Genomic DNA, 57,671 nt, shown 5'->3' on the forward strand with positions numbered 1-57,671 from the left:
TATCTATTGATTTAAAGAAAAAAATATTTTTTATAGAAACTCGCATTATTAACTATAGTTTAGGTATTTCCCAACTCCAAGATATACTGATCATTTTTCTAAACAAACCCTCTGCAAAATCACAAAGGGTTTTTATTTAAAGTATTACTCGAGTTTTTACTATTTTGATGAGGTATTTATTTTCAATATATCTAACTTATTTATACACTTTGTAAATTCTTGTTTTTTAGCTTCTTTAAAATATGGTATACCTTCAATACCATTTCTAATATCAATATAATTTATTTTAATGGTCTCATAGCTATTTACTTTCCCATTTAAAAAATAATAACTATTTGTTGAGATAATTGGTTTAGGTGTATACTCGTCTATCAATAAACATTCTTTTAAACTATCTGTTTTATTTTGAATTACTAGTTCATATCGAAAATACTCATTAAGATTTTTTTTCTTAAAAGTTTCCATGGAAATTTCTTTCGTAAATAATACAAAATTGCCATCTTCTATTTTATTATATGATAGACTATCAATTTTTAATTTATAATTACTCGTTGTCATTTCGCAAACATCTTTATTATCGATAATAATAATTCCATTATATACAGCATCTTGATCTTGAAAACCATCTTCTATATAAATCTGCGAATATTTTTTATTAAAATTAATATGGCAAGATTGAGCAGCTAACAATCTATACTTTGTTAAAGCATCTTTCATTCCCTTTAATTCGATAGGCTCTAAACTACCAAAGTCTACTTTATTATTTTTTAACAGATAATCATTCATCTGTCGAAGAGACATTTTCTTCTGAGAATGACAAGAACAAAACAAAATAATACTTATTAATAAAATAATTTTTTTCATACTATAATTTAAACTTATTATTGACCTCTAGTTTTAAATCTTTTCCAATGATAATAGGCTGCAGCACCATGATAGTTATATTTATTTTGCAAAATAGTGTTATTTACATTCAGTACATCTTTATTACTTGGAATAGGTGATATCTGAGTTCCATCGGAATTATAATAAATACTACTCCCTGCATTATCTATTAATCTACTTCCGTTCCCTGGATATGCATATCCAGTACCGTCTTTATTTGATCTATAGTGTGTCCTTAGCGGAAGTCCTGTTTCTGATCTTACAATATTTTCAACATGACTACCATAAATTTCTGCTGTAGTGGCATGAGGCCCAAATCTAGTATCAGATGTTGCACGTTCTCCTAAAGCAAAATATCCATAAACATGTCCCATTTCATGTGCTATTGTAGTATATAAAGGAGAATATTTAATATCTTTTCCTGAAGTTGTCCAACTACCGTCACTTGATGAAATATTCAATTCAACAATATTACTTATTCCATGTTTTATTTTTGACCCTCCAGTAGTATAATCAAAGTTAATGTCTCTCATTTTACCATCTTTACCTTGTGCTTGATCAAAATATCCAATCATTGTATTCCCTATAGAAGTACTTTTGTCTAGATGGTTAAGTCCAGAGACTGTTTGCAAAACATAATCTGATAATTTAGTGGAAGCATCTACATTCGCCCATTTTCCATCAACTTGATGCTGAGTAGCTCCGTTATGATATCTATATTGTGTTCCATCTTGATCATTTATATATATCCATTCTCCATTTACATCAATAAATTTAATTGGATTATTTGCTACATAACTATATGGAGATGTAGGGAAATAATTTTCACTGTAATTGTCTAATACACCCCATCTTCCAATATCACTCATATACAATCTCGCTCCATAATCATACATCCCGGTCTCTTGCAACTCCTTCCCATTGTACTTATAATTCTTATACGAACTCTGCCCAAACATAGCCGTTCCCGTTTTTAAATGATTCATTCCGAAAGGATAATAATCATTCATATCTGTAATCTCCAGGGCTTGAGACTGGGTATTTTTCCCAAAACTTACCCTTACATTTCCTAAATGATCTTTATACTGATAAATATATTGTTTTTTCTGATAATCGTAAAAACCTTCTGCTGTCGGAAAAAATTGTAGGTCTGAAGAGGATGATGGAGATAATATATTCTTTGCTTCAGGAGAAAAAGCTTGTACTTCCATGGCTCTTCTCAGAGGAGACGATAAGGCTTCAATAAGCTCTCCACCAATCGGAGTTCCCCCATCCCCCGGAGAACCTGATCCAGACTCTTCTTTATGAACGTATTGGAAACCATCCAAATAGTCAGTATCAACAGTCGTAAAAACAGACCCATTGATACCATCATTAGTTTCCATAATACGTTTATGTAATTTTATTCCGTTTGCATTATATAAATGATGAGTATTTGATCTAAAGCCCTGAAGCACGATACTGTTAGGTAAATTAAGATAATTATAACTTATTGCCGTAATTTGCTTATCCGGCATACTTTTCATATTCCCGTTCAGATCGTAGGTTATGGTCTGACCGCCTCCTTCGTATCCTGTAGGATTATTGGAGCTGTCAGTAATGGTATTGACCCTATTTCCTATATAAGAATACGCCAGATTATCAATAGTAGTCGGTGTGATACTATTCGTATTTTCTACTACCGATGTTCTGTACAGGCTGGTAATATTCCCGTTCAGATCATATAACAGAGATTCTATATTTTCACCGCTGTAGGCATTATTCGGATTTTGATAATATCCTGCCATTAATCGGTTTAAACCATCATAAACATAACCATATCTTTTGGGAGTAATAGAGGGATTATTTCCAATATTTCCTACAGACCGCCAGTCTACCTCAGTAATGTTCCCGTTGTATTTAGGCTTTACCTCCAATGCTGCAAATACTGGATTGGGATAGCTGATTCCTTCTTTATGATTGTATTTTATTTTGTAAGAAAATAGTTTTCCTCCCAAATCAGGAACCGTCATTTGATTAGGGTTAATAGCTGTCATCCATCCCCGGATATTATAGGCGTAATCAATACTTTGAAGCGGCGAGGCAGCATTCGTTCCGCCCACTTTCTTATTTTCAAGCTGCGAAAGCTCGTTGTATTTATTTTGGGCTAAAATCTCCTCAGGCTGGCTATCCACCTTGTGTTTATGAACCAATAAACGATTCTGATGGTCATACTCAAAACTTTCGATAATTAACTTTTCCGCATCGGTGGCCAGTCTTTTATGCTGAGTAGAAACAATCTGTATATTCCCCGAAAAATCAAGCTGTCTTTCTACATTGGTATATCCTCCCAGGTGATTAAAAATGTATTCCCTGATAGGCCGTCCTTTCAGGTCATAGTAGAAATAGGTTTTTGTCCAGCCGTCATCCTCAATATTTTTCACCAGTTTAATCACCGGGAGACCTTTCGTGCTTCTGTCATATTGCTGAGGGCTGGAGGGTAAAACATCCTGATTCCATACTTTCGACGGAAAAGGGTCGCCTGTAAAATAAGCATCATAATAATTAACCGTCAAAATAGTAAAATTAGACTGATTGGGATAGGCACCACTTTTAGTGTAATACACATCTATTCCGTTACTGTTCCAGCTTGCAGATGTTCTTGACTCGTTCGCAGAGCCAAAGCTTTCAACAGCCGCGACATGCTGAATTCTTCCTGAAGCACTATATGATATTCCCGTATAAACAGGTCTTGAAAACTGATCATATTTGGTAAAAAGCCATTGATTTTTTTCTCTTAAATTGGCATCCTGTGTTAAGACCAACCGATCCTGTTTATCATACACCATATACTCCCAGCCTTTACCGGGAAGCTTCTTTTCTACCAAACGGTTTCTGCCATCGTATTTATATTGGTAGCAAAGGTTATTGAGGGTAGCTTCATCAGTAGCTCCTGAAACAGCCGCTAGAGGTGAAATTACATACGCCAGCTGGTTATAGTCATTGTACACATAATACGTGTCGACATTTTCAGTTCCATTTATTTTTCTTACCAGTAAAGTCTGTCCCTGACCGTTTTTAAACTCAATCGTTTTGTTTCCATCTTCATCCGTCACCGTGTTTTTGTACAACTGTGCAGCACCATAAGATCCTGACAAAGTAATACTTGAAGTAAAAGTTGTATAATTAAAGGTGGCCACATATTTTTTCACTTCTCCCGCAGCATTCGCTTCATAATCGAACTTCACAGGCTTGGTACTCCAATCATTACCCACCTGAAGCTGCTGCTGAATTCTATCTAAAGGTGAATTTTCCAACACTTTTTCTGCATAGATTTTTTCACCTCCATATATTGTAGAGGAATTTCCCAGCGGAGTAGGAACCATGGCTCCGTTCAGCGTATTTCCCTGAGGAATCGGAAGATAATCTTTCACCTGCCTGCCAAAACCGTCATACTCAATAGGCGTCACAACATCTCTGCCCAATGGAGAAGCTTTTACGTTTACTACTTGTTTGGGTCTGCCTAAACCATCAAAATACTGTACAGTTTCTGCGGTTTTGGAAGGCGTTGTTCCATTATAATCCAAATACGTTTTCGAAGAAACATAATTTTCTGTCTGGCTCACTTGAGCCTCTGCAAAGCCTGAAATCAGCAATGCACTTATAGGGATTAATATTTTTTTCATCGAATATTAGTTTTTATAGTTGTATTTGAATTCTTTTAATAATTTACCGGTCTGGTTCTGCTCTCTAATTTCCATCAATCGATTGGCCTTATCATATAAATACACTTCTCTGATGCCTGATGGCGGGGTGATGCTGCGAACACCGATTAAAGGGTCGTAGGTGTAAGTGGTGACTTGATAATTTGGTAAACCTGCTCTGAAGGTTTTTAAAGCATTTAAAAGATCTGTTTCGTCATTATTGGAAGCAGCTGCGGCATCTGTATCAGAGGCGGTGATAATAGCCGCCGCTAAACTTTGAACCTGAGCGTACGTTGCGCCTTCAATCTTAGCAATAGGCTGAGTCTGGTTGTAGCCCCAAACAATAGCCACAGTGATTCCTGAGTTGGTAGTATACTGCTGTAGGTTACCCTTATCATCGTATTGATTATACGCAACTTCTGTAGTGGCTGTATTTTGAAGATCATATGATTTTACTGATAAAGGTAAAACCAAACCTGATGATTTCGTATTGGCTTCCGACTGATTGAGCGGATAAATCGTTTCTGATCTTGATAATGTTTTAGTATTTGTACCAATCGTTTGTGTAGCGGTAGTTTCCAACGGGATGCCGATCATATTTTTATCGATCATCAGCTGGTTGCTTTTTTCGTGAGCGTATTGGTAAGCGGTTTCACTTATTACTCCATTACTATGAATATCTTTCACCCTTGAAAGATTTAGTCCATTTACCGATTGATAAAAATATTCAGATTTAGAAGTAATCAAATTATTATTAAAAATATCTTCAGAAATGGTTTTACTTGGTGAGAAAGAGCCTCCGTAAAGTTTAAAAAAGAACTTCGACATTGCTCGATCTGTTGCATAGGTTGCATAATTGTTAGGAATTGTTTCAGAAATATCAGTAAAATCAGTTATAGATGATTTTAATTTCATGAAATTTTGGTCATATATTTCCTGCTTATACAATTTTCCTCTTTTATAATTATTTGATCTGTAAGGTAAATTAAAATTCTCTATATTATTAGGCGCATAGGATATAAACTCACTATCGGTATTCGTTCTGTTATTATGAACTTTTTTATAATCCGGAGAATCAGGATAAGTATTATAATCAGTAAAATAATATTTTGTATATCCTTTATTATTATCAATCTCAGTCACTTCTGTATATTGAATCGGAAAAGAATTCAACGCAACTTCTACGATATTATCTGAATACAATCTTAACGTTTCACTGTGAAACGCACTTACGTTAGACGCAACTTTTGTTATTAGATAATCAATATTCCTATAATAACTAGTCATAATTCCACTAGATAAGTTATTATTTACATGAGGAGAATAATCGGATATATATTTATATTCTTTGTTGCCAATCTGGGTTCCATCGTTAGAATAGTTAATAATCTGTTTAATACGTCCGCCTCCTACAGCACCCTGAGCATTAACTAAGACATTTTTGAATTGGGATGCAGAATTTCGATCTACTTTTTTACTGTAATGATGAGGCTCATAAATAAACTCACTTTTTCCTTTAGTAGGATAAGTAATTGTTTTAATTAAACTTAAAGAGCATACATCTGCATTAGGTTCCCTTGTATTATCCGTAATGGTGTAATCGCCGGTACTTTTATCTAATGTAAAATTGGGTATTAACTTATACATCGGTCTATTGTTGAAATACCCCCAATAGTCTATCTTTCCATCATTTTCATACGGTAAATCATCGATATTATAGTAATCAAATGTATATTCCTGAAAAAAATCTTGTGATGCAGAACTTTTCCTAAACATTTTAAGGTTATTTAAGAAGAAATAATCTTTATTTCTATAATAATCAAGACTTACTTCTTTTACTACATTATTTCCGGCTGTATCATAAAAAGTAATATTCTTAAGCTTCCACGAAGGAATCGCCTGAATTGGTGCATACTTTTCATATCGCTGGTAATTAAAAGTCAATATTGTTTTTCCATCTAACAATACAGAATTTGGAAAACTTTTTTTAGTTCCTGAACGTCCTTCTACAAGGTCACTACCCGAGCTAGTCGAATTCCCCCAATATACTGCACCAGTATAATTCAGATTGCCTAAATTAAAACTTCCATTTGTAGCAGTAATTTGTTGCTTGAAGAACATATTATGGTCAAGCATTAATTGGAAAGGTTCTTTTAGATTTTGAACATCAGCAGCATTTACACAAAAGTTTCTATCTACAGCGTTTATTGCATCTGACTTATATTTAATTTCTATAGTCCTAGAGTTAGGATATTCTATTTTATAAAGATTCCATGCTGTAATGGTAAATCTACTTAAATTATTAGGAGCACCAGCCTGAAGATTATAGGAAATATCAAGATTTTCATAATTTCCACCAAAATAATATATTATCCCTTTTTCATCAGTAATAGTTATAGTACTAGGCTTTGTCAAACATTTTGACCCATTTGCTAAGGATGAGTGAAGAGGTTGCTTAGATGACAACTGAGAGATATCAATTTTCAGATTTTTATTGTCGGAAATAATAATTGGTTTCAAATCATTTCCAATAAAGAAATACCCGGTATTACCCATGAAATTAAAACTAAATTTATCCGGTTCAATTTCATAACTGTAAGTTCCACATTTAATACCTATACTTCCTTTTCCTTCTACAAGTCCATTAAAATTTCCGTTATATATATCGCTATTAGTTTTGTTACACACCCTCATTCCTTCTAAATATCCATAGAGACTATTTGATGATGGACTATATTCTGGAAAAAAATCATCAGCAACTCCTCTTACTTCTCGGCTGATGGCTCCACCAATATCTAAGGACCAATCTAATCCTGTATAATTAGATTTTTTAGAGGGAACAAAACCTGTTCCATAGTATCTAAGACCAATATCATATCCATTTCCTCCATAAATATCATTATAATTAAAAAGATTAATATCATAAGAAACACTCCCTGTATTCAGACTCACAGGAATATTTCCAAATTTTTCTATATTATAGGTTTGAGGGGATTTTATAACAGGTATATTAGTCTGTCCAAAATAAAATGGAGCAGTGAGTGTTAGTATAGATGCTACTATTTTATTCTTTATATATTTTTTCATTATTATTTTATTTCTTAATCAATTTAGCATTCGCCGTTTTATTCTCATCCGTTTTTATGGTCACCAGATACGCTCCCTGAATCATAGGTTGCGTATTAATCTTCGTCACCTTATTCTTTGTTTTTAGACTTTGCAGTTGTCTTCCGCTCATATCAAACACATTAATTTCAGCTTCCTGGAAATCATATCCGATTTCCACATACGCATAATCTGAAACAGGATTCGGATAAATCTTAATATTCTGTTTTTCAATCAGCTGATCGATTTGTTTATCACCCAGTTTTACGATTTTCCAATTCTCTTTGCCAAGTTCTTCCGCGCTCGTTCCAGCCAGAATAATCGAACCATCTCTGTTCAGTTTTATATCAGAAAGCCTTTCTTCACGCTTTCTGGATTCCCCTTTGACGTGTTTTCGCCACTGCTCATTACCGTTTGAATCCAGGTACAGCATCCAGAAAGTTTCATCATCAGCCTCCATTCTGCCTTCAGCCTGAGTGTAACCACCCAGCAAAAAACCTTTAGACTTGTCATCCGAAGAATTTATGGTACTCATTCCCATCAAAACATCTCTGTTTTTGAAATTGTAAGATTTTTGCCAGATTTGTTCGCCTCTTCCATTTAAAGAAATCAACCATATATCTGTGCCTTCTTCCAGTCCAACGGTTTTATTTCCGGATCTTTCTGAGCGAGATTCGCCGCCAACTAAGTAACCTGAAGAAGTCAGTGAAAGGGTCCTTAAATGATCATCACCTTTGCCTCCAAAGTTCTTTTCCCACTCGATTTGATTTTTTGCATCTATTTTTACGACCCAATAATCTCCTTCGCCAAAGTTTTCCGTTTTTTTGGAGCCGTTGGCTCCACTTCTCGAATAAATTCCTAGCAATGCTCCGCCATCTTTCGTGGGAATCATTTTTTCCACTTCGTCCAGCCCTTTTCCGCCAATGATCAATTGAGATAATTCCTTTCCGTTTTTATCCAGTTTGATGATGAGAACATCCTTAGAACCATATCCTTTCTCTGAGTTTTGAACATTTCCGGCTACCATAAACCCTAGATCTGTGGTCTGAATCACCGCGCGCGCCTCTTCATCCGATGCTGAGCCGATGGTTTTTTGCCATAATTCATCTCCAAATTCATTAATTTTTAATAAAATTATATCTGATCCCCCTTTGGAATCCTCCTTTTTATCCAGACCGATGGATGAATACGTAGTACCACTTATCAAAAAACCACCTTCTCGGGTCGCTATTGTGGAAGCCACATAATCATGCCCGTTTCCGGAAAAAAATTTCTCCCATTTTTTTTCACCCTGAGGACTCAGTTTCATCAGGCGGATATCGTATCCCGAAGATGCCCGATTTTCCGTTTTCAGCTGATGATCAGGCTGAATAATGCTTCCCGAGATCAGGTACTGACCATCTATAGTTGTTGTAATCTGGCTTAGAAAATCCTGAGTCGAGGAGATTATCTCTTTCTGCCAGAGAATTTCCTGAGCCGATACACCCAGAAATGCCGCTATTGTAAGGGCGCTCGCATAAAGTTTTTTCATAGTGTCTGTTGGTTAATAGATTAATATGCTAGGGGGAATGGTCAGGTGCACAGTGCTAATTTTTATTTTCACCTTACAGAAGACCATTATTTATTTAAAATATTACATTCTGCCATGGCGAAAGAAACAAATGCGTTTTTAGCGGTATAAGCTTCCCTCCCAAGACATTGAAGGTTACCATCATTTGGGGCTACAATTTAAAGGACAAATTCTAAAGCTGTGTTTAGATCCGGTATCGAAAATATATATTTTTCATTCTGTTGATGTGTTTATTTTTTAATTCAGTTTAAATATAGATTATTAATTACATTAAAGACAATACACTGAATTAAATTCAATTATAATTAAATATTATTAACGCATTTTCATTAAACACATTCGTCTTATATTCAATAATTAGAAAAAAAATACGTCAGCCTCCCTATATTTACATCAGCGCTCCTTCGACACGGCTCACCTTATCCTTTGCAGATGATCATATATCGAAGAGGAAGATATTTATCCGGTTTAAAAATTGGTATCTTTTGCAGTAAAAAACGTAATTTTATCCGTCGTCAATAAACACAGATAATTATTTTGTATGATCAAAAAACTATTACCATTATTACTGCTCGGAACAGTCAGTTTTCATGCTCAAAACAAAGCTGAACAGGCTTTAGAAATCTTTTCTCAAAAATATCCACAGGAAAAAGTGCATCTCACTTTCAGTAAAACCAGCTATCTGGCGGGAGAAAACTTATGGTTTAAAGGCTTTGTTTTTGAAGGATACAGCCCGTCCACAATTTCGACTTCTCTATTTGTAGAGCTTTATGACCGCAATAAAACACAAATCAGTAAAAAACTCATTCCTCTGATGAGTGGAGAAGGCAGCGGAAGTTTTTCTCTACCTGAAAATTTAAAAGAAGGCGTTTATTATGTGAGAGCCTATACCACGTGGATGACCAATTTCAGTGAAGACTTTCAGGCATTACGACCTGTTGTTGTATATAACCCGTCTTCTTCTGAAAAGGTGAGTATTGACAGTAACTCAAGATGGAAGGCTGCCGTTTTTCCTGAAGGCGGAACCTTTATCAGCGGAATTAACACCCAATTTGCGGTGCGCATACTGTCCGCAGGCTCTATAGGAAGTGACTGGAGTGGCTATATTATCGATAAGAAAAATCCTGAGGTGAAAATAACTTCTTTCAAAGGCTATGATGAAAACGTAGGTTCGTTTTCACTGGTTCCTGATGCGGGAGTTCAATATCAGATGATTGTTGAAGATGCCAAGGGAAAGAAAGAAACAGTAGACCTGCCCCTATCAGCAGATACTGGCATCCATGTGAATGTCATCAACGGTGATGATGCCATCAAATTTTCTCTGAAATATAAAAATATCGATCCGGAAAAATCATATAAGGTCATTGGAACTTTGGATGGTCGTATGGCATTTCAACTGACCGCCAAAAAGGATAAAATCTACGGAATTCCGACAGATCAGCTAATCAACGGTATTTTGCAGTTTACGGTATTTGATGACCAGGAAAATATCGTTGCCCAAAGGCTTTGTTTTGTTCAGCCCGGAGTGATAAAAACAAAAAAACCGGAGATTCAATCATTATCACTGAATACTTCGCCCCGAAAATCCAATTCTTTTGTACTACCCTCACAAACAGAAGAAACCAACTATACGGTGCTTGTCGCAGATGATAAAACGGAAAGTACAGAAGATGAAAACAGTCTGCTCAGTACTTTATGGTTAACCGGAGATCTTCACTCTGTCATCCACCGTCCTTCTCAGTATTTCAGTAAAAATCTTAATCCAGAAGCCTTAGATGCCCTGCTGATCACAGAAAAATGGAAGAGATTCGACTGGAGAACCATTATGAGCGGAACCTACCCCATTATCAGGAATCAGCCACAATCCTATATTTCGTATAAAGGAAAGGTGACCATACAAGGTGTTCCCGCTCCCAATACAGATCTTAACCTCATTTTTAAAACTGGAGATTCCAGTACACGGCTTCATCAGGTGAAAACAGATGCTAATGGATTTTTTGTATTAAACGGACTTTTATTTGAAGACAGCATTCAATTCTCCTATCAGCTCAACGAACAGAAAAAGATCCCCAAAGAACAGGTACAGGTGATCTTTCAGCCCAATTATTCATTCGTCCCTTTCAGAGGAACTCTTCCCGAAACGAACTATATGGTAAGTCCGCGTCTTCCGGAAGACCAACCCGATACGACGGTACAGCGATATATTGCGACCAGGAAAATGCAGAGCACCGTTAATGAAAAGGCAACCCTTATTGAAGAAGTAAAGCTGAAAGGCCAACGAAAGGATAAAACAAAAAAATTAAACGACGAACTGAGCAGTCCCCTTTTCAGAAGCGGAAACGAAGTGGTGTTTGACCTCCTGAATGATAACAACAGTGCCATGGGATCAACCAATATCCTGCAATGGCTTCAGGGAAGAGTGGCGGGACTCACCATGGAATTTAGCATGGGAAATTATATTCCCAAGTTTCGCGGAGGCACCATCGATATCTTTCTGGATGAAATGAGAGTGGAGCCATCCATGATCACCTCGCTGTCGACCTCAGAAATTGCGATGGTAAAAGTAATCAGGGGAAATTTTGTCGGCAGCTTTGGAGGCGGAAACGGAGCTATTGCCATCTATACCAGACGTGGTGGTGCTTCCGGTACGATATCAGACCCCTACGCTCCTACCCAACTGAAGCAGATTACCTTAACAGGTTTTGATAAAGAAGTTCCCTTCATTACTCCGGAGTATAGCAGTGAAAGTTTCCAGAATATCTCTCAGGATCTTCGCAGCGTTCTGTACTGGAATCCTTTTCTTCAGGCTCAGCCTAAGGAACCTGCCAATGTACAGTTCTTTAATAATGACGAATCTAAAAAATACAAGATCATCATCATGGGCTATGATAAGAATAAAGATATACCCATTTATTATAATGAAATTTTACCTTAAAGGTATTTTTGGCAAGCCTTACCATGATTGGTAGGGCTTTTGTTTATTTTTGAGTTTTCAGGAAATAGATAATCGCTACTAACTGTACGATCAAAACCAGTCCAAACTTCCATAAAAAAGATTTCTTCGAGACCTTATGTCTGAACATCAGCATCGCTACAAGTGCTCCCACTGTTCCACCCAAAAACGTGATCGTCAGTAAGAAAGATTCTGATATTCTTCTTTTGTGTTTTACCGCTTTCCATTTGTCCAATCCATACACCGTGAAAGCTATAAGATTGACAATTAATAATACATATACCATCACCGCAAATCTAATACAAAAAAGAATGCTAAAAAATATGCTCGTCTCCCTATTCTCACGCTTTAAAGTTTGTAAATTTGCTGTCCCACAACATAAAAACTCATGACAATACACGATCTTATAGGAACGTATTCTATTGAAGGCAGCAATCAGGAAGCATCTGATGAGCCGACTTATCATGGCATTTTAACTTTATCCCTCGATGAAAACGCCCGCATTATCGCCCAATGGATTATCGGTGACCATATCCAAAATGGCACCGGATTTTTTAAAGACGAGATTTTAGTCATCAACTTTAATTATGAGGGCGAAGATCACAACATCTATAAAGGGGTTGCTGTATACCGCTGTTTAAGTAAAGATGTATTGGATGGTTTTTGGTCTGAGAAGCATGGGGATCCTCTCTATCTTGGAAGTGAGTATTGTGTGAGGGTGAAGGGAGCGGAATTTTTGAATTGAGAGTTATATATAAAATCCTGAGAGTTTATCTCAGGATTTACATATTATTATCGTTAGCTTATAGAATCTATAAAAGGTAAATCAATCCCAATTTTATAAACCTCATGATATGCATTAATTTTATTATTATCTATTATCAAGTTATTAATTGACAAATCACAATCTATTGAATTTTGATAAGCTTCTTTGGGATATATAATTAAACAAGATATTTCATTGTCAATAATAATAGGTTGTTTATTTTTTACCTTATTCAATCTTGCATAACCAGCGACCTGTCTAATATCTTCATGAATTTGACTGTAATTGTACTTCAGCTTATATTTAGTATCAACAACAATTTTTTTGTCGTCTGTACAAATAAGAAAATCAAGTGAATTACCGTGTGTAGAAAACTGATAATTCAGATTTTTAATATTGAGATCAGGATTATCTGCTAGTAGTTTTGCATAGACATATAATTCAAACATTTTAGGCATATCTATCCAAAACGGAGGTGTCGAAATTTTTTCTGCTGTCGTTTTGGTAATATTGTATGAAAATCGTTTTAAAATCTGCTGACCTATTTTAATGGCTTCTTTATATTCTTTGAAAAAAGGATTGTATTTTAGATATTTAATATCCTGCATGTAAGCCTCTGAACCTATATGTTCAAAAGCCGGACGGATGAAGTTAACAATGCCCGAAATATCATTTTTACTCTTGAAATAATACTCGTTATTTTCAACGTACTGCGTACAGAATAAAAATACTTTTTTCAGAAAACGGTTTTCAACAGAATCTTCTCCGAAAACCTCATACTCACAAACAGTATTTGTGAAACGGTTTTTAAAAACGTTCTGTTTGATTTGCTGACCAACCAAAATTTTACCTTTTACTCGATTTCTGAGGTTTTCCTGAACTTTGTAATATGATTTTTTCAAACCTTTTCTTACAATATCTTTTAAAAAATTCAGAAACTTTACTACTAAGAATGGAGTAAGCAAGTCTTGTTTTTGATCAATATCAATTTCAGGGGCTTCCCAATCAATCAGCAATAATTTATCCGTTTCTTTTGCCACCTCATTGTGGGACATAATCTTCATCAACATTGCAATGACATTGACTTCTTTGAACGAACATTGGGCTTTTATTTTTTTTATTGCCTCATTATTAAAACTTTCAATTTCATGGGCTGAGATATTTTCATTTTCATCCTTAATCGCTTTATCAAAAAAATCGGTAATACTAATATTAAGTTTGGGTTCAACATGAATAAACCGGTCAGCATTCAACCAGTCTAAACCAACAAAGTAATTAGAGTTTAAAACAACCTCATTTTCCGAGATATTGCAGGAAAAACAATAGTAATCTTTCCCACGCTCAGTTTTAAATTTGCGACTTGTTAATTCTACCCTTTCTTCCGATTTGTGTAACAGAAATTTTTCTTTACACTCATCAAAAGCTACCTTATCTTTTGTGATAGTCAGATTATAGAAACTATGCTCTTTTAAAAAGATACCCATTACAGAGATTTTATATAATCCTTAATCGATTTTTCTTCATACTTGCCTATTAAGATTCCATCTCTCTCATATTCCAATAGAATAGGCTTTACTTCATATTCCATTTTCATTTTAAATAGCTCATCTCTTGTTGTTTCATCTTTTGCATCCTCCTTTTTTACAATAAAATAACTGTGACCAAGTTGAACTGCATCAATTTCAAATTCCTTACTTACATTAGTTTCATTAAAAAGCTCGCAAACTTTTCTAAAATCAATTGTATTAAAATAGATTTCATCATTATCTTGTAGTTCTTTAGGCAAAATATCTACAAACGCAAATCGCCTTCTAATAGCATAATCTATATGCCCCACACTTCTGTCTGCTGTATTCATTGTTCCAATAATATATAGATTAGGAGGGAGAATTAGTTTTTGAGAGCCATCTACCTTATACATACTTTCTACTTCTTCACCGCGGTATTCTAACGCGTAAATTAACTCTCCTAAAACTGAGGAGAGATTAGCACGGTTGATTTCATCAATAATCAAAACATAGTTATTATGAAAATCATTTAACGCATCGTTAGCAAACTTAGCCAAAGTTTTATTTTCTGCTTCATATAGAACACCTTCCCCTTCTTCATCTGGCTTTGCAACAATTCCTCTCACAAAATCTTCATAGGTATAGCTTGGATGAAATTGAATAAGTTGACAAAAATCTTCATACTTATATTTTATTTTGGCTTCCTTGTTCTTAAACTTATTATTTATTAAAAGCGCAACAGCATCCTCATAAGCACCTCTTCCTGTTCTACTTTCATTTTCAAACAGCTTTTTATTATAAGATTCAATTATCATCTTAAAACTAGCTTTCCAACCTTGCAATTTTGTTTTGTATGTTTTTAAATTAACACCTTTATCATCTATTGAAACAACCTCGTAAATATCATTTCGACCTTGAATTTCTTGACCAATAGATAAAATACTTTTTACAAACTTTTCATCAATTACTATTACATTTTCAGTTGCTAAATTTTGTTTCAATTTATCATTTGATGAAATTAAAGTACTAGCTATTTCTTTAGCTAATTTAGTTTTACCTGTTCCCGGAGGACCTTGTAAGATGATTTGTTTCTTATAATAGAGTAATTGGTTCATTTTTTCAACTTTTAGATTTTCATTATTCTGAGAATTGGTGATATAATTTTCAATTGGGGTTAAGTTATCCTGTCTTGGGTATGAATAACTTTTAAACATTTTAAACTGAGAGATTGGAATGGGATCTACTTGATAAAATTTATTGATCAGAAATACTATTTTAGCAGCTTTATTATCATCTTGTAAATCAATAAAATTAGGATATGTTGATTTCTTTACAAAAGTTTTTTGCCAATCAGCTTTTACATATTCCATTTCACTTTCAACAATATCTATAACTTCTGCTATATAATGTACATTATAGAATGACGTGTAAAAAAGTTTGAAGTGCCCATTCTCAATAATACATTCTTTCAAAAGTCTAATTGTATCAGTAGTTCCAGACGGTTTTTTGGAGTTCCAAAATACATCATATGAATCCGTCATTTTAAAATCAGAAAGCCAACCCGTACTATCAGAAGCCATGATCCCAACTAAACTTTCTTTCCATTCTGAACTTATGTTATAGATAATTCTTGTTAGTAAGTAAGTAAGATTTTGAGGATTTACTATCACAATAGAAAATTGAGAGAAGAAATTGAGAAAATCATTTTTAAATGTTACTCTATCATAATTCTTGTTAAAAAGTTTTGAAGATAACTGACTTCTATGATTTTCACTCAACATCGTAAAATTATCTTTGGGATTTATTAGATATTCGACTGCATTTTTAATTGAGCCAGTCTCTAGCCTCCCTTCAAACTTGTAAATGATCAATTGTTCGATCCAATTATTCATTCTTACAAATGCAAGTGCTAATACACGTTTATCATCATACTGATTAAGCTCATTTTTCTTTAATGCTTTGGAGTCACAATAAGATATTACTGTCAATATGGCTTTTCCGAAAACTAAAAATTCTCCATCATCTTCAAAAAGTTGTTTCAGTTTATCATACTCTTTTTTATTTGTAAGAAGAAAAGTTTTAGTTTCCTCTGTCACTTCCAAATTCAAAAAATAATCTAATGCATCTTTAGCCTTTTGAAAATAAAATTCTTCTGAATTTATTAGCGATGAATAGTATTCTAATTTTAAGAAGTTTACAATTTTATTTTTTAATTGTAATTCCATGGTTATTTTTATTTAGTTTATAAAGTTAAAAAGTTATCTATACCCAGTTGAAGGCACATATTATAAGCAAAACTATTTTTAATTTTACTCTTTTAAATAATTGAAAAAAATTATTTATTTAATCCATTTTCCATCAACTGAACCATTTTATCAATAATATCAGGATCATTCTGTATTTCATTAAGATATTTCTTTAATCTTGGGGAATCTTCATTAATTCTTGATCCAATAATGTTTTGAATTTGTGAAGCTTGCTCTTTTTGTGTAATGGTTGGTTTGAATTGAGTCCTAATATGTAATTCGTCCTTCTGCGACATAAATGGTTCATACAATTTATTAAATCCACGACCTATCACTCCTTGAAATGCAAATATATTTGGGATATTAGTACCGTTTTTAAGAATCTGATCATTTGATATTCCAGGATAAACATCTATATAAAAAATGTTTTTTACACCTAGCTGGTATGCCTTTTTAGCACATAACTCACAAGTACTTGCAGTTGTGAATAAATTTCCACCTTGAAGTGGTTGGCCACCATATTTTGAAATTTGAAGCATTGCATTTTCCTCTGCATGTAATGATCTTGTATGAACTTGATTATCTTTTGCTTCATAATCATTATGATGTGATTTAAAACAGAATGAACAACTACGACCTTTTAAATTATCATATAAGCCAGATTCAACTTTCTTAATATCCTCTAACATCTTATCCCGAAAACTTTTACCGTCTTTATATTTATGATTACTTTCCCCAAGTTCAAATTTTGTATAACCATTATTATCACTTAGTGAAGAACTTTCGTAATCTCTAATGTCCCTGCTTGAACATGGCGTTTGCCCGTTTCCTACTTCGTTCCAACCTATACCTTTAACAGAAAAATTTTTATCTGTCACAACAGCACCTACCTGTCTCGATATACATCCGGAATTAAGTTTAGCATTATAAGCAATTTGCATTATCCTCTCAGGATAAGTAGGAGTAATTAATCCTGGAAGTTTAATTAATGCAGTTAATTTAAGAACCTGAATCAACAAGGGTTGGTAAACATAATACTGATTAGTTCTTTCTAATTTTTTATCCAAATAAAATAAATCGTTCTCTTTTTTTATAAAGCCATTATAAAATTCAATATTAGAGTATTTTTCATCATACCATATGTGATAATCAGCTTTTTGAACACAATTTTCAATATCAAAACTCTCAAATTCACCTTTTTTAAATTCAGACACTAAATATTCTGTTTTATCTAATTCTTGAATTAATTTAAAATTGTCTTCAGTACTTGTTTGTGGATTTGATATTTCATCAATTTTACTTTTTATAGATTGATATCTAGATTGATCATCCCTATTAAGTGAAACCATATAAAATCCAGAATACTTTTCTCTGAAATAAAGCATTTCATAAGAGTTTTTTAGACGATCAATAATTATATGTGCTTTTCCATTATTGTCATTTCTATGAGACTTGATTATTGAATTAATTACTTCTGCAATTATATAAATATCTTTTAATCGTTCTGGTTGGCTATCTTGAGACAATTCTTCAATTAAATTTAAGCTCCCAAATCTTCTTAGTACATAAGATATATTATGTATTAATTTATGTCGTAAGTAAATACTGAATGAATCAAGCTTATCAAAAAAGAATTTTGCAAAAGTTTGATATTCATTTGAAAAAAAAATATTATTTCCCTTTAACATAGATGCTAAATCATCAGTATGAAATAATTTAATTATTTCTGAATCAAATTTTTCTAACTCTTTTTGAAGTGAATCTCTAAATTCATTTTCAATAAAATATTTACTTCCATTAGCAATTCCTTTGGTTGAGCCGAATCTTAATTTTTCATTTATACCATTAGTTCCCAAATCAATTATCTTAGTTGAGATATTATTAGAAAATTTATCTAAATTATCATCATAGCACTCTCCTAAAATAAAAAGTAAAACAACATCCTTATATTCAATAACCTGAAATTGTTTCCAGTTTTGTTCGTAATTATAGAAATCTTTAATTTTTTTATATTTTAAAGCTTCACTGTTACTGATAATTTTATACTTAGCTGGAAATTTATTTAAAAAATCTTTATTTTCTTTAGAAAGAGTAGCAGCATTTAAAGTATTTACCAATTTATCGGCGCCAGCCTGCATCTTCCCTGTTAATCCTAATATAATAAAATTTTCTCTTAGATCATAAAATTTTTCTAAACTCATATCATTTGTATTTTTATTAATAAATAATTCTTTGTAACTCTTATTTTCTTAAATTTGTACACTATCATTTTCTGAATAGCTATAAATAGCACTAAAAAAATGATATTTTCTAGACATATAATACCTTCTCAAACACCCCAATCACCTTAAAAGTCATCGTCTCCTCATCCCTCAACACAATAGATTCAAAAGGTTTTGTCGACAAAGGCTTCAAGGTAATTTCTTCATGGTGCCATCCTTCATCATCCGTTACTTTTTTACTGGAATATTCCTTTATGGTATAATTCGCTCCTGTTTCACTGTCAAAAATTTCACTTCCTTCAACTAAGGTTATCAATCCATTACGGCTCCCTCCCGAATATTTCCTGAACAGACATAAGCTCTCATTGGGAATAACTTTGTTCATTGATTCCCCTACTACTTTGCAGACAAAATAGTCTGCATGATCAGTAATATTTTGTAATTCAATATATTTAACTTCTTCTACTGATTGCAAATCTGAAAACTGACCTGCTGCAATCTCAAGATCATAATAAGGAACTGTAAATTCATTTGGAGTATCAACTATAGTATGGACTTTTGTCTCATTTTTAGAATTGCCAAATAGCGGGATAATCTGTGAAAAGTATTTTCTTAAATTTGGATTGCAGACATAGATGTATGTTCCTTCAATTCCTCTGAGGAGTATTGTTTTGTAAATATTGATTACATAATCCAATAAAACTTTTGGGTCTTTTATTGAGTTTTTACCGTTTTTGTCTTTATAATTTTCCTTATAAACGATTAATTCATTGGTTCTAAAATCATAATCTAATTCAGGTCCGATAATAACTCCTGTGTAATTCAGGTCATAACCCTGTGTTGTATGAATACATCCCACCTCGTTGATTGCATTGGGTGAATTAACCCAATCTGTCACGATACTGTTCCATTGTAATGAGGTATCATCGATCACAATATCAAATCTTGATTTATCATTTTTAGAGATCCATTCCCATGCGAACCCAGCTACCATTCGGGATAATCCTATTTTTTTTTCCTTTAAATGAATTTGTTTGACCATTTCATTTAAATCATCAAATAACTTCAGATCATAGAACCCTATGTTATGTTGCTGCTGTCGGATAAAACTGGGTTTATCAAACATTTGATGAATCAATTTTACATATTGATTACCTCCTTTTACTCTAAACTGTGTACTTAACTTGTCATTTCTTGTACTTGTCAATTGCTTCAAAGCATAAAAACGATCACGAGTTACATCAGAGGGTTTTATTGATTGAAATTGGTCATAAAAAATAATTGATTTTTCGCTCTGGATCTGAACCCAATCTAATTCAGAGGTCGTCATTTTATCTAAACCTAAAAGCTCACTGTTTTTATCAAAAGTTCCAAAATAAGAACCGAGATTTACTCTTCTTCGCAGACGGTGCCCCTCATCTACAATGAGTAAATCATATTTTTGTTTAGTTATTTCTGAAGGTCCGATTACCATCTTCTGGGATAATCCTTTAATGTTTTTGAAAACATTGGAAATTGTTTTTCGAAAAGAGGCCATTGGTATAACCAAAGCTATATTTAAATCGCCATATTTCGCTTTCACCCTCTCCAGAATTTTAAACAACTCACCATCTTTTTCATCAAAATCTGAATAATTAAAATCACTTATGTCGGTTTTTAACAGCTTAAAAAGAAAAATAGCAAGGATAGATTTTCCGGTTCCGGCACCCCCTTCAATTAAACTCACTTTTGCCTGATCATCAAGAAGACATTGCAAAATCATTTTGAGTCCTGAAATTTGTTCTCTAGATAACGACTTATAAGGAGAATATTTAAATAAATCAGAGTTATCAATATCATCAAGAGAATGTCTGGCAATCCCTAAACTCCTTAGTTCAGTCCAAATATCTTTGAACTGTTCCCAATACACTTCTTTTTTCTGGTAAAACTGATGATTAGAAATCCCTAGATTTCCATTCTGTAAAGAATACATTCCATCCGCAGAAATATATTTAATAAGATTTGATTCAATATCTAAAGTCGCAGATTTATTGAACTTATCGCTTAAAATTAAATTAACAGTCCCTAATCTTTGCTTTTTTTCAATTTTTGAATGTGTTTTTAATCTGTTAAGAACATCTGTCGTTTCACCTACATAGGCTTCTTTAGTTGTATTTTCCTCTAAAAAATAAACCAATGGCCAATTAAGAAATTGATGATGATTCTCAATGATTTCCGATTCCAGATTATTGTCAAAAGGGTATTGTTGTATAGAAAAACTCATTATTAAAAACTGACACTACAATTCATTATACTTAGTTGCATTCCCTTTTGATTTATCAACCGGGTATTTTTCTGCATTCTTATCCATCTTTTCCTGAATGATTTCAGTAATATTCAGATTATGTTTATGTGCTAAAAGTAAGGCGTACATTAATACATCCGCAAGCTCTTCTTTAAGCCTATCCAGCTTAAAATCTTCATTATTTTTCCACAAAAACAACTCAAGGAGTTCAGATGATTCGATAGATAAAGCAAGAGCAAGATCTTTAGAATTATGAAATTGATCCCAGTCTCTTTCATCTCTAAATTTCACAATCTTTTCTATGAGCAGATTTAGATCTTTCATAATTTTTAATTCATAGTTATTTTATTAATGCCTATGCAATTTGACATCAAAGTAAAATCGATTGCACATACTAAAATCAAAGATATTAAAATGTTTTGGTGTTCACTTAAGGGAAACCGTAATTAATATATTTAATTATGATTTTATATAATAATTTTATCAGAAAGTATTATTCTTATAGATTTATTTACTTGTTAAAAAAAACTTTCACATAAAGATTAAATTTAAATCTACATTCACACCCTCGAAGCAAGTATTGCATACCATAATAAATACGGAACTGCATCTTCTTTGCCTACAAAACGTAGCACTTCTTTCGGCAGCCGCTTCTAACCAGCAAATAAATTAAAGTCTTTATAATATTACGATGAACATTTTTAAAGCCATGAAAAGAACGTAAAGATTCTCTTAACACCAACTTCTCAATACACTTCGCTTTGCTGCGTTACTCGAGGTGACGTATTGGGATTTGTGTTTGTACCCTAAAAAGATGAATTGAGAAAACAAAAAAGCTGCTTTCCGAAGAAAGCAGCACCTAAGATTTAAAATAAATCTAACAATTATTTTTTAGCTTTTACATCAACAGCGATTTCGATGTCTTTGCTGATTCCCCATTCTGCAGGATCTGCTTCAGAAGTACCGAATTTAATACCCCAGTCTGCTCTGTTCACGGTGAACTTAGCCTGTACAGAAGCTGAACCTTCAGCAACGTCCACTTTTGCAGGGAAAGTTACGTTAACTGTTTTTCCGGATAAAGTAAGGTTTCCGCTTACGGTTTTGTTTGCGCCTTCAATAGCTCCCTCTTTCGGTGCTTCAGCAAGATCTGCAACACTTGTAATTTTGAACTCTGAAGTTGGGTTTTTAGTTACATCAAAGAAATCAGCACTCTTAAGGTGAGTTTCAAGATCAGCCGGTTTTTTATCTTTTTCAGTTACTGATGCAGGATCTACTTTAATAGAAGCCATATCGATAACGAAGCTTCCTGCAGCAACCTGTCCGTTTTCAACGTTTAAGTCTCCGGATTTTACAGTGATTGTTCCCCAACGTGGAGCAAAACCTCCTTTATGGAACGCTTTCCAGTTTACTACAGAAGTTGCAGCATCTACCGGTAAAACTTCACCTTTTCCTTCAGCAACGGTTTGCTCAGAGTTTGTAGCAGCGCTGTCTGCCGCTTTTTCCTTGTTACAAGATGCTGCCAATAAACCTACAGCTACCAATGCAATTACACTCAGTTTTTTCATATTATTTAATTGTTAAAAAATTAATTATTTAAATATAAATTAAATTCTTCTCTGATCCCTCTGCTTTTATTTGACAGGTCAAAAGTATAAAAAGGCTTTTTCGATGCTCTTACCATAGATCAAGAAATTCAAAAATAAGTCTATCTGTAGGGATTAAGACCAAATATAGTAAAACTTATCATTTCCTGAAGCCCTTAAGAGTAAAATTCATTATAAAGTTGCTCAATATCGTCAGCAAAACCGTATCCGCATGGAGAGGACCATTTGACACACTGAAGCGCTCTTTCCTGAAAATGATCAAGCAGATCATGTTTACTCATAAATACCAGCGCTATCTGATAATTCCTAGCGGCTGAATTGTAAAAAGACCTGGAATAATCTCCATATAAAGCAGTGAGTTGACAGGCGCTTTCAGGTAAATAAAGCATCACATCGGCTAACCCCATGGAACTTGGATTTATGCTTTTAAATTCTGAAATCGCCTTTTTAGCCACTGAAAATTTTTCTCCACTGCGCATCGGATTTTCTACGTTGAATTCGTTGCGGATCACTTTTTTATATTTTTTTATCAGTTCATTCTCATTAGTAGAATTAAAATAAATACCATAAAATTCTTTAACATAGGTATTCTTTTCATACAAATCAAGAATTTGCTGTATTAAGACTTCTTTAGTGAGCTTGGAAAGTTCTTTTTTTAGTGCTGACTTAGACATTGATCCTATTTTTGTTTAAATATATTATTTTTAGAATAAAAACCCACTGTTCAGCTGTTTTTTCGTCTGAACCAACACCTGATTATTTCCAAATTTTGTTATCTTCGTGGTAACAAACAACTTTCAATTATTTTTTTATACTGTACTCGTCGTTGTGAATTGCTTTCAAATTTTGTTATCTTCGTGGTAACACACAACGCTACAAAAAAACAATAGCTGAGCAGAATAGTTGTGAATTGCTTTCAAATTTTGTTATCTTCGTGGTAACACACAACATCAAGCAGGTCAAGGAGCATTGCATTATAGTTGTGAATTGCTTTCAAATTTTGTTATCTTCGTGGTAACACACAACTTAGAAACCTTTGAAAGCTTTGAAGAAACTGTTGTGAATTGCTTTCAAATTTTGTTATCTTCGTGGTAACACACAACAAGTATCTATCATGGGATAGCACTCAGCCTGTTGTGAATTGCTTTCAAATTTTGTTATCTTCGTGGTAACACACAACCCTTTTTCTACTTGCCCTTTATAGTTTCCTGTTGTGAATTGCTTTCAAATTTTGTTATCTTCGTGGTAACACACAACTAAAATGTATTTGGTAAGAAATTCTAATAAGTTGTGAATTGCTTTCAAATTTTGTTATCTTCGTGGTAACACACAACGTAGAAATTGTTCTTAAAAAATATGGAGGTGTTGTGAATTGCTTTCAAATTTTGTTATCTTCGTGGTAACACACAACCGGTTAAAATTCTGTAAGTTGGACTTCCTTGTTGTGAATTGCTTTCAAATTTTGTTATCTTCGTGGTAACACACAACTAAAAGACCTTATATCTGCTTTGCCGTCGGGTTGTGAATTGCTTTCAAATTTTGTTATCTTCGTGGTAACACACAACTAGCTGCCGGAAATGTTGAGTACATGGATTGTTGTGAATTGCTTTCAAATTTTGTTATCTTCGTGGTAACACACAACGACCACCCTATTGCAAAGAAATACCTCGAAGTTGTGAATTGCTTTCAAATTTTGTTATCTTCGTGGTAACACACAACAGAGAGAAAAAAAGTTGACTGGCTTAATAAGTTGTGAATTGCTTTCAAATTTTGTTATCTTCGTGGTAACACACAACTCGCCTTTAATGCAGTTGCAAGGCTTAATCGTTGTGAATTGCTTTCAAATTTTGTTATCTTCGTGGTAACACACAACGCATACAGATTAACGCAAAACTGCAAGACTGTTGTGAATTGCTTTCAAATTTTGTTATCTTCGTGGTAACACACAACTAATTCTCGTCGCTTACATCGTCTATTGTAGTTGTGAATTGCTTTCAAATTTTGTTATCTTCGTGGTAACACACAACAAAGACGAAGAAAAGAAAGTTCCGGTACAAGTTGTGAATTGCTTTCAAATTTTGTTATCTTCGTGGTAACACACAACAAATGCGGTTATATATGGGGCTGCTGGCACGTTGTGAATTGCTTTCAAATTTTGTTATCTTCGTGGTAACACACAACTACCAAATCCATCATTGAAACGCCTACAAAGTTGTGAATTGCTTTCAAATTTTGTTATCTTCGTGGTAACACACAACTAAACGAATCGCGTAAGGGTTATATTGATAGTTGTGAATTGCTTTCAAATTTTGTTATCTTCGTGGTAACACACAACGACGAAGTTGAAATGGATTTCGACGCACAGGTTGTGAATTGCTTTCAAATTTTGTTATCTTCGTGGTAACACACAACCGGCAGGATAACTCTACAAATAGGTTACAGGTTGTGAATTGCTTTCAAATTTTGTTATCTTCGTGGTAACACACAACTCCAGCGCTGCATAGATACGCGGCTACAGTGTTGTGAATTGCTTTCAAATTTTGTTATCTTCGTGGTAACACACAACGATGTCTCTGCCTACGATACTGTTTCATTAGTTGTGAATTGCTTTCAAATTTTGTTATCTTCGTGGTAACACACAACCAAATTGACGGTGCAACAAACGAGGTTGAAGTTGTGAATTGCTTTCAAATTTTGTTATCTTCGTGGTAACACACAACCAATAAAGATTGAAGACTGGAAGGCCGAAGGTTGTGAATTGCTTTCAAATTTTGTTATCTTCGTGGTAACACACAACTTGAACAACTTCAAGCCTTTTAATTTCGTTGTTGTGAATTGCTTTCAAATTTTGTTATCTTCGTGGTAACACACAACTATGAATAAAGAACACATCTTCAACGCTGCGTTGTGAATTGCTTTCAAATTTTGTTATCTTCGTGGTAACACACAACTAATCGCAATAACAACCCCGTTTAGATAATGTTGTGAATTGCTTTCAAATTTTGTTATCTTCGTGGTAACACACAACCCGCCTTCAACATTATCAAGATATAAACCTGTTGTGAATTGCTTTCAAATTTTGTTATCTTCGTGGTAACACACAACTATATTACTGATTTCTCGGGAGAGCTCGACGTTGTGAATTGCTTTCAAATTTTGTTATCTTCGTGGTAACACACAACGAATTCGGCAACATTACAATTACTTAATCAGTTGTGAATTGCTTTCAAATTTTGTTATCTTCGTGGTAACACACAACACGGCGGAATATAAAAAAGCGAACGGCGGTGTTGTGAATTGCTTTCAAATTTTGTTATCTTCGTGGTAACACACAACCCAACAACATCACCCTCCCCATCCAAATTAGTTGTGAATTGCTTTCAAATTTTGTTATCTTCGTGGTAACACACAACATGAAGGATGAATAATGCAGGGGGAGCATTGTTGTGAATTGCTTTCAAATTTTGTTATCTTCGTGGTAACACACAACTTAGCAGAAGCGCGCGGGGACAGTTCCATAGTTGTGAATTGCTTTCAAATTTTGTTATCTTCGTGGTAACACACAACCTGCTCTAGATGTTATAGAAGATGCCAGGGGTTGTGAATTGCTTTCAAATTTTGTTATCTTCGTGGTAACACACAACAAGGCGCAAGCTTTAGGTAATGCACAGGTGGTTGTGAATTGCTTTCAAATTTTGTTATCTTCGTGGTAACACACAACTTCCCGATTCAATATCAAATCTTATATTATGTTGTGAATTGCTTTCAAATTTTGTTATCTTCGTGGTAACACACAACACGGGATTGAGCAATCCGAACTCCGTCGCTGTTGTGAATTGCTTTCAAATTTTGTTATCTTCGTGGTAACACACAACAAATAAAAACTTTTCCTAATGGGTACAACAGTTGTGAATTGCTTTCAAATTTTGTTATCTTCGTGGTAACACACAACACCGAAACGTTTACAACGCAATACATGACGGTTGTGAATTGCTTTCAAATTTTGTTATCTTCGTGGTAACACACAACTAATATATCGTTCACGATTCCCGACACGGGGTTGTGAATTGCTTTCAAATTTTGTTATCTTCGTGGTAACACACAACCTTTCAAGTCGAGAGATTTTTACGCTCAGGGTTGTGAATTGCTTTCAAATTTTGTTATCTTCGTGGTAACACACAACAGCGGGGATTAATAACATTCATACCGCATTGTTGTGAATTGCTTTCAAATTTTGTTATCTTCGTGGTAACACACAACCGATACTTCGCCAGCTCCGTACACTAAACCGTTGTGAATTGCTTTCAAATTTTGTTATCTTCGTGGTAACACACAACACGGTTTCAAACGGAAATGGAAGTGATATTGTTGTGAATTGCTTTCAAATTTTGTTATCTTCGTGGTAACACACAACCGCCAGCGTGTGCACCGTGGCGAGTCCTCCGTTGTGAATTGCTTTCAAATTTTGTTATCTTCGTGGTAACACACAACCAACTTCTGGGAATCCAACTTTACCAGCCTGTTGTGAATTGCTTTCAAATTTTGTTATCTTCGTGGTCCCCTTCCTCCCGGCTGCAAACGTTGGTGTTGTGAATTGCTTTCAAATTTTGTTATCTTCGTGGTAACACACAACGCGTCGGGTCTTGGTTCGTTGGTCGATGATGTTGTGAATTGCTTTCAAATTTTGTTATCTTCGTGGTAACACACAACGCTCCCGAAATCTTATAAATCGATTCAATGGTTGTGAATTGCTTTCAAATTTTGTTATCTTCGTGGTAACACACAACGACGATTCGGACGAGCAGGCAGACGAGGGCGTTGTGAATTGCTTTCAAATTTTGTTATCTTCGTGGTAACACACAACTTCAAATTAGAGTATCAAGATGGTTCCGGTGTTGTGAATTGCTTTCAAATTTTGTTATCTTCGTGGTAACACACAACAATGTTCTCTGGAGGTGTTTGCCATAATGTGTTGTGAATTGCTTTCAAATTTTGTTATCTTCGTGGTAACACACAACGCTGTATTTCTTCCGCAAGGCTACAGCCGCGTTGTGAATTGCTTTCAAATTTTGTTATCTTCGTGGTAACACACAACCTCAAAAAACAATCTACTGAATTCCAGTAGATTATTTTTGTTTTTAGGATGTAAAATTTAGAATAATTCAAGCTGTTGGAACGTTGGTGGCGGCTCTTCTTTATTTCTGGCAAAGAAGATTTCAATATCTCCAAACTGCTTGTCTGTGATACACATAATGGCCACTTTACCCGCTTTAGGAAGCATAAACTTCACTCTTTTAATATGCACTTCTGCATTTTCACGGCTCGGACAGTGTCTCACATACATTGAAAACTGAAATAAGGTAAATCCGTCATCAATCAGACCTTTCCTGAATCGGTTGGCATCCTTCATATTGGCCTTGGTTTCGGTTGGCAAGTCATATAATACTAAAACCCACATAATTCGGTAGGCATTAAACCTTTCGGCATTCATAATAATTCGGGATAAGACAGTAACCTTTTTTCACCGGTATAGCATTTATACAGGGAAGTTACCGTCGTTTTTACCGCGACCAGAAGAGGTCTCGTTTTACCGTCAATTCTCACATCTTTAGTGGCGATCTGTAAAATATGAGCTTTGAACTCTTTATTCAGCTCCTCAGATTCAGGATATTTCTCCAGCCATTGCATCACCAGCAGATCAATAAAAGGCCGGTAAGGTTCCATAAGATCATCGGCAAGGCAATAAGGGTTGTATTTATTCTTATGGAAAATTCCAAGTACTGGCAGCAGACCTGTTTCTACAATCGCCCTTGCGACAATGCTTCTCAAAACCGCATATCCAAAGTTAAAAAAGGGGTTGGGCGAATCCCCAAAACGCTGTCTGAGAAAATCTAAACTGATCAAATATTTCCAATAATGCTGTGCGGCAATACCTTCCATATTGGTGATATCACCACTTTTTACATTGCTTTGATAGTCGAGCATTGGCTCATAATAATTCCCTAACCTCATCAGTAGATTTTTTTGATTTTCAATTTTGCATTCCACCGTCTGTTTCCAAAGCTGTTTTTTCAAAGGCTCACTGGCTTCCAGCTGATCCTTTACCCGGTCCGAATGTTCTGAATGTCCATATAAAGGCAACATGATTCCATGGGGTAAATGATGAGGGTCACAACTGATCACTACCACATTATTCCCCATCATCTTCTGAATCAGGTGATGTGAAATCGTAATCTGAAAATGATCCAGCATCAGCAGCCCCAAATCTTCCACAGGTACACTCCCCTTTTCTGTTTTCGTTTCCGGACAGAGTATTTTCATCTGCTCATCTTTGAGTTTAAGATAAGCCGGATTGCCGATGTAGATGGAACGGGTGATCATAAAACTAAATTTTAATATTCTCCAATTTTTACAATATCTCCTAAATGATTAAGACGTACTTTCACGATATTCTGAATCGCATTCAATCCTAATTGAGGCTTATACGCAATTCCGTTCAATTCTTTTTTCTCCTCCACCGTTGTTTCTAAGTGATGTCTAAAAAAATAATTTTTACTTGCAATCTTTTGAACTCTAAATAAATTTGGACTAATTTTCTTTTTATTTTTTTGGTCTAATAGATCAATTTCCTTAGGATTAAATTCCGTTTTTTCATTAGGAAAAATAAAATATTCATTTTGTTTCATGGTGAATAAAAACTTCCAACCCAAACCTTGGTTGTACTCCTTATTAATAACAGGTTCACCAGCATTCACTAATTGAACAGCATCAAACAGAGACACTACCCTTTCCTGAAGATTTCCTTTTTCATCTCTGTAAATAGCCACGTGATGATTATTTCCCGTACTGACAAAATCAACAGAGATTTTATTCCCATTATTATCTAAAATTTCATTTCCGAAATGATCTTTTTTGTAATGTAAAAACTCGGCATTTTTAACACCGGAAATAGTTACTCTTTTAATGGAAATACCCTTTTCTTCATTAAGCCAAATTGGATTTTTATCTAAATCTGAGAATGCTTTTTTTGGATCATCATTATATTCTTTCAATCTTTTTTTTAGAATCCGTTTAACTCCTTCATCTAAAATTTTATCAATCGTTTTTAAATCTTTAAAATTGTCTGGACTGATATCTTTCCTGATAGAAAAATCATCTTCAAGCCAAGTTAATTTGATTACTTCTGGTAAAGTTTGCGTTTTTTCACCATTCAGATATATTGGATTTTTACTCAAAATATTTTTACCTGTGAATGCTTTTTTTGGGTCGTTCGAGTTTTCGAGAAGTCTTTGGAGTAAGAGTTTTTTATAAATTGGATTAGCGACCTTATTAATTGTAACCTCATCAAATTTCGCACTTACTTTTTCGTCTTTATTAACGTAATATTGATATTTTCCGTAAATGGTTTCTTTATGCAACTGTCCTCTCGGAGTCAATTCTATTTTTGTCTTTTCTCCGCTTTCAGATTTGGTTTTATTTTTATTTTTGGTCACAACCTTGTTCTTGGCTTTGTGAGAAACTAAAATATTCTCCAAATGTTCTTTGGCCTGTGCCCTGAAATTCGGAATTGGTAAATTAAATACCCTTTTCTTATTTCCATCTTCATCGTATTTCCACGTAGTTTCTTTATTTTCGATTCCAATTATTACCTGATGTTCTCTATGGCTCTCGTCTTTTCGTGCATTCAGGAAATTAAGAAATTGAATATGACTTTGTTTAGTAAAAGCTACTGTTAAAGCGTCCATTGCGTGGTGACGATGGTCGTTTCTTTTGCTCCAATCCACAATTCTTTCTTTGAAACTTCCATCTTTTTTCTCTACTTTCTCAGTTAATCCTAATGCTTTAAATTTATCAAAATTAAGCTCCTGCATAATGTTGATTAAGTCCCAATCTTGACGCAATCTATCAGTCACACTTCCGGTTGTTGGCGTTACAACTCTGCAAATTTCATATAAAAGATTTCTTGCTTTCTTTGCAATATATTGACTGTCACGCAAATCTCTATCGATAAACCCATCTCCTATTTCTGACTCTCGCTTTAGTAGTTTTTGATATTTTGCTTTGTTTATTTTTTTCTCTTTAAATAAAGCTTCAACAATAGAAATATATTTTTCAAAACTTTCCTCAGATTTATTAAGCATATAATCATTACTTGTTTTATTTCCTTTTTCTAAGTTTGCGAATCTTGGTACCAAAACTTTATTAGAGAAACTATCATCAAACATCTTTGATTGCGGGATTATATGGTCAATATCATAATCTTTACTATATAATTTTTCATAATTTATTTTTTCATCAGTGTATAGATCCTTATAAGCATTAAAAGATAACTCTTGATATAATCTATATCTAACGATATCATTTTTACTAGGATTTTTAACGTGTGGAAAATCTTTTTTAATGATATCTCTTATTTTATCATTCTCAATTTTTGAAGCATTAATATTGATCGTCATCTCCGCTCTTTCTTTGGCGTTCTTTTTTAATTCACGCGCTAGTTCAATACGTATTTCATCAAACTTGAAATATTCCGTAATATTTCCTTCCTCGTCTTTTTTACTATTGGATTCAATAATCGTATTGATGACATTCACCAATTGATTCAGAATTTTTTCAACAACGGGATTTCTTAAGCTATTTTTCTTGAGTAATTCCAATCGGTCTTTTAATGGTCGAGTAGCAATTTCTTCTTTGGTCAAAGACAAAGCGGAATGTTTATAACCAGCCTGTAAACAAGCTTTATCATAAGAAAGCTCTTTGATATACGGATAAATTTTCCGCATTGCTTTTGTACTTAGACTCCCATAATCGTCAGAGAAAGCAACATTTGCTAAGATCTTCGAATGCTCTTTTTTGAAGCCAAATTTTTCCTCCAAAAGTCTGAACAAAGTGTCATTTCCAGTTTTAGAATCATCTTCCTGATAAGAATATAACAAATGCCAAAGCTGATAAGAAGCTTGTTTTTCAAAGTCTTTCCCATCTAACTCTGCATCGAATTCTAAAATTTCGATATTGATTCCTAAAACAGCAAAAATACGTTTCACCATATCTTTAATTTCGGAAACCGGCACTTTCAATTCAGAAACATCAATATCGTCTTTTCCTTTAAGTTTTAATAAATCTTCATCATATCCTTCCAATTCTAAAATTTTCAGATACGCATCAAACAATGTTTTATTCGTTCCGTTACCTTCTAATTCAGAATAATTCATTTCCCAATCAGTCGATTTATAGCCTAAAAGTTCTATAATTTTCGTTGATTTGAGATTTCCTTTAATATTTAACTCGTCAAACAATTTTTGTTTGGTTTCTAAATCAAAAACAAAAACTTCTAAGTCATCATCAAATAATGCTACTGTAGAATCTTTCCTCAAGCTACTTTTTTTACTTCCCTTTTTTCTAACCAAAACATTATTTAGCACCTGCCAAATTTTAAACTCCTGAAATAAAGGCGAAGATTTTGGAGCAACTTTTAATCCTATCGTTTTCTTATGTTTGTTGATAATTTTTTCTTGGCTTTCAAATTCGCAAAAACTCAACAGCCCCTTTTGAGACTTTAGTTTTCTTTGATAAAAAATTATGATATCCCTAATTTCAGTTTTTAATTTCTCCGTTAATTCAGAGTGAAATTTTGCTTGTGTTTCCCATATTTTTTCAAATTCGTCCAAATAATCTTGACGATAAAAAACCTGATTTTTTAATCTCGTATGCAGATTTTCTTTTAATTGTTGATATAAATATTGTCCAACCGTCTGATTATTAAAATACAGTTCTTTACTTCGATCACTTATTGCACCCAAATATCCACTGGAGTTATTTAAATTATTATTGATTTCTGTAATTACAAAGGCTACTTCCTCTTTTTCCAGTTGTTTGAAAACAGCATCATTTCTCCATTGATAAGCCTGCAGCTTTTTTTCTTCTCTAGATTTTGCTTTATTATCCGCTGTATTGAATTTATATTTTGCCCAAAACATTGCAGATGTAGAACGTTGACCTTTCCCTTTCAATTCTTTATAAAACTCATCAGTCAGAATTTCGGGATAAAACTTCTTCTGAAAATTCCAGACTTTATCAAATTCCGACTGTAAGTCTGAGCGGTAAAAATCTGGCAGATATTTTTTTCCATCTTTTAATAGTTGATATGCCAATTGACCAGGCGTAAGATTTTCATCGTATAATCTTTTAGCAACCGCCATTCCATCAATAATTTGCCCTTCATCTTCATTTTTAGCCTTACGACTGCTTTTGTAGCCACGTTTTTTATTAATTGCCAAGAAAACTCTTGCCAACTCTTCTTTCTCAATTTTCTCAACAGCAGATTTTGCTCTAAAAAAATAGGTAGAATGTGTGGTATTTTTCCCATTTTCGGCCAAAATTGAATCATTAGTAATGATATCAGCTTTCAATAGAGCATCAATTAAGTTTTTTCTTCTATCCTGATAACGGTCAAGATTTCTCCTTGCTCCACGTTTCAAAGTTCTGTCCGCATTTATCGAAACAGGCTTTCCTTTTTCGAAATTGGTTTGTTCATCCGTTGATAAAGGATTTACACGAACTCCAATTTTTTGAATAGAAGATTGCTCAGGAGAATCACCTTCAATGATATGGGCGAAACCTATTGATGTTGTCCCCAAGTCTAATCCCAATATATTTTTAGTCATAATTATTCGTTTTTTTGAAATTGCCTTAAAAATAGGCAGAAAAAAAGTATTTAAATTACGGTTTCCCCTATTTACTATAAAAAAATAATTTCTATCTTTGAAACCGAAAGCAATTCACAATAAGGATTATTCCGTTGTGAAAACATTTAGCGCCTCGCCTACCTGCGGGGCATTTTTATTTTTATAGAAAGTGTTTTTCATTAAAATAGTCACTATTTTAGCACTTCAAAAAATTTCAATGAACACCATTAATTATATACAACAAACCCTCAATATATCCGAGAAAAGCATTAATGCAACGTTAGAACTATTGGCTGAAGACTGCACGATTCCTTTTATTTCGCGTTACCGAAAAGATAAAACCGGAAATTTAGATGAAATTCAGATCGAGCAAATCTCAAAGCTTAGCAAGCAGTTTGAGGAAATTGTTAAAAGAAAGGAGTCCATTCTAAAATCTATTGAAGAGCAGAATGCTTTAAGTCCGGAATTAAAACAGAGAATTGAAGGAAGTTTCGATATTCAGGAGATTGAGGACTTATATTTACCTTTCAAAAAAAGAAAGAAGACCAAAGCTGATGCAGCAAAGGAAAAAGGACTGGAACCTTTGGCTAAAATGATTATGAGCCAGAAAGTTCAGGATTTAGCATTTTTAGCTTCAAAGTATATAAATGATGTGGTTTCGAATGAAGATGAAGCTTTGCAGGGCGCAAGAGACATCATGGCAGAGTGGATCAACGAAAATATGTATGTGAGAAAAAATCTTCGCCGATTGTTCCAAAGAAAAGCGGTTGTGACTTCAAAGGTTGTAAAAGCGAAGAAAGACGAAGAAGATGCACAGAAATTCTCACAATATTTCGAATGGGAAGAAAATCTGATCAGAACGCCTTCTCACCGATTATTAGCCATGTTGAGAGCAGAATCTGAAGGTTTCGTAAAAACCAACGTCGGAATTGATAAAGAGGAAGCGATTGATTTTATTGAAAACGCGATTATCAAGTCAAATAACGAAACAGCAGAACACATTTCATTAGCTATAAAAGATAGTTATAAAAGATTATTAGAACCTGCGATTTCGAATGAAACTTTACAGGAAGCCAAAGAAAAAGCAGACAAAAAAGCCATCGAGATTTTCTCTGAAAACCTGAGTCAGCTATTATTGGCTCCACCTTTGGGAGAAAAGAGAATTTTAGCGATTGATCCGGGATACAGAAGTGGTTGTAAAGTGGTATGCCTTGATGAAAAGGGAGACCTTTTACATAACGAAACCATCTACCCTCACGCACCACAAAATGAAAGCGGAATGGCAATGAAAAAGATACGTTCCATGGTCAATGCTTACAATATTGAAGCTATATCAATCGGAAACGGAACCGCAAGCCGTGAAACGGAGTTTTTCATTAAAAAAATTGCGTTCGACAAACCCTTACAGGTTTTTGTAGTTTCGGAAGCCGGAGCTTCGGTGTATTCGGCAAGTAAAATTGCGAGGGATGAATTTCCAAGTTATGACGTGACGGTTCGTGGCTCGGTCTCTATCGGTCGAAGATTGGCAGATCCGTTGGCAGAATTGGTGAAAATTGACCCTAAATCGATTGGTGTAGGGCAATATCAGCATGATGTCGATCAGACTCAGCTTAAAAACGAACTGGATTCTACGGTGATGAAGTGTGTGAATTCTGTCGGAATTAATTTAAATACTGCGAGTAAATCATTATTAAGTTATGTTTCCGGAATCGGTGAAAAGATGGCGGAAAATATCGTCAATTACAGAACTGAAAACGGCGCTTTCGAAGATAGAAAACAATTGAAAAAAGTTCCGAGACTGGGTGAAAAGGCTTTCCAACAGGCGGCTGCCTTTGTAAGAATTAATAATGCTAAAAATCCTTTGGATAATTCTGCAGTTCACCCTGAAGCCTATAAAATTGTCGAAAAAATGGCAAAAGATTTAGGCATAAAAACGAATGAATTGATTGCCAATAAAGAAAAAATAGCATTGGTTCAACCTGAAAAATACATCACGGAAGACATCGGAATTTTAAGTATTAAAGATATTTTAAAAGAACTTGAAAAACCGGGATTAGATCCAAGAAAAGCAGCTAAAGTTTTTGAATTCGATCCGAACGTAAAAAAGATCACCGACTTAAAAGTTGGAATGATTTTACCGGGAATTGTAAATAATATTACAGCTTTCGGATGTTTTGTAGATTTAGGAATTAAAGAAAGCGGACTTGTTCATATTTCCCAATTGAAAGACGGTTTTGTGTCTGATGTGAATGAAGTGGTGAAATTACATCAACATGTTCAGGTGAGAGTAACGGAAATTGATGAAGCGAGAAAAAGAATTCAGTTGAGTATGATTTTGTAAAAAAAATTATGAAAATCTCAGAATTAAAAGAAAAGAAAACAACTCGCAGAGCAACGCAAGATTTTGATTGTGAAGGTAACCGTATTTATGATGAATTTGAGTATTATTTACCCTATAAAGTTGATTTTCCAAATAGTGATCAACAAAGGCAAGTGGCAAAAATAATCGACATGATACCCTTATTTTTAATTTTTCTTTTCATTTTTAAACAAACTTTGTTTCTATCATTTTTGCTTTCAATACCATCTGTAATAATTGCTGGAAGTATTACAGAAACAATTTGGGGAACTACGTTAGGAAAAAAACTTTTCAAGATGTTTGTTATCAATGATTATGGAAATTCCCCCGATTTTTCTAAATCTTTAAAAAGAAACTTCTTATGCCTGTCAAACTTTTATCCCTCTTTTTCAGAATATACTTTCAAAACTGTTGCGTTTGGAACTAAAACAAATTTTAGGACCGATCTAAGTATGCACATGAACAATAAGTTATGTAAAACCTACATTGTAAAAGAAAGTAAACTAAATGAAATCAGGAATTTACTTGATGTAGAACCCACTTAAGATAATGTGCGACTTATTGATTAAGTCGCACATTTAATTTACCGAGCAATCGTTACCTATGATTTCAAGAGATTGCTTCTTCACTTTGTTCATCACAATGACGGCAGACTACTCCCCTAGCCCCGATTGAAACGACATCCTTTTTGGTTGCGGGCGGAGCAAAGCGGAGCCCGTAACCAAAAAGATACAGTGGAAAGCGGGATTAAGCTCCTAAAAACTGTATATTTAAAATCCTTTAGAATCTCTTCTCGGTTGTCTTACTTCAGGCCATTTCGTCGTCTGCCCTTTATCATCAACAGGCATTGCACGCTTTTCTCTGTTGGTAAATTCAGGATCTTCAGAAGCCATATACGCCAGCGTTGCGGTTAAAACGACATTGCTTTTCACTTCATCGAAAACAATCTTATCATAAGTATCTTTCGTGGTATGCCATGTATATCCGAAATATCCCCAATTTAAAGAGCTTAAAGAAAAGCCGGGAACACCGGCAGCTACAAACGAAGCATGGTCAGAACCACCTCCACCCGGCATTCCAGGGAAGTCAGTTTTAATTTGATCTTTGATATTTTTTGGTACTGCATTCAGCCACTTTCCGATGTAATCATAAGCATTAACAAACCCTTGTCCGCTGATGTTCACCACTCTTCCCGTTCCGTTATCCTGATTGAAAACCGCCTGAGTTCCTTTGATAATTTCCGGATTATCAGCAACAAAACCTCGCGAACCGTTCAAGCCTTGTTCTTCGCTTCCCCAAAGTCCGACAACAATGGTTCGTTTATTATTAGGATAATATTTTTTAAGAATTCTCATCGTTTCAAGCATTGTTAAAACACCTGTTCCATTATCTGTCGCGCCCTGAGCACCGTCCCAAGAATCTAAATGAGCAGAAAGAACAACATATTCATTAGGTTTTTCTTTTCCTTTAATCATCCCGATGGTGTTAAAAGTTTTCGCATCAGGAAGAACTTTTGACTGAGTATCAACCTTAATTTTCGGTTTTGCCCCATTTTCAGACATTCTGTACAGCAATCCGTAATCTTCAACATCAATATCGAACATTGGAATTTTACTTGTTTTAGCTCCGAAAATTCTGTTGGCTCCCATAATTCCTGTCCAGTTGGAAATGGCAATTCCTACAGCTCCTGCTTTTTCCAATGCTTCAGGTAATGTAGTATTATCGTACCCTATATTTTTCACATAATCATTGAAATCTTTGGTTGCCTTTTCTTTTTCTGCTTTTAATTTTTCATACAGTTCAGGTGTTGCAAATTCCTTGATCTGCTCATTAGAACGCCCGATTTTTTGATATTGAGCCATTAAAACAATTTTTCCTTTTACAGAAGGCAACCATTTATCAAACTCAGCTTTAGAAGAAACTTTAGGAAGAATCACCACTTCAGCTTCTATTGCTTTTTTGGTTGAAGGACTCCACGCCAGCTGCGTTGCCGATAAAGATTTTACTCTCGGATAGGTCATATCTACATGCGTAATTCCTCTCTGCCATCCTTTCCAGGTTCCGAACTGCTGTAAATCAGCATCAATTTCCCATGAACGGAGCTTGTTCGCCGTCCATTCATTAGCAGCAAGCATTTCAGGAGTCCCCACAAGACGGGGACCTACACCATCGAGAAGCTCATACGCCATTCCTTCCAATTGGGAATTCGTATTTACTTCATTAACAAAATTTTGAATAACGGGATTAAGCTTTTCATTGGAATCTACCGTAATCTGCGCCCATGAAAACTGTGTCGCCAGAACAACAACAGGCATGGCAAAAAATCTGTTTATCTTCATAATAGTCATTGATTGGCCTAAAGATAAAGAGATTCGGGGAGCGGGAAAAATATTTATAGGGATTTGTGAGTGGCAGATGTGCGTTTGTAGCCGGTAGACATTACAGACCTTCCCTGAAATCCTGCATAGCTTATGGCAGGACAGTCAAGTATTTGGAAATACATCATATCCTCCTAAAAAACGGAGAAGCCGTGTTTAGTGTTTCACCGGATTTATATTTCTTTTCTGCACCTTTCCCTAGCTACTGCCATGCTCCTTTGGACGGACTTTCAATTCCTGCTCTGAAAAAAATTCCATAAAGACGCTTGTCTTTAGGGTAATATCCCAAAACTAAGCTTACATTTAGCCCTGTTTAGCTTTTGATCAGAGAGACATCGTAAAGCTCGGCGGCAAAAGACAGGAAAGAACTGTCTTTACTTGTTAAAATAACTTATAAAAATACCGATAACAATGAATTTTAAAATTAAGCTTCTACTTATTGCCGGCATGATGAGTCTGCATGCCCATGCCCAGACTGAAACCGGTGTTTACTTTTCTAACGACAGAAAATTCAGGGAAATCCTAAAGAATCCGGGTAATCCCCTGGAGGGGTATCCCGTTATGATTGTAAAGATAAAGGCTTCCCAATCCGGAAGTTACTTTTGGTATCTTAATGAAAGTAAAGCGACAAAAAAATCGTTTTTCGATGATCATCCAAAAGATCTGCATGCGGGGATCTATCTTCAGGAGCCTGGCGGGCTACTGCCGGTGATCACATTTAAGGATTTTGCAGAAGGCCTGGCTCAGCCCCGGTATCTTATTAACCATTGTGAAATTGCCGATGCGGATAAGGATGGTTTTCCTGAGTTTTATCTCACCTATTTTACAGATTCCGACGGGCTGGATGCTAAACCCCTGAAAGTTATTGTGTACACCAAAAAATCCAGAACCTCCTTCCAGAAATCAAAAATTACAGGATGGCTTTCTTTTCAGCCTGAAGATCCTTACCGTGAAGAAAAGGATCAGCATTTTAAATCACTGCCTGCTGCAGTACAAATGAAAGCCCAAAAGATAATAAAAGATGCTAAAAAAGAACTGCTTTAATCATTGAGAAGAACAGGAATGCCCGCGCGGGTCTTATAATATGTTTCTTCTGCAAAAGGAAAGAAAAGAGAAAATAGGCGGAGCATGGTGCGCTTTATAGAGAGGTCTGTGATGGGTTAAACCAAAAGCAGAGGATAATGATGCGCCGGAGAAACATTGAGAAGAATACAAAATAAAAAAACCGACTTAAAAAGCCGGTTCTGGAACAATTATTTTTTTGATTCCTCAACAGAAACTTTTCTGAATTCTTTGAACAATTTGCTAAGTTCTAAAGCTGATTTACGAGCTCTTGTTCCTGCAGCCTTGTTTCCTTTTTCAGCTTGTTGGTTTGCTTCAGCAGCGAATGCTTCAAATTCCGCGTTGATTTTTTCAATTAGTTCTTTCATTATTTTTAAAATTTAGGCTGCAAATATAGGTTTTATGGCGATTCCAGCCAACTTTGACGGAAAAACTTTATCACATTTATTGAATTTTAATAACCTTCTCATCATTCTCTCCTCATTTTCTGATCAAAATCATCAATTTTTAAGCAAAACCTTTGCTGGTAAGCTTTTATAATGGTATTCATTTATGAAAAGGAATATTCTGAAAATCAATCGGTCTGAATGGATAAATTACCCCTCTCCGCTATTTGATATACGAACGTAAAAAATAATCATTTATTAAATTAATCGCAATTTACTTTAAGATAACAGATCTTTATTTATATTTGATTTTCATAATTTTAAACAACATGAGCGATCAGCTGGAAACTATTGGTGATTATTATAAAAAAATTAAGGACGGAAATGTAACGATATTTGAAACCGATGATTTTAAAGCCGGAACTTCCCACTTTAATATTACTATGCGAAAATACTGTAACTTTAAAAGTCCTTATAACCGCAGAGATTACTACCGCGTGAGCCTTATTATCGGTAAAGGAATATTTCAATACGGGAATCAGACGTTATACATAGATCAGCCCACTTTATTTTTCCCATCGCTTACTATACCTTATACCTGGGAGTGCCAGGATGAAATTCAGGAGGGATACTCCTGTCTTTTTAATCAGGAATTTTTTAATGGCAATTCAGAATTGCAGTTTTTTAAGAAAACATCTTTGTTCAAAGAATGGGGTGCTCCGTTGGTTGCGCTTTCAGAAGAGCAGGCTGGACTTGCCATGCTTTATTTCGAGCAAATTTATAAGCTTAATAATTCATCGTATCCTTTTCGTTGCAGCGGTATCAAAAGTAACCTGGCTTCAGTTCTTCATTTGGCGCTGGAACACCGAATGGAAGATGTGAGCATGAATGACCTTCCCGCCAATGTTCGACTTTACCGAATGTTTGATGAATTACTGAACAAACAATTTCCGGTAGATTCTCCCGCCTATCCGCTGGAACTGAAGACCGCATCTGATTTTGCCGATCATCTGCATGTTCATGTCAATCATTTAAATTCATCTGTAAAGTCCATTACCAATCTTACAACCACTCAAATCATCAAGGAAAGAATGGTTGAAGAATCTAAAAACCTTTTAAAATATACCAATTGGGATATTGCTGAGGTGGGTTACACTCTTGGATTTGAACAACCTTCTCATTTTAACAATTTCTTTAAAAAACATACCAGCACTTCCCCACTTCAGTTTAAAAAAGCATTAATTATTTGATTTTTGTAATTTTTACTTTGTCTTTTAAAATTCACTTTTATGATGCTTGATTTAATTTTGCATCATTAAAATGAAAAGAAAATGTTGAAAGAAGCATCCGAACAAAGAATCAGACTTGTAACCATCATGGCATTTGTTTCCATTCCACTTTCGGGATTTGTTACAGATATTTACCTGCCTTCCTTTCCGTCGATGGCGAAGGGGTTATGCGTTTCTGAAAAAGATATCCAGATGACCCTAACCTCGTATTTATTAAGCTATGGAGTCACGCAGCTGTTCATTGGAAGTATCCTGGACAGCATCGGCAGATACCGCCCCAAGCTTATTGCGCTATTGCTTTTGGTAATAAGCAGTTTACTGATTACCATGACCGACAGTATTTTACTGATCTCTATTCTGAGAATTCTTCAGGGAATTGCCGTTTCAGTTCTTGTCGTTTCTACAAGGGCTATTTTCGTAGATCTTTATGATGCTGAACGGGTAAAACACTATCTCAGTTACTTTACCATCGTCTGGTCATGTGGTCCTATTTTAGCTCCGTTTTTAGGAGGATATTTAGAAAAACTGTTCAACTGGCATGCGAATTTCCACTTTCTGGCGATCTATGCCGGTGCTTTGTTATTATTTGAATTGTTTTTCAGCGGAGAAAGTTTACCGCAAAAGAAAAAATTCAGTCTTTCAGAAAATCTGAATCTTTATCAGATGATGCTTAAGAATAAAATTTTCATCCTCGGAATTCTGATTTTAGGTTTAAGTTATTCTATTGTAATGGTTTTCAATATTACCGGGCCGTTTATTATCGAAAATACTTTTCATTACAATTCTGTCATCATAGGATATTGTACATTGATTCTTGGTTTTTCATGGATGATCGGAGGCATTATCGGTAAAAAAAGGCTTTCATTGCCCGATAATGCCCGTGCCTTGCATCCCGTTATTTTACAGTCCTTATTGATTACTGCCCTGCTTATCACGAGTTATTTTACCGAAAGTCTCTTTATTCTGATTCCCTTTGCATTTATCATTCATATCTGCTCTGGTGTTCTATACACTTCTTTTTTCACCACAAGTATGCTTCATTTCCCTAAGAATGCAGGTACAGCCGGTGGATTTATGGGCGGACTGGTCTATATTATTACTTCTATTACGAATTTTATGATTTCTGTTACGGGTTCTGTTACCCATCAAAAAGATCTTTCGTGGCGATATCTTATTATTGCAGTTATTCTTTTTTGGGTCATTATCATCCTCAACAAAGCATTAAAAAAAGAAAAAACAGAGCGGTAGTCTCTGTTTTTTTATCAATAATTGCTATTTTTTTGAAGCTTTTTGGCTTCCGAACCGAAATGAACTCAAAGAGTGCCTTCCAGCCTGGCAGGGAACATCAACAAAGCATTAAAAAAAAAAAGGCTTGCTTATTTTTTCGAAAAGAACGAAAATGACGGCGATCACTTCTGTATTCCTGTATCGTTCGAAGAATCCGTTTTTGAAAAATCACAACTCATGGATCATCCTGAAGGTCATATTAATACGCGGCTTGATCACCTGGCTTGATTTGGCAATACGATGTTCCCAATTGATCTGTAAATCTCCTTTCATGATAAGCAAAGAGCCGTGCTGCAGCGGCAGACTATATTTCTTATGATGATCGTCTACTTTTCTGAAATCAAAATTCCGCTCTTCACCGAGGCTCACCGAAGCAATTACGGGGCGATTTCCCAATTCGCTTTCCTTATCCCGATGCCAGGCTACGGAATCGTTACCGTCGCGGTATAAATTCAGCAAAACGGAATTAAAAGTATATCCGGAATATTTTTCAATCTTCAGTTTTAAATTTAATAATTCCGGAGACCATTGGTTAACACTGAATACACCGCCTCCCAGATGATAGGTCTTACTTTCATTACCGTACCAGGCTGTTAAACGGGGAGTGAGAACCGTTTTATCATACATTTTCTGAGTATTCTGCTTCCAGGGAGTTTCATTCAGTAATTTTTCCTGAAGCTTTGAAGCCTCTTTTTCTGATAAAAAATGGTTCGTATATTCTAACAATTCCTCAGGAAACTGGTAAAAATCATCGGAATTGAATAAACTTAGCTGACTCACTGTTTTTTCTTGAATTTATTTTTCTTTAAGGTTTTTATTGATCTGCTTTTCCGCATTCTTTGCTTTCTGTTCCTGGGCTTCTCTTATTTTTCGCTGCTCCCGTCTCGATTTTTTCGCGGCACGACGCTCCTCACGGATCACTTTATTCGATTTTTTATTATAAAGCGCATCTACAATTCCTTGCCCGGTTTTACTGAAGATTTTCACTTTGGGCTTCTCATGAGTCCCCGTTACCACAATTGGAAACCCGATCCATCCGCCCGGCGGAAGCCCTACCCTCACCTGAAGATCCAGCAAACCGTTGAAACTTGTTGTTCCGCTGATCGAGGGTCTTAACACCGATACTTTAAACGTAAACTTATCAACATGAATCAAATTATTTTTAATGTGCGTTTCAATATTTACCCCTTTCATATCAGGATCATTAAAGGCTTTTGAACCCAAATTATCTCCCACCGCAGAAAGCATTTTAAGGTTTTTCACCTCAACATCACGAAGATTAACGATACCGCCACCTTCCAGTGAAGGATAAATCGGTTTCATGTCTTTATCAAAATCTCCTTTTAATTTATAATCCAAAGATACAATTCCTTTTACATTTTTTGCAGCCGTTGCCATTTCGCGAACCATATCAATTTCTTTATAGGCCCTCTGCACATCAAAATCCAATACTTTCAATGCAACATCATAGTTGGCGGTAAGCGGAGATTCATCCTGATAACGGGCATCAATATTCATGCGGCTTCCCACGATATCAAACGAGGTATTTTTCAGATACACCTGCCCTTTCTGTACCAAAGCATTTCCTTTTAAATCATGTAAGCCTAATCCTTTAAATTCCACTTTCTTGGCATTAGCCTCCAACGCAACGTCCAGATTTTTAGGAACGATCACCACACCGCTGCTCTTCGGGTTTTCTACTTTGGCATATTCCACCTCAATGGATTTTTTAGCATTATCTCCATTTTTCAGTGCCATAAATTCATCAATCAGAATATAGTTTGAGTTAAGATTAAATTTTCCGTGCAACGTTCCCTTTCGCTCAATAAAATAATTAATGGTATTTAAAAGATAACCGTTTAAAGCAAAATCAGACTTTCCGTAGGTCGCAAAAAACTTCCGAAACCACATTTTTTCATTCTCAAACTGAAAATTTCCCTGTTTGATAAAAAATGATTTAGGTAAATATTCGGTGGTGGCTTTTATATTTTTCAGAATTAAAGTTCCTTTATTATCCAGTTTGCTGTATTGTGCTTTCGTCGCATAACTCTGTCGTCCGTTCAGGGAAAGATCAGCCATTATCAGTCCGCTTACATCAAAACCTTTCTTCGCAAAAACTTTATAAATTCTTCCTACGTTTAAAACACCTTTTGCACGAACTTTATACAAAACATCTTCAAAATTCTGCAGATCGGCATTGACAAAAACGGGATTGCCTTCAAAATCAAAACTGAAAGGATCCAGCTTTACCCCCAGGCTTTTAAAAGTACCGTCGGTATTGATAATACGCGTCACCAAATTAATATTCTGAATAGGATTCGGATAATATTTTGTTTTAAGCCATCCGTTTTTCAGGTTTAAATAGCCATTCGTTTTGGGAAATAATTTTTTATCTAAGCTAAAAATTCCGTTCGCCTGAATGTTGGTATTCATCAATCCGCGGACATCGATATCCTTTAACCCCAATGCCTGATCCAGAGTCTGAAGATCCACAGCCCCTTTTACATTTGCATTGACCTGCATTTCATTAAATCCCCTGGTTTTTACAACTGCTCTGAAATTGTTATTTTTTCCCAGGTCAAAACTGAGTTTTTTCAGATCAACACCAAGTTGTTCCGTATCCAATGAAGGTAAATCGATATTCAGATCCATGTTTAAATTGTTCATCGGCACAGGAGCTTTCCCATTGGAAACAAAACCATTTTTCACCAATAAACGGGCTTTCAATCTCGGTTTCAGATTTTTAGGCTCACTAAACTGTCCCTTGAGATGAAAATACAGGTCACTATTCCCTTCAATTTTAGTATCCTTTGCCCAGTCGAGATATTGGGGAGGCAGAACAGAGATCATTTCACGGATGGTCGTTTTTTCAGAAGCCGCCTTGATATCGAGGTTATATCCATCCTTTAAAATACTCAGGAAACCAGTAAACTTCAAAGGTAATTCATTAATTTTCAATTCATTTTTTCTCAAAACGAAAGTCAGTGCATTTGTATTAATCCGGGTAATTAAATCTGCATGAAGCGTTTTTTGCTTAGCATAATAAATTCTGTCTAAGCTAAAATCAATTTTATTAATATCAAGATTGGTTTCAAGATCAAAAATATCTTCGCTCAGGCCTCCTTTTCCGGTATAATTTAATCCTTTGGCATCCACCAGAACTCTGGCAGAATGGTCATTGTATTTAATATTCCAGTTTTTAAATCTGATAAGATCGAGTTTTATGGAAGCCCCTGAAGCTGTGGTATCCCTGGGTTCATTTGAAGGTTTGGAAACATATACATTATAGTTCGCTTCCCCTTTACTGTTGACAAAAACATGGGCATTGGCATCCGTCACATATATTTCGTCGATCTTGACTTCACGGTCAAAAATAAGATTTTTAAGGTTAATCCCTACAGCAACTTCTCTTGCGGTGAGCAAAGTATCATTTTGAAAAGGTTTTGACCCCTGTAGGACCAAATTATCCACAGACACTGTCAGTGAAGGGAAATGTCTGAAGAAAGTAAGATGTGTTCTTTTATAATCAAGCTTCCCGGCAAGATGTTTATTGGCAAATAGTTTTACCTGCTCCGAAATCGTCCCGGGAAACAATATCGGAATAATAAAAAGCAAAAACAGGACTACAGCTACAGAAATCCCCGTCCATTTCAGAATTTTTAAAATGATTTTCCTATACCTTTCCATAAACAGATATTTTTGTGATTGATACATTAACAGTTATCTAAAATCAAGCCATTAAAGCAGGAACAATGGGCAAAAAGGCAATCAAAACCTCCAAATATTAAAAAATAAAACAGGCTTGTCTTAAACGACAGCCTGCTTTTTAATAAGATTAATGGTAAATTTATCTGCTTACTGAAAGTATGTGTATCAAATTATTGCTGAAACTCAACAATAAAACCTGTCACACTTGCCGTAGAAACAAAATCGTTCCATGGGTGTGTGGAAGTATATCCGCTGTTCACCACGGTATTTCCTTCATTTTTACCATAGGTATGAACAAACCCCTCATTGGAATTGGTGTTATTAGGCTCTCCCGATACAAACCAGTTGATTTTTCTAACCGCATTATTTCCTCCCGCGCTGTAATTATGAACGGGCTGCTCGCCTGTAATCCATTTTTCCTCAGGATCTGGTGTTAAAGCTGCCCCTGCCTGCCAGGAAAATTTCACAAAGCCTATCCAGGCTCTTTGAGTATCAAAGGCTGTATGATTGGTCAGTAAATTGGTTTCTACATATTGCCACTCTTCATTTGAGGTGAAAGTTGCCAGATACCCCCCATATTTTTGGCAGCATTATAAGCATTGTACCATGTTATATTGGCATTTCCGGAATATGCTGCATAGGTATGCCCGTTCGTTCCGAAAGTAACAGCTCCCTGCTTTGTATAAGTTCCTGAGCCTACGGGTAAACTGGCTGGCGCACTGCCGGCGGTCGCTGTTTTGGTTGGAGTATAGCCCAGAATATTAGGATCCACCGTCGTCGAGTAGCTAATAACGGTTGTATTGTTAATTTTTCCCATACTTCGCCATACACTACCATCAAAGTAATAACATCCGGCAGCAATAATATTTGCTGTTTTTGTATCAGCAGTTGTAGGAATAGAGCTTGCGTAGATTATAGTACCGACTTGGTCTGAAGTATATTGTGCCCCTGCACTTTTAATCTGATCTCCTGTTAAATTAGGAATTAAAATTCCTTCCGAAGTTGTTCCATCGGTTTTAAGCGTCTGTACATCAAGAGTCGCTGACGGATTGGCCGTTGCCAAACCTATCTGGCCGAAAACAGAAGCACTGCAGCTTAAGAGTAAAACCGCATATAAAAACTTATTCATCTTTAAGTAATTTTATTGTTGAAATTCTACGATAAAACCTGAAAGATTGCCGGTATTGGCTACAACGTCATTCCACGGATGGGTAGAAGTATATCCGCCATACACTTTCGTACTGGAATCATTTTTTTTCAGGGTTTGAACAAAGCCTTCATTGCTCCCTGAATTATTGGGTTCCCCCGAAGCAAACCAGTTAGATTTTCTAACGGCATTTGTTCCGCCTGCGCTGTAATCATGTACGGGCTGTTCTCCTGTGATCCACTTTTCTTCCGGATCCGGTGTTAAGGCAGATCCGGCAAACCATGAAAATTTAGCGAAACCAATCCAGGCATTCTGCGTATTAAATGCTGTCGCATTGAGGAGATTGGTCTCTATATACTGCCATTCTGCATCAGAGGTAAAAGTAGCAAGATATCCGCCCATTGTTTTGGCTGCATTATAGGCATTATACCAGGTGATTCCAGACGCAGCAGCAGAATAAGCAGCATAGGAATGTCCCCCATACGATACTGTTCCGGTGCGGGTTGCCGTTATTCCGTTTACAGCAACGGTGGCCGGTGCACTGTTTCCGGCGGTGGCTGTGCTGCTGGGTACATATCCTAAAATATTGGGATCGATGACAGAGCTAACGCTGATGGTTGTTGTTGTACTCTGTGCGCCCATTCCATGCCATATGGATCCGTCAAAATAATAATACCCTGCAGCGGTCACATTTTGTGTTTTCTGAGTGGTGGGCGATGCGGCGGCGGTAATATACACAATTACACCTTTATGATTGGTGGTATATTTTCCATCCGCACTGGAAAGCTGATTTCCGGTAAGACGGGGAGCGATGACTCCCTCTGCCGTTGTCCCGTCGGTCTTTTTTGGCGTAACATCCAACGTTGCTTTAGGATTAGAGTTATTGATTCCGATCTGCGCACTGAAGAAAGGTGCCAGCGCCAGGAAAGGCAGAAGTACATGTTTTTTCATGATATAATTTCCTTAATGGTTTTTAATTTTCACAACAATACGTCAAATTAATTTAAAATAAACTATTTTAAATTAAAATTAATGTATTAAATACTATAATTTTTGTTAAAATACAACTATTTACCACTTAAAAAACCGCTATTCAGAAAAAAGCGGAATTCTATAAAAAAGGAGGTTTTGACACCTCCCATTTGTACTAATAACCTAAAAAGAATCATTCGACTTCTTTTATATTATTGTTGTGTTCTTTTAGTGTTTTTGCAAGAAGTACGGTTCTGCGGTTATTGTACCCAAAATAATTTCATCATTTGTTGTTTACCATCATCTACGTTAAATAGCTTCTGTAAAAATTTTATCTTTTTTAATAAAATACAGTAAAAATATTATCTACAATTTTATTTGGTTAATTTTCTACTACAAAGTAACAACACAACAAAATAAATTTAGTAATTAGTATTGTCGATATTTATCGACAAAATCATAGATTTTTCTCTAGCAATAATCACCTGCATTGTTATATTGTATCCTGTTTATTCTTAAATTAATGAATAAGAGCCTGTTTAAAATTTTACCGTTTTATTTATTATCCTTAGTGAAGTTGATCTTTGCTCAATTTTGATGCTCTTTTGAGCGTATTTTTCACTTCCTATTTTTGATTGAGCCCGCTAAATCTGCAAACACGAAGCAAAAAATCCATCTCAAAATAGCTATAAAAATTTTTGGCAATAAAATTTAAACAGCCTCTAAGAAAGTCCGATTTTGTGTATATTTTATAGTTTGAATCACCTCTTCTCTATAAAGCCATCCCCTAGCCCTGATGGGAACGGCATCCTTTTTTGTGGCGGACGGAACGCAGTGGAGACCGTCACAAAAAAGATACAGTGGACAGCAGGTTCCCGGCTTCTAAAAAAAATAATGAAGACAGTTGAAAACTTTTTTCTGAAGGTTGTTTTCTTTAATTGACATTAAACGAAAACCTTCAGGATCGACTGACCCTGAAGGTTGAGATGGAAAGCCGCCCTTTCGGAGCAGGCCTCATATTATATTGAAGTGTTTTTTTTAATCTGCACGGTTTTGGAGAACGTCCTTAATGCCCTCCAAACCTTCACTGAACTGCGCCAAAAGAGCGAGCACCTGCACCATACGGTCATTTTCGCCAAGACCCTTGATGGTTTTATTTTTCACAAAAGTCTTTTTAATCTCTTCCCAACGCAACTTTTCCTGATCCGTCATGATGTTCATCATTTCTTTCAGTTTCAGCATATTGGATTCGGCTCCCGTCGTCAGCGTTTGAGACTCATTCTGGTAATGATTTAAAACGATCTGCATCACTTCCTCCTCCTTGAGAATAGGCTGAATCTGTACGATGAGTTTATTCATATTTCGGTAAGAACCCTGAAGTTTAAACGAAGGTTCGTTACGATAATCGTCTGCCATTGCTGCCGAAGCAATATATTGACTATTGACTTTCAGTACAATATTACGTACCTTCATGGTGTTTTCAAGTACTTTTCTGAAGTCTGAAATTTCGTTTGAACTAAAATTACCTAACAGATCCACCGCAGGATTATCTGCCTGCACAGCGTCATAAAGTCTGTATAAATTTTCCATTCCCGGCTGTGTCAATCGGCTTAAGTAATCATTTGATGTCAATGCATTTTCAATTAAACTCAAATCAAAAAGTTCTGTCTTACTTCCCGAAATCTCACCCAAGTTATAGGTATCTGAACGGTTCGCCAACATATCCGGAATTTTGAACTTTTCTCCGTTTTCAGTGTAAGGATTCCCCGCCATTACAAGGCAGAATCGCTTCGATCGTAAGTCATAGGTCTTGCTTTCGCCATTGTAAATTCCTTCAATCTTTCGCTGTCCGTCCGCCAGAGAGATAAATTTCTGTAAAAATTCAGGATTACAGTGTTGGATATCATCAAGATACAACATTACATTATCTGCCATTTCCAGAGCTAAATTCAGTTTTTCGAGTTCCTGTTTTGCTCCGGCATTTTTAGCTTCGGCGGGATCGGTGGAAACAATATCATGCCCAATCGACGGTCCGTTGATTTTCATAAAAACAAGTCCCATTCTGTCGGCCATATACTCCATCAACGTGGTTTTCCCATAACCCGGCGGAGAAATCAGAAGAAGCATTCCCATTCTGTCGGTTCTCTTATCATTACCAACCGTTCCCAGCTGTTTCGCCAGATTCGCTCCGATTAAAGGAAAGTAAACCTCACTGATCAGTTTATTTCTGACAAACGAACTCAATACCTGCGACTGGAAGGTCTCCAGTTTCAACGATTTTTTCTTACTGCTGACCCAGGATGACTTTAATTCCTGAAGCTTTTTATACTTTGGAACTGTTACTTCATTATAGTGCCCCAGACGGGAGGAAAATTCGTAATAATTCAGGATATAGTCTATGTCTTTTTCTAAAGATTTCAGTCCTTTTAAAGTCGTTTCATACGCAATATGCTGAATATTTTCTTCATTAAAATTCTGAGTCACCAGAAAAGCTGCCGTTTCCTGTTTGATATTGTCGTCAACCATTAATTCTTTACTGAAAATAAATGCCTGCAAAGCACTTTCTGCAATAAAATAACATGCTGAAGGATGCTGATATAAAGCCTCGATCTGATCAGTAAATTCAAGATCTTTCCCTTTTTCTTTAAGATCTGAAAAGAAGGCTTCATATAAATTTCCCGCTTTTTCAGAAACGATAAAATGTTCTCTGTTTTCCTTTTTAAGATAATTGGCAGCATTCTGAAAATTAGTTTCACTGAAAAAATTACTGCTTTGAGCAAATAATTCTATTTCGGAAGACAATTCATCAATGAGATGCTGAAAACCTTTATCTGTGGTAAAAGATTGGGAGATAAGCGCCGCTGCCTCAAACTGTTTAGCAAAATAAGCCTTTCTTTCCTGATCCAGAAACTTCCAGAAAAGCTGAGCAACGGAACGCTCCTGAGAAGTAAACCTCATCATTCCCAATTCGTTATGCATCTGCTGAAGTTTGGTTGTGATCAGCAAAGCATCTTCATCATGAATTCCTTTTACCAATCCTTCTCCAAAATGCTCTGTCATAAACTGCTGAATCAATTGGCGGTTTTTTTCCTCCACCACGATATTTTTATTTTGGTTAAAAATATTCCACGATAAATATTCGAAACGTTTTACCTTTTGATTTTCAGAAATATACTCCTGATTCCAAACCTCTTTATAATCTGAAAGCGCTTCAAAATCGAGAGGTTCGTAAAAGCTTGTTCCGGTTAAATGATAATAATACTGTGCATTTTTAAGCACCATGGTAAGATCCAGCTTTTGGCGGTTGACGGCAAATTTATAATCACCCAACGCAATTACATGATCTCCATCGGCGTAAATTTCCTTCTTGTCCTTCAGCTTTCGGGCAGATTCCTGCTGAGAAGTTTTCAGTAAAGTCTGAATTTCTTCTGCTTTTGCCGAATCTTCCATTTCCATGAGCTGTCGGGCCATATCTCTTACTTTCTCCACCATAAGATCGGTCGCAAAATAGCCGTTGATCTCATTTTCGCTGCTAAAACTTTCAGCTTTGGTCTGAACAGATTTTAAAATCCGTTGTGCAGAATCATATAAATTCTGGGTTCTTTTATTTCGGGATTCTGTAAGCTGAACCCTTTTATTTTGAAAATGACCGTATACCTCTTCCCTTTTTTCACCGATCTTCTGAATAAATTCTTCAAAATCAACAAACTTGGTTTCCATATCTTCCAACTGAATTGAAAGCTTGGTAAGGTATTCATCACATTTTTCAGGCGTTTGTGAAAGTTCTAAAAAGTTGATGACCGACTGATCAAACAAGGTCATTTGCGCCTGAAAATCAGCGGAAAGTTCTTTTCCTGAAATTTCTCTTTTTCTTTTTGAAAGCTCCAGTCTTTCCTGATTCAATCTTGCAAAAATCAGGGAGATATTTTCAATGATCTGAGTCGACTGTGAAGTATCTTCAATTTTCAGATTGTTCACAATATCTACCAAAAGCTCCAACTGAGCAGACAGATTATTAATCTCTTCCTCGATTGTTTTTGCATCGATGGCTTTTTCAAGATGAATAATCTGTTCGGTAATCGTCTCTGCACGTTGTTGATAAGGCAACAGCGAGTTTTCCTGCAAAAGGAAAGTCACACACGCATTGGAAAGCTCTTCCGAACGCTTTGAAAGCGATTTTTCCAGACTATCAAGAATCTCAGTATCGGCATATTTCAGTTCTCTGGCGCTGGTAATTTCTCCACGCAGGGCGCGGATTTGGGAGAGCATATCGATATATTCCGTTAATTCAGAATAATGAATTCTTTTCGTATCATCCAGTGTTTTTTCACAGGCCAGCTTTATTTTTTCAATGGCTTCTGCCGTATTTTTCTTCTGCTCAACCACCTTTTCGTATTCATTGATCGCCGAATGAGCAATTTGCCTGATCTCTTTTAAAGGCTGATCGAGATGCTGAATCTCTTCTTCACCTAAAAAATAATAAGCATCTAGAATTGTGGTGGAAAGTTTAACAATATCATCGTAAAGTCCGCTATAGGAATCCTGTTTATTCAGTAAAGTAATCAGTTCCTGACTTTCAGCCATCACCCGAACAATGTCTTTATTTCCAATTTTGTATAATAAATTATCCGATTTTTCGGTATTTTCCTGTAATTCTTTCGAATAAGGAGACTGCCAGATCTGGGCAAGATGATGCTTGGTAGTCTCTACACTTTCTCTTAAATAAATCAATCTTCCGTCGCGCAGGATTGTAAAACCACTGCAACGGATGGGCGTTTCAATAGTCTGTGTGATGATATTATAGGAAATCAGCTGATAATTATTGGTTTTATCATCATAGAAAACATATAAAAAATTTTCGCCGTTAGGCTCAGGAATCGTTTTCAGGTAATGCAACCTGTTCTGATCCTGAGAAATTACCTTTAAACCACCGGTTTGCAGTGCATATCCGTTTGAAAATAAAATCCCCTGACTTTCGGGAAGCAAGACCGCCGCATATTTTAAAGTATCAACTCTGGAAACTGTTTTTTCCTTATGGTTATAAATAAAATACCGTTCCGTTTCCTGATAAGGCCTGATTTTAAACAAAACCAAATTCCCCAGATCACAGAAATGAATTTCAGCATCATCCAGATTCTGATCTTTATGAACCACATCTTCGGAATAAATTCCTTTTCCCGTTTCTGTATTATCTTCAATTTTAATGGTAAGATCACCTCCGATAGATTCTACAAAAACCTTATCTGCCAGAGAAACATGCGGATATTTCCCGTTTCTCTGCATATCGCGGGTCGCCTTCGTCCATGTAAAGCCATGTTGTGGCGGATAACTAACTTCCGAAGCACTTCTGGAATCAACATAAACCAGCGTATTTTCTTTGATCAGCCATTTGAATGCCTTAATATCCGTTGTGCTTTCAGAAAGCTGGAATACCATGTACAGATAGTTTTCCGTGAAGTAAAAACGGGCAAAAAAGGTATTTCTGTAATATTTATATAAATTTTTGAACTCATCAATAAAAATTTCATCATTGATTAATGAAGAATCCTGAGGTTCAAAACGGTTATTATTAATTTTATGAATTGAAAAGACATCCGTAATATTCACCTCTGTCTGCATTCCGAGATGGGCATTGGAACCGAAAATCAGAAGGTTGTTGAAGGAAAAAATGTCCTTCGCCACACAGCTGTGATCTGTAGAAATCCTTTCGTTGGCAATCAATGAAAAATCGATCCCGCCAAAAATACTTTTACGCTTTTCGTTCAGCTTCTGAAGCCTTTCTACAAGATCATTTTTCTGCTCATTCAGACGGTTCTGAATAATTTCGTATATACCTGAATTAAGTTTTTCTGACATAATTTTGGTTTAAATAATTTTATGAACCTTTTTTGAATTTGATTTTTAAAAGTTGGAAAATCGCAAAGGCGCAAGGCTTTTTTAAATGATATTTTTTAAGGCGCGAAGATTTTATCTGCGATAAAATTAATTTTCAGTTCATCTCGCCTTTTCTTCAAAACACCTATCCCGCCTAAGCTTGCCTTAGGATCTTTGTGCCTTGAAAACAATTTAAAGATAAAAAAAACTTTGTGTCTTTGCGATTTCCCAACTATAAAACATGTTCATAATTTTGTTAAAAAAACTCTCAAAGTTTTCGCGAAAATCCGCTACCGACCATGAGAGTTTTACTGATGTTTATGTTGAGTTCAATGGTTCTCAACCGGTTATTGCAATGGCTTCTGGTCTACTCCTAAATGTTTAGCCATATCTAAAGCTCTATGCAGAATTCCTTTTTCATTCTGATCTGCAACGCCATTCAATTTAAATATCAATGAAGCAACACTCATATTTTTAATATCTTCTGATGAAATATTGTATTTATTCACCATTCCCATTACTTTACTGATGATATTTTCATTGCCATCCAGCAGGTTATCTCTCAGCAACTGGGCATTTTCACTGTGACTGATGAATTTATCAATTCCTTTTCCTGCAGAAACCTGACGGATTACATTATCAAAGAATGTGTTGTCCCCTCCTACGATGTCGATATTTGCAGATTTGAATGCTTCTGCCAATACCAACGCCTGAGCATCTGCAATCTCTTTCTGGATAGAGATCTGTGCCAATTCCACTTCTTTTTCTTTCGCCAATGTCAAACGGAATTCTTCGTGCTCTTTTCCTGCATCGTTCAGCTTTTTCATTGCTTCGGCTTTCTCGGTGATTCCAGCTGCTTCTGCCAATGCTTTTTCTTTGATGACTTCAGCCTGAGCAATACCTTCCTTCTTAATAGCATCTGCCTTTTTCTCAATAACAATCGCTTCCACAATTCCCTGTCTTTCGGCAACATCTGCTTTCGCCTGCATTACCTGAGCTTCGGATAAACCTACCGTTGCCTCTTCTTTCGCTTTCGCATCTGCAATGATCTTACGGGCTTCTGCTTCTTTTTCAGCGGCATCTCTTTTTGCCTGAGCCTCAATAACATATTTCTGAGCATCTTTCTCGGCTGCCAATTTGCGGGATTCCGCGGCTTTTGTTTCCTGAATTAATTTTTTCTCTGCTTCCTGAGTCGCCAGGGTAATTTCTACCTGTTTCGTTCTTTCTGCGGTTTTGAATGCTTCAAGATCTTTGATACCCTGCTGCTCTTCCACAACCGTTTTTTCCATGGTCAATCTCTCACGAATCGCATCCTGAATAGTTTTCTTTTCAAGTTCAATCGCTTTATCTTTTTCAATTTGCGCTAAGGAAACGATTCTTTCTCTTTCTGTTGCTTCAAGTGCTTTATCTTTCAGCACTCTTTCAGTTTCTACAAGATCGGCACGTTCTTTATTTTTAGCAGCGATAACCACCTGACGTAATTTATTCTCTTCTGCAATCTGCAATTTTTCTTCGGTGGCAATTCTTACGGATTCGTATTTCAGACGTTCTTCCTCTTCCACTTTCAGGATCTCTGCATTTTCGCGGGCTCTGATATTGGCAACCTCTCTTTTTTGAGACTCTTCTTTTTCAGCCAATTGCTTTTCCAGTTCAAGGATTGCTTCACGGGCTTCCACGTTCTGTTTGGTGATTGTTTTTTCCTCGTCTCTGCGAACCTGGTTGGCTTTAATATTCTGAGTGGCTGTTAATTCCGTAATCTTTTTGATCCCTTCAGAATCTAAGATATTATCTTTATCTAATTTATCAATAGAAGTCTGTTCAAGATAGTCAATTGCACAATCATCTAGTACATAACCATTCAGATCTGTTCCGATAATATCTAAAATTTCCTGACGAAATTCGCTTCTTGCTTCATATAATTCAGTAAAATCAAACTTTTTACCAACCGTTTTTAAAGCTTCTGAAAATTTAGCTTCAAAAAGTTCGCGTAAAGTATTCGTGTCTGATGCTCTTTGGCAACCGATTGTTTGACCTACATTCACAATATCATCCACCGATTTATTTACTCTGATAAAGAAAGCCACCTGAATATCGGCTCTCATATTATCTTTACAAATCAATCCGGCTCTTCCTTCTCTGGAAATTTCAAGCTTTTTGACTGAAATATCCATAGATTCCATACGGTGGATAACAGGAATTACAATTCCGGCATTAAAAAATACTTTTGTTCCTCCGTAACCTGTTCTGAGCATTACAATTCCCTGAACAGTCTTCTTGTACATGGACAGCACCCAAAAGATGAGTCCGACAGAAGCTATAACAACGACAATGATTCCAACGATTAAAGGTATGTTCATAATTTAATAGTTTATATAATTAATGTGTTTTTTTTGGTTAAAAATTTAAAGAAATGATAAAATATAGTTCAGAATGAGCATAAAAAGAGAAAACATAGCATTCGTTCTTAAAATTTAAAAACATGATCTACAACATAAAATTTTCTTCCCGGTTCTTCATCTACAATCATCACCCGAGTTCCATGTACCAGTTTTTTCCCATTGTTGCTTTTTACCATCAGGATCATAGGATCGCTTCCAATAAAAACTTCCATCATACCAATCTTATCGCCTTCAATGCTTGATTTCAGCCTTCCTTCTCTTCCCAGAAAATCATGAGATCTTTCTCCTTTATGATTAATTTCTTTGAAGAAAGGATTGAGTGGTTTTAAGATCAATTTGGTTAAAAACAAGCTTACAATAAGCAGCGGAACGACCATTAATGCTTCTGCCCAAGTTGGTAACGAAATAAAAACATTAAGATAAACAGATCCCAGCCACGTAAGCAAAAGCACCAGCGTGAGAAAATAGGTGATCGGAACAATATCCAGATTCAGGAATTTCAGAAAATGCGCCCAAGCCGAAGGATCGTCCGAAATATGAATATGGCCGTCCGGAGCGTCTATATTCGTATCGACATCTACGTCAGAATCAAGTCCGACATCAATATCCAATCCTGTAAGCATGGTAAAAACCCAATAAACAACTGATAGTGCCAAAAGCACGCTCAACACCGTATTTACGGGAGAAAATGCAATATGTAAAAATTCCTGAAAGGTCATTCTTTAGCCTTTTTTAAGTGATTCTTTTAGTTTTTGTAAAGCATCTCCTGCTTCTGTATCGTCATTCTTCACCAAAGCATCAATTTCTTCATCTACTGATTTTCCTGCTTTGGAAATCTCCAGGTAAGCTTCAGCCTCCGCTTCCTGTTGTATTACTCTCTCTTTCAGCTTCTCAAGCATACTTACTGTTCCGCCTGAGTCTATCTGAGTCATTTTCTGATTGATATCACGGGTCGCTTCACTGACCTGAACTCTGGCATTTAATGTTTTAAGCTCTGTTTCCCATTTAGAAATACTCGCTTTCAGATAATCGATATTTCCCTGCATTTTATCACAATCCCCGTGAAGTTTTTCAGATTCTTCTTTTAAAGAAGCCACATTTTCCTGTGCCGCAGCCTGTTTTTTTAATGCTTCTTTTGCCAGACGATCTGCTTCTGCACCATCTACCTCTCCTTTTTCTGCTTTCTGAACAAGCAGCACAGCTTTTTTATAATATTCCTTTGCTGACAGTTCTTCAGTTTCCGCTTCATTTTTTTTACGGATAGAAAGTGCTTTCAACTGTGCTAATGCCTCAATTTTT

At 35.5% G+C, this 57,671-nt stretch carries 33 protein-coding genes and 1 CRISPR repeat array (1 of these 34 running past the window's edge); of the genes, 7 read left to right on the plus strand and 26 right to left on the minus strand.

The features are described 5' to 3' along the window. Positions 1–159: 159 nt before the first annotated feature. The 4 genes from VUJ46_RS05105 to VUJ46_RS05120 are packed head-to-tail and all read right to left on the minus strand — an operon-like array spanning position 160 to position 9,204. Entirely contained in the window at positions 160–864 is a 705-nt protein-coding gene (locus tag VUJ46_RS05105; RefSeq protein ID WP_326983921.1) for a hypothetical protein, read from the minus strand. 17 nt (positions 865–881) lie between these two features. After that, positions 882–4,550 carry a DUF6443 domain-containing protein gene (locus VUJ46_RS05110; protein ID WP_326983922.1) on the minus strand — a complete coding sequence of 1,223 codons (3,669 nt, stop codon included), beginning with the start codon at positions 4,548–4,550 and terminating at the stop codon, positions 882–884. A 6-nt stretch (positions 4,551–4,556) separates the two neighbouring features. After that, positions 4,557–7,655, minus strand: a complete 3,099-nt coding sequence (locus VUJ46_RS05115) for a hypothetical protein (protein ID WP_326983923.1) — start codon at positions 7,653–7,655, stop codon at positions 4,557–4,559. A gap of 7 nt (positions 7,656–7,662) precedes the next feature. After that, on the minus strand, positions 7,663–9,204 hold the full coding sequence (locus VUJ46_RS05120) for a T9SS type A sorting domain-containing protein (protein ID WP_326983924.1): 1,542 nt from the start codon (positions 9,202–9,204) through the stop codon (positions 7,663–7,665). Positions 9,205–9,784: 580 nt separating this feature from the next. On the opposite strand from VUJ46_RS05120, the gene VUJ46_RS05125 reads away from it, so the two are divergent. Beyond that, positions 9,785–12,178: a hypothetical protein gene (locus tag VUJ46_RS05125; protein ID WP_326983925.1), complete on the plus strand. Its 2,394-nt coding sequence runs from the start codon at positions 9,785–9,787 to the stop codon at positions 12,176–12,178. A gap of 43 nt (positions 12,179–12,221) precedes the next feature. Here the strand turns inward: VUJ46_RS05125 and VUJ46_RS05130 are convergent, their stop codons facing one another. Continuing rightward, positions 12,222–12,482 (minus strand): DUF1294 domain-containing protein, encoded by a 261-nt coding sequence (locus VUJ46_RS05130; protein ID WP_326983926.1) that lies wholly within the window; start codon positions 12,480–12,482, stop codon positions 12,222–12,224. A gap of 102 nt (positions 12,483–12,584) precedes the next feature. Here VUJ46_RS05130 and VUJ46_RS05135 point away from each other — a divergent pair, with 102 nt between their 5' ends. Beyond that, on the plus strand, positions 12,585–12,941 hold the full coding sequence (locus VUJ46_RS05135) for a hypothetical protein (protein ID WP_326983927.1): 357 nt from the start codon (positions 12,585–12,587) through the stop codon (positions 12,939–12,941). Between the two features lie 53 nt (positions 12,942–12,994). Here VUJ46_RS05135 and VUJ46_RS05140 read toward each other — a convergent pair whose 3' ends face one another. The 10 genes from VUJ46_RS05140 to cas9 all read right to left on the minus strand — a co-directional run bounded on the left by VUJ46_RS05140 (position 12,995) and on the right by cas9 (position 33,490). Next, positions 12,995–14,446, minus strand: coding sequence for a 5-methylcytosine restriction system specificity protein McrC (locus tag VUJ46_RS05140; RefSeq protein ID WP_326983928.1), 1,452 nt, complete (start codon positions 14,444–14,446; stop codon positions 12,995–12,997). Continuing rightward, on the minus strand, positions 14,446–16,695 hold the full coding sequence (locus tag VUJ46_RS05145; protein ID WP_326983929.1) for an AAA family ATPase: 2,250 nt from the start codon (positions 16,693–16,695) through the stop codon (positions 14,446–14,448). The genes VUJ46_RS05140 and VUJ46_RS05145 overlap by 1 nt, the downstream gene beginning before the upstream one ends. Before the next feature lie 110 nt (positions 16,696–16,805). Next, positions 16,806–18,917 (minus strand): hypothetical protein, encoded by a 2,112-nt coding sequence (locus VUJ46_RS05150; protein WP_326983930.1) that lies wholly within the window; start codon positions 18,915–18,917, stop codon positions 16,806–16,808. A gap of 109 nt (positions 18,918–19,026) precedes the next feature. After that, positions 19,027–21,201, minus strand: a complete 2,175-nt coding sequence (locus VUJ46_RS05155; protein ID WP_326983931.1) for a DNA/RNA helicase domain-containing protein — start codon at positions 21,199–21,201, stop codon at positions 19,027–19,029. 15 nt (positions 21,202–21,216) lie between these two features. Continuing rightward, on the minus strand, positions 21,217–21,546 hold the full coding sequence (locus VUJ46_RS05160) for a nucleotide pyrophosphohydrolase (protein WP_326983932.1): 330 nt from the start codon (positions 21,544–21,546) through the stop codon (positions 21,217–21,219). A 560-nt stretch (positions 21,547–22,106) separates the two neighbouring features. Then, positions 22,107–22,787, minus strand: coding sequence for a YceI family protein (locus VUJ46_RS05165; protein WP_326983933.1), 681 nt, complete (start codon positions 22,785–22,787; stop codon positions 22,107–22,109). Between the two features lie 194 nt (positions 22,788–22,981). Next, entirely contained in the window at positions 22,982–23,500 is a 519-nt protein-coding gene (locus tag VUJ46_RS05170) for a DUF6155 family protein (RefSeq protein WP_326983934.1), read from the minus strand. Positions 23,501–23,651: 151 nt separating this feature from the next. Continuing rightward, a CRISPR array of direct repeats spans positions 23,652–27,921; the repeat unit is 47 nt; unit sequence GTTGTGAATTGCTTTCAAATTTTGTTATCTTCGTGGTAACACACAAC. Positions 27,922–27,978: 57 nt separating this feature from the next. Beyond that, the gene (cas2, locus tag VUJ46_RS05175) at positions 27,979–28,317 is read right to left on the minus strand and encodes a CRISPR-associated endonuclease Cas2 (protein ID WP_267402818.1); all 339 of its coding nucleotides are present in this window, start codon (positions 28,315–28,317) and stop codon (positions 27,979–27,981) included. Continuing rightward, complete coding sequence (cas1, locus tag VUJ46_RS05180) at positions 28,314–29,207, minus strand: type II CRISPR-associated endonuclease Cas1 (RefSeq protein WP_326983935.1); 894 nt, start codon at positions 29,205–29,207, stop codon at positions 28,314–28,316. Before cas1 ends, cas2 begins: the two co-directional genes overlap by 4 nt. An 11-nt stretch (positions 29,208–29,218) precedes the next feature. After that, on the minus strand, positions 29,219–33,490 hold the full coding sequence (gene cas9, locus VUJ46_RS05185) for a type II CRISPR RNA-guided endonuclease Cas9 (RefSeq protein ID WP_326983936.1): 4,272 nt from the start codon (positions 33,488–33,490) through the stop codon (positions 29,219–29,221). 238 nt (positions 33,491–33,728) lie between these two features. Between cas9 and VUJ46_RS05190 the strand changes: the two genes are divergently transcribed. Further along, positions 33,729–35,852, plus strand: a complete 2,124-nt coding sequence (locus VUJ46_RS05190; protein WP_326983937.1) for a Tex family protein — start codon at positions 33,729–33,731, stop codon at positions 35,850–35,852. Between the two features lie 8 nt (positions 35,853–35,860). Continuing rightward, the gene (locus tag VUJ46_RS05195; protein ID WP_326983938.1) at positions 35,861–36,415 is read left to right on the plus strand and encodes an RDD family protein; all 555 of its coding nucleotides are present in this window, start codon (positions 35,861–35,863) and stop codon (positions 36,413–36,415) included. Positions 36,416–36,640: 225 nt separating this feature from the next. Here VUJ46_RS05195 and VUJ46_RS05200 read toward each other — a convergent pair whose 3' ends face one another. Further along, entirely contained in the window at positions 36,641–38,209 is a 1,569-nt protein-coding gene (locus VUJ46_RS05200) for a M20/M25/M40 family metallo-hydrolase (RefSeq protein ID WP_326983939.1), read from the minus strand. A gap of 450 nt (positions 38,210–38,659) precedes the next feature. Between VUJ46_RS05200 and VUJ46_RS05205 the strand changes: the two genes are divergently transcribed. Next, positions 38,660–39,292: a hypothetical protein gene (locus VUJ46_RS05205; protein ID WP_326983940.1), complete on the plus strand. Its 633-nt coding sequence runs from the start codon at positions 38,660–38,662 to the stop codon at positions 39,290–39,292. Between the two features lie 209 nt (positions 39,293–39,501). Here VUJ46_RS05205 and VUJ46_RS05210 read toward each other — a convergent pair whose 3' ends face one another. Continuing rightward, positions 39,502–39,678 carry a histone H1 gene (locus VUJ46_RS05210; protein ID WP_326983941.1) on the minus strand — a complete coding sequence of 59 codons (177 nt, stop codon included), beginning with the start codon at positions 39,676–39,678 and terminating at the stop codon, positions 39,502–39,504. A gap of 347 nt (positions 39,679–40,025) precedes the next feature. On the opposite strand from VUJ46_RS05210, the gene VUJ46_RS05215 reads away from it, so the two are divergent. Further along, entirely contained in the window at positions 40,026–40,946 is a 921-nt protein-coding gene (locus tag VUJ46_RS05215) for a helix-turn-helix domain-containing protein (RefSeq protein WP_326983942.1), read from the plus strand. 81 nt (positions 40,947–41,027) lie between these two features. Beyond that, positions 41,028–42,233 carry an MFS transporter gene (locus VUJ46_RS05220; RefSeq protein WP_326983943.1) on the plus strand — a complete coding sequence of 402 codons (1,206 nt, stop codon included), beginning with the start codon at positions 41,028–41,030 and terminating at the stop codon, positions 42,231–42,233. 207 nt (positions 42,234–42,440) lie between these two features. On the opposite strand, the gene VUJ46_RS05225 is transcribed toward VUJ46_RS05220, so the two are convergent. The 9 genes from VUJ46_RS05225 to VUJ46_RS05265 form a co-directional block, all read right to left on the minus strand. After that, positions 42,441–43,052, minus strand: a complete 612-nt coding sequence (locus VUJ46_RS05225) for an alpha-ketoglutarate-dependent dioxygenase AlkB family protein (RefSeq protein WP_326983944.1) — start codon at positions 43,050–43,052, stop codon at positions 42,441–42,443. A 15-nt stretch (positions 43,053–43,067) separates the two neighbouring features. Next, positions 43,068–45,959 carry an AsmA-like C-terminal region-containing protein gene (locus tag VUJ46_RS05230; protein ID WP_326983945.1) on the minus strand — a complete coding sequence of 964 codons (2,892 nt, stop codon included), beginning with the start codon at positions 45,957–45,959 and terminating at the stop codon, positions 43,068–43,070. A 191-nt stretch (positions 45,960–46,150) separates the two neighbouring features. Next, the gene (locus tag VUJ46_RS05235; RefSeq protein WP_326983946.1) at positions 46,151–46,447 is read right to left on the minus strand and encodes a hypothetical protein; all 297 of its coding nucleotides are present in this window, start codon (positions 46,445–46,447) and stop codon (positions 46,151–46,153) included. A gap of 59 nt (positions 46,448–46,506) precedes the next feature. Next, entirely contained in the window at positions 46,507–47,109 is a 603-nt protein-coding gene (locus VUJ46_RS05240; RefSeq protein WP_326983947.1) for a hypothetical protein, read from the minus strand. 12 nt (positions 47,110–47,121) lie between these two features. After that, on the minus strand, positions 47,122–48,078 hold the full coding sequence (locus tag VUJ46_RS05245; protein WP_326983948.1) for a hypothetical protein: 957 nt from the start codon (positions 48,076–48,078) through the stop codon (positions 47,122–47,124). Positions 48,079–49,137: 1,059 nt separating this feature from the next. Continuing rightward, positions 49,138–53,955: a DNA repair ATPase gene (locus tag VUJ46_RS05250; RefSeq protein ID WP_326983949.1), complete on the minus strand. Its 4,818-nt coding sequence runs from the start codon at positions 53,953–53,955 to the stop codon at positions 49,138–49,140. A gap of 365 nt (positions 53,956–54,320) precedes the next feature. Next, positions 54,321–56,330: a flotillin family protein gene (locus VUJ46_RS05255; protein WP_326983950.1), complete on the minus strand. Its 2,010-nt coding sequence runs from the start codon at positions 56,328–56,330 to the stop codon at positions 54,321–54,323. Between the two features lie 107 nt (positions 56,331–56,437). Beyond that, positions 56,438–57,091, minus strand: a complete 654-nt coding sequence (locus VUJ46_RS05260; RefSeq protein WP_326983951.1) for a hypothetical protein — start codon at positions 57,089–57,091, stop codon at positions 56,438–56,440. Positions 57,092–57,094: 3 nt separating this feature from the next. Beyond that, positions 57,095–57,671 carry the 3' portion of a PspA/IM30 family protein gene (locus VUJ46_RS05265; RefSeq protein ID WP_326983952.1) on the minus strand. It continues 125 nt past the right edge of the window, so the window shows 577 of its 702 coding nt (coding positions 126–702); its start codon lies beyond the right edge, outside the window — the gene reads right to left on this strand; the stop codon is at positions 57,095–57,097.

It is taken from the genome of Chryseobacterium sp. MYb264 (assembly GCF_035974275.1).
Classification (GTDB): domain Bacteria; phylum Bacteroidota; class Bacteroidia; order Flavobacteriales; family Weeksellaceae; genus Chryseobacterium.

Bases quoted from the DNA above. Each gene is read 5' to 3' on its own strand.
- VUJ46_RS05105 (WP_326983921.1), bottom strand. From the start codon at position 864: ATGAAAAAAATTATTTTATTAATAAGTATTATTTTGTTTTGTTCTTGT.
- VUJ46_RS05110 (WP_326983922.1), bottom strand. From the start codon at position 4,550: ATGAAAAAAATATTAATCCCTATAAGTGCATTGCTGATTTCAGGCTTT.
- VUJ46_RS05115 (WP_326983923.1), bottom strand. From the start codon at position 7,655: ATGAAAAAATATATAAAGAATAAAATAGTAGCATCTATACTAACACTC.
- VUJ46_RS05120 (WP_326983924.1), bottom strand. From the start codon at position 9,204: ATGAAAAAACTTTATGCGAGCGCCCTTACAATAGCGGCATTTCTGGGT.
- VUJ46_RS05125 (WP_326983925.1), top strand. From the start codon at position 9,785: ATGATCAAAAAACTATTACCATTATTACTGCTCGGAACAGTCAGTTTT.
- VUJ46_RS05130 (WP_326983926.1), bottom strand. From the start codon at position 12,482: ATGGTATATGTATTATTAATTGTCAATCTTATAGCTTTCACGGTGTAT.
- VUJ46_RS05135 (WP_326983927.1), top strand. From the start codon at position 12,585: ATGACAATACACGATCTTATAGGAACGTATTCTATTGAAGGCAGCAAT.
- VUJ46_RS05140 (WP_326983928.1), bottom strand. From the start codon at position 14,446: ATGGGTATCTTTTTAAAAGAGCATAGTTTCTATAATCTGACTATCACA.
- VUJ46_RS05145 (WP_326983929.1), bottom strand. From the start codon at position 16,695: ATGGAATTACAATTAAAAAATAAAATTGTAAACTTCTTAAAATTAGAA.
- VUJ46_RS05150 (WP_326983930.1), bottom strand. From the start codon at position 18,917: ATGAGTTTAGAAAAATTTTATGATCTAAGAGAAAATTTTATTATATTA.
- VUJ46_RS05155 (WP_326983931.1), bottom strand. From the start codon at position 21,201: ATGAGTTTTTCTATACAACAATACCCTTTTGACAATAATCTGGAATCG.
- VUJ46_RS05160 (WP_326983932.1), bottom strand. From the start codon at position 21,546: ATGAAAGATCTAAATCTGCTCATAGAAAAGATTGTGAAATTTAGAGAT.
- VUJ46_RS05165 (WP_326983933.1), bottom strand. From the start codon at position 22,787: ATGAAAAAACTGAGTGTAATTGCATTGGTAGCTGTAGGTTTATTGGCA.
- VUJ46_RS05170 (WP_326983934.1), bottom strand. From the start codon at position 23,500: ATGTCTAAGTCAGCACTAAAAAAAGAACTTTCCAAGCTCACTAAAGAA.
- cas2 (WP_267402818.1), bottom strand. From the start codon at position 28,317: ATGAATGCCGAAAGGTTTAATGCCTACCGAATTATGTGGGTTTTAGTA.
- cas1 (WP_326983935.1), bottom strand. From the start codon at position 29,207: ATGATCACCCGTTCCATCTACATCGGCAATCCGGCTTATCTTAAACTC.
- cas9 (WP_326983936.1), bottom strand. From the start codon at position 33,490: ATGACTAAAAATATATTGGGATTAGACTTGGGGACAACATCAATAGGT.
- VUJ46_RS05190 (WP_326983937.1), top strand. From the start codon at position 33,729: ATGAACACCATTAATTATATACAACAAACCCTCAATATATCCGAGAAA.
- VUJ46_RS05195 (WP_326983938.1), top strand. From the start codon at position 35,861: ATGAAAATCTCAGAATTAAAAGAAAAGAAAACAACTCGCAGAGCAACG.
- VUJ46_RS05200 (WP_326983939.1), bottom strand. From the start codon at position 38,209: ATGAAGATAAACAGATTTTTTGCCATGCCTGTTGTTGTTCTGGCGACA.
- VUJ46_RS05205 (WP_326983940.1), top strand. From the start codon at position 38,660: ATGAATTTTAAAATTAAGCTTCTACTTATTGCCGGCATGATGAGTCTG.
- VUJ46_RS05210 (WP_326983941.1), bottom strand. From the start codon at position 39,678: ATGAAAGAACTAATTGAAAAAATCAACGCGGAATTTGAAGCATTCGCT.
- VUJ46_RS05215 (WP_326983942.1), top strand. From the start codon at position 40,026: ATGAGCGATCAGCTGGAAACTATTGGTGATTATTATAAAAAAATTAAG.
- VUJ46_RS05220 (WP_326983943.1), top strand. From the start codon at position 41,028: ATGTTGAAAGAAGCATCCGAACAAAGAATCAGACTTGTAACCATCATG.
- VUJ46_RS05230 (WP_326983945.1), bottom strand. From the start codon at position 45,959: ATGGAAAGGTATAGGAAAATCATTTTAAAAATTCTGAAATGGACGGGG.
- VUJ46_RS05240 (WP_326983947.1), bottom strand. From the start codon at position 47,109: ATGAATAAGTTTTTATATGCGGTTTTACTCTTAAGCTGCAGTGCTTCT.
- VUJ46_RS05245 (WP_326983948.1), bottom strand. From the start codon at position 48,078: ATGAAAAAACATGTACTTCTGCCTTTCCTGGCGCTGGCACCTTTCTTC.
- VUJ46_RS05250 (WP_326983949.1), bottom strand. From the start codon at position 53,955: ATGTCAGAAAAACTTAATTCAGGTATATACGAAATTATTCAGAACCGT.
- VUJ46_RS05255 (WP_326983950.1), bottom strand. From the start codon at position 56,330: ATGAACATACCTTTAATCGTTGGAATCATTGTCGTTGTTATAGCTTCT.
- VUJ46_RS05260 (WP_326983951.1), bottom strand. From the start codon at position 57,091: ATGACCTTTCAGGAATTTTTACATATTGCATTTTCTCCCGTAAATACG.